This window comes from Lacticaseibacillus sharpeae JCM 1186 = DSM 20505 (genome assembly GCF_001436225.1).
In the GTDB taxonomy this organism is placed as follows: Bacteria; Bacillota; Bacilli; order Lactobacillales; family Lactobacillaceae; genus Lacticaseibacillus; species Lacticaseibacillus sharpeae.
Genome location: NZ_AYYO01000012.1, coordinates 1 through 45,622, shown reverse-complemented (window position 1 = coordinate 45,622; position 45,622 = coordinate 1). Strand labels below are relative to the sequence as shown.

The 45,622-nt window shown below is 56.5% G+C and carries 41 protein-coding genes; 20 read left to right on the top strand and 21 right to left on the bottom strand.

Annotation, left to right across the window (positions count from 1 at the left end):
* Positions 1 to 793: 793 nt before the first annotated feature.
* On the bottom strand, positions 794 to 1,762 hold the full coding sequence (locus FC18_RS04055; protein ID WP_054680530.1) for a hypothetical protein: 969 nt from the start codon (positions 1,760 to 1,762) through the stop codon (positions 794 to 796).
* A gap of 289 nt (positions 1,763 to 2,051) precedes the next feature.
* On the opposite strand from FC18_RS04055, the gene FC18_RS04050 reads away from it, so the two are divergent.
* Positions 2,052 to 3,956, top strand: a complete 1,905-nt coding sequence (locus FC18_RS04050; RefSeq protein WP_056975520.1) for a M13-type metalloendopeptidase — start codon at positions 2,052 to 2,054, stop codon at positions 3,954 to 3,956.
* Positions 3,957 to 4,015: 59 nt separating this feature from the next.
* On the opposite strand, the gene FC18_RS04045 is transcribed toward FC18_RS04050, so the two are convergent.
* Genes FC18_RS04045 through FC18_RS04030 form a run of 4 tightly spaced genes read right to left on the bottom strand, consistent with a single transcriptional unit; the run spans position 4,016 to position 6,885 of the window.
* Positions 4,016 to 4,249 carry a hypothetical protein gene (locus FC18_RS04045; protein ID WP_054680533.1) on the bottom strand — a complete coding sequence of 78 codons (234 nt, stop codon included), beginning with the start codon at positions 4,247 to 4,249 and terminating at the stop codon, positions 4,016 to 4,018.
* A gap of 21 nt (positions 4,250 to 4,270) precedes the next feature.
* Complete coding sequence (locus FC18_RS04040) at positions 4,271 to 5,314, bottom strand: hypothetical protein (protein WP_056975518.1); 1,044 nt, start codon at positions 5,312 to 5,314, stop codon at positions 4,271 to 4,273.
* Positions 5,315 to 5,332: 18 nt separating this feature from the next.
* Positions 5,333 to 6,328 (bottom strand): hypothetical protein, encoded by a 996-nt coding sequence (locus FC18_RS04035; protein ID WP_054680542.1) that lies wholly within the window; start codon positions 6,326 to 6,328, stop codon positions 5,333 to 5,335.
* Entirely contained in the window at positions 6,328 to 6,885 is a 558-nt protein-coding gene (locus tag FC18_RS04030) for a PadR family transcriptional regulator (protein ID WP_054680544.1), read from the bottom strand. The genes FC18_RS04035 and FC18_RS04030 overlap by 1 nt, the downstream gene beginning before the upstream one ends.
* A 139-nt stretch (positions 6,886 to 7,024) precedes the next feature.
* Between FC18_RS04030 and FC18_RS04025 the strand changes: the two genes are divergently transcribed.
* The 7 genes from FC18_RS04025 (at position 7,025) to FC18_RS03995 (ending at position 15,455) form a co-directional block, all read left to right on the top strand.
* A complete protein-coding gene (locus FC18_RS04025) occupies positions 7,025 to 7,567 on the top strand; it encodes a phenolic acid decarboxylase (RefSeq protein ID WP_054680547.1) in 543 nt (180 codons plus the stop codon).
* Between the two features lie 333 nt (positions 7,568 to 7,900).
* Positions 7,901 to 9,298 (top strand): prenyltransferase/squalene oxidase repeat-containing protein, encoded by a 1,398-nt coding sequence (locus FC18_RS04020; RefSeq protein WP_054680549.1) that lies wholly within the window; start codon positions 7,901 to 7,903, stop codon positions 9,296 to 9,298.
* The gene (locus FC18_RS12235; protein ID WP_056975516.1) at positions 9,291 to 10,547 is read left to right on the top strand and encodes a DUF4430 domain-containing protein; all 1,257 of its coding nucleotides are present in this window, start codon (positions 9,291 to 9,293) and stop codon (positions 10,545 to 10,547) included. Before FC18_RS04020 ends, FC18_RS12235 begins: the two co-directional genes overlap by 8 nt.
* Positions 10,544 to 11,485 (top strand): energy-coupling factor transporter transmembrane component T, encoded by a 942-nt coding sequence (locus tag FC18_RS04010; protein ID WP_054680558.1) that lies wholly within the window; start codon positions 10,544 to 10,546, stop codon positions 11,483 to 11,485. The genes FC18_RS12235 and FC18_RS04010 overlap by 4 nt, the downstream gene beginning before the upstream one ends.
* Positions 11,486 to 11,503: 18 nt before the next feature.
* Positions 11,504 to 13,168, top strand: a complete 1,665-nt coding sequence (locus FC18_RS04005; protein ID WP_056975514.1) for an ABC transporter ATP-binding protein — start codon at positions 11,504 to 11,506, stop codon at positions 13,166 to 13,168.
* The gene (locus tag FC18_RS04000) at positions 13,141 to 13,953 is read left to right on the top strand and encodes an ECF transporter S component (RefSeq protein WP_056975512.1); all 813 of its coding nucleotides are present in this window, start codon (positions 13,141 to 13,143) and stop codon (positions 13,951 to 13,953) included. The genes FC18_RS04005 and FC18_RS04000 overlap by 28 nt, the downstream gene beginning before the upstream one ends.
* A gap of 629 nt (positions 13,954 to 14,582) precedes the next feature.
* Complete coding sequence (locus tag FC18_RS03995) at positions 14,583 to 15,455, top strand: helix-turn-helix domain-containing protein (protein WP_054680015.1); 873 nt, start codon at positions 14,583 to 14,585, stop codon at positions 15,453 to 15,455.
* A gap of 46 nt (positions 15,456 to 15,501) precedes the next feature.
* On the opposite strand, the gene FC18_RS03990 is transcribed toward FC18_RS03995, so the two are convergent.
* The 14 genes from FC18_RS03990 to FC18_RS03925 form a co-directional block, all read right to left on the bottom strand.
* The gene (locus FC18_RS03990) at positions 15,502 to 15,717 is read right to left on the bottom strand and encodes a hypothetical protein (RefSeq protein WP_054680012.1); all 216 of its coding nucleotides are present in this window, start codon (positions 15,715 to 15,717) and stop codon (positions 15,502 to 15,504) included.
* Between the two features lie 130 nt (positions 15,718 to 15,847).
* Complete coding sequence (locus FC18_RS03985) at positions 15,848 to 16,522, bottom strand: Crp/Fnr family transcriptional regulator (RefSeq protein ID WP_056975510.1); 675 nt, start codon at positions 16,520 to 16,522, stop codon at positions 15,848 to 15,850.
* A 63-nt stretch (positions 16,523 to 16,585) separates the two neighbouring features.
* Complete coding sequence (locus FC18_RS03980) at positions 16,586 to 17,146, bottom strand: ferritin-like domain-containing protein (RefSeq protein ID WP_054680009.1); 561 nt, start codon at positions 17,144 to 17,146, stop codon at positions 16,586 to 16,588.
* A gap of 59 nt (positions 17,147 to 17,205) precedes the next feature.
* Positions 17,206 to 17,436: a heavy-metal-associated domain-containing protein gene (locus FC18_RS03975; RefSeq protein ID WP_054680006.1), complete on the bottom strand. Its 231-nt coding sequence runs from the start codon at positions 17,434 to 17,436 to the stop codon at positions 17,206 to 17,208.
* Positions 17,437 to 17,570: 134 nt separating this feature from the next.
* Positions 17,571 to 19,418 carry a heavy metal translocating P-type ATPase gene (locus tag FC18_RS03970; protein ID WP_056975508.1) on the bottom strand — a complete coding sequence of 616 codons (1,848 nt, stop codon included), beginning with the start codon at positions 19,416 to 19,418 and terminating at the stop codon, positions 17,571 to 17,573.
* A 142-nt stretch (positions 19,419 to 19,560) separates the two neighbouring features.
* Positions 19,561 to 21,810 (bottom strand): ribonucleoside-triphosphate reductase, adenosylcobalamin-dependent, encoded by a 2,250-nt coding sequence (gene nrdJ / locus FC18_RS03965; protein WP_056975505.1) that lies wholly within the window; start codon positions 21,808 to 21,810, stop codon positions 19,561 to 19,563.
* Positions 21,811 to 22,116: 306 nt separating this feature from the next.
* Positions 22,117 to 22,770, bottom strand: a complete 654-nt coding sequence (locus FC18_RS03960; RefSeq protein ID WP_054680003.1) for a TetR/AcrR family transcriptional regulator — start codon at positions 22,768 to 22,770, stop codon at positions 22,117 to 22,119.
* A gap of 110 nt (positions 22,771 to 22,880) precedes the next feature.
* Entirely contained in the window at positions 22,881 to 24,086 is a 1,206-nt protein-coding gene (locus FC18_RS03955; RefSeq protein ID WP_054680001.1) for an ABC transporter permease, read from the bottom strand.
* Positions 24,087 to 24,809, bottom strand: coding sequence for an ABC transporter ATP-binding protein (locus tag FC18_RS03950; protein WP_056975502.1), 723 nt, complete (start codon positions 24,807 to 24,809; stop codon positions 24,087 to 24,089).
* Positions 24,810 to 25,036: 227 nt separating this feature from the next.
* Positions 25,037 to 25,882 carry a transporter substrate-binding domain-containing protein gene (locus tag FC18_RS03945; RefSeq protein WP_056975500.1) on the bottom strand — a complete coding sequence of 282 codons (846 nt, stop codon included), beginning with the start codon at positions 25,880 to 25,882 and terminating at the stop codon, positions 25,037 to 25,039.
* 99 nt (positions 25,883 to 25,981) lie between these two features.
* Entirely contained in the window at positions 25,982 to 26,719 is a 738-nt protein-coding gene (locus tag FC18_RS03940; protein ID WP_054679998.1) for an amino acid ABC transporter ATP-binding protein, read from the bottom strand.
* Complete coding sequence (locus FC18_RS03935) at positions 26,712 to 27,401, bottom strand: amino acid ABC transporter permease (protein ID WP_054679995.1); 690 nt, start codon at positions 27,399 to 27,401, stop codon at positions 26,712 to 26,714. Before FC18_RS03935 ends, FC18_RS03940 begins: the two co-directional genes overlap by 8 nt.
* Positions 27,382 to 28,041: an amino acid ABC transporter permease gene (locus FC18_RS03930; protein WP_054679993.1), complete on the bottom strand. Its 660-nt coding sequence runs from the start codon at positions 28,039 to 28,041 to the stop codon at positions 27,382 to 27,384. Before FC18_RS03930 ends, FC18_RS03935 begins: the two co-directional genes overlap by 20 nt.
* A gap of 409 nt (positions 28,042 to 28,450) precedes the next feature.
* Positions 28,451 to 29,251: a tyrosine-protein phosphatase gene (locus tag FC18_RS03925; protein WP_054679990.1), complete on the bottom strand. Its 801-nt coding sequence runs from the start codon at positions 29,249 to 29,251 to the stop codon at positions 28,451 to 28,453.
* 553 nt (positions 29,252 to 29,804) lie between these two features.
* On the opposite strand from FC18_RS03925, the gene FC18_RS03920 reads away from it, so the two are divergent.
* The 9 genes from FC18_RS03920 (at position 29,805) to FC18_RS03880 (ending at position 38,322) form a co-directional block, all read left to right on the top strand.
* Positions 29,805 to 30,239: a PTS sugar transporter subunit IIA gene (locus FC18_RS03920; RefSeq protein WP_054679987.1), complete on the top strand. Its 435-nt coding sequence runs from the start codon at positions 29,805 to 29,807 to the stop codon at positions 30,237 to 30,239.
* Between the two features lie 21 nt (positions 30,240 to 30,260).
* Positions 30,261 to 30,530 (top strand): PTS sugar transporter subunit IIB, encoded by a 270-nt coding sequence (locus FC18_RS03915; RefSeq protein WP_054679985.1) that lies wholly within the window; start codon positions 30,261 to 30,263, stop codon positions 30,528 to 30,530.
* Positions 30,531 to 30,533: 3 nt separating this feature from the next.
* On the top strand, positions 30,534 to 31,817 hold the full coding sequence (locus FC18_RS03910; protein ID WP_054679982.1) for a PTS ascorbate transporter subunit IIC: 1,284 nt from the start codon (positions 30,534 to 30,536) through the stop codon (positions 31,815 to 31,817).
* Positions 31,818 to 31,846: 29 nt separating this feature from the next.
* Positions 31,847 to 33,064: a tryptophan synthase subunit beta gene (trpB, locus tag FC18_RS03905; RefSeq protein ID WP_056975498.1), complete on the top strand. Its 1,218-nt coding sequence runs from the start codon at positions 31,847 to 31,849 to the stop codon at positions 33,062 to 33,064.
* A 34-nt stretch (positions 33,065 to 33,098) separates the two neighbouring features.
* Positions 33,099 to 34,118: an anthranilate phosphoribosyltransferase gene (trpD, locus tag FC18_RS03900; RefSeq protein WP_054679980.1), complete on the top strand. Its 1,020-nt coding sequence runs from the start codon at positions 33,099 to 33,101 to the stop codon at positions 34,116 to 34,118.
* Positions 34,115 to 34,906: an indole-3-glycerol phosphate synthase TrpC gene (gene trpC, locus FC18_RS03895; protein WP_056975496.1), complete on the top strand. Its 792-nt coding sequence runs from the start codon at positions 34,115 to 34,117 to the stop codon at positions 34,904 to 34,906. The genes trpD and trpC overlap by 4 nt, the downstream gene beginning before the upstream one ends.
* Positions 34,899 to 35,522 carry a phosphoribosylanthranilate isomerase gene (locus FC18_RS03890; RefSeq protein ID WP_056975494.1) on the top strand — a complete coding sequence of 208 codons (624 nt, stop codon included), beginning with the start codon at positions 34,899 to 34,901 and terminating at the stop codon, positions 35,520 to 35,522. The genes trpC and FC18_RS03890 overlap by 8 nt, the downstream gene beginning before the upstream one ends.
* Complete coding sequence (gene trpA, locus FC18_RS03885; protein ID WP_054679976.1) at positions 35,515 to 36,285, top strand: tryptophan synthase subunit alpha; 771 nt, start codon at positions 35,515 to 35,517, stop codon at positions 36,283 to 36,285. The genes FC18_RS03890 and trpA overlap by 8 nt, the downstream gene beginning before the upstream one ends.
* Positions 36,286 to 36,459: 174 nt before the next feature.
* The gene (locus FC18_RS03880; protein WP_054679974.1) at positions 36,460 to 38,322 is read left to right on the top strand and encodes a sensor domain-containing diguanylate cyclase; all 1,863 of its coding nucleotides are present in this window, start codon (positions 36,460 to 36,462) and stop codon (positions 38,320 to 38,322) included.
* Between the two features lie 50 nt (positions 38,323 to 38,372).
* Here the strand turns inward: FC18_RS03880 and FC18_RS03875 are convergent, their stop codons facing one another.
* Together FC18_RS03875 and FC18_RS03870 are read right to left on the bottom strand one after the other, a co-directional pair.
* Positions 38,373 to 39,626 carry a hypothetical protein gene (locus tag FC18_RS03875; protein ID WP_054679971.1) on the bottom strand — a complete coding sequence of 418 codons (1,254 nt, stop codon included), beginning with the start codon at positions 39,624 to 39,626 and terminating at the stop codon, positions 38,373 to 38,375.
* Positions 39,627 to 39,777: 151 nt separating this feature from the next.
* Positions 39,778 to 41,595 (bottom strand): heavy metal translocating P-type ATPase, encoded by a 1,818-nt coding sequence (locus FC18_RS03870; protein ID WP_082620462.1) that lies wholly within the window; start codon positions 41,593 to 41,595, stop codon positions 39,778 to 39,780.
* 260 nt (positions 41,596 to 41,855) lie between these two features.
* On the opposite strand from FC18_RS03870, the gene FC18_RS03865 reads away from it, so the two are divergent.
* Genes FC18_RS03865 through FC18_RS03855 form a run of 3 tightly spaced genes read left to right on the top strand, consistent with a single transcriptional unit; the run spans position 41,856 to position 45,539 of the window.
* A complete protein-coding gene (locus FC18_RS03865) occupies positions 41,856 to 43,040 on the top strand; it encodes an acyltransferase (protein WP_225353753.1) in 1,185 nt (394 codons plus the stop codon).
* A gap of 12 nt (positions 43,041 to 43,052) precedes the next feature.
* On the top strand, positions 43,053 to 44,573 hold the full coding sequence (locus tag FC18_RS03860; protein WP_056975490.1) for an AMP-binding protein: 1,521 nt from the start codon (positions 43,053 to 43,055) through the stop codon (positions 44,571 to 44,573).
* Between the two features lie 3 nt (positions 44,574 to 44,576).
* Complete coding sequence (locus FC18_RS03855) at positions 44,577 to 45,539, top strand: aliphatic sulfonate ABC transporter substrate-binding protein (protein WP_056975489.1); 963 nt, start codon at positions 44,577 to 44,579, stop codon at positions 45,537 to 45,539.
* The last annotated feature ends 83 nt before the right edge of the window (positions 45,540 to 45,622 follow it).

Sequence of the window (45,622 nt, the reverse complement as noted above, 5' to 3'; positions counted from 1 at the left end):
CGCATTGATTTAGATGTTATTTTCAGAAGTGGCTAACTTGTACTTGAAATTTACCTTGGAATAATTATTATCCTAATTACCTATATTTATATACTGCTTGCGACAATTAATCAAGGGTCAGCGTAAGATTGCACATATGCAACTAAATCTAGGCCAGGATGTGCCGTAGATTTGAAAATAACAGATGTGATAGTATCATAAGCCTGCCGTTACTCACGAAGGGACAGATATAAAAATATAGATTCATCTCGGCCAAAAGGGTAAAAATAATTTTGTATTCGCTTGCAATCGCCTGGGGCAACCCTGTAGACTTAAATTAAGGAGGAGGCGGAAAACTCCTCCGGGACATGAACATCTTAGTAGTTTCGTTTTAACGGGTTTCATATCAAACAAGAGTATCCCGGTCGTGGCAACTAGTAACGCAGCGACGGTAACGGTCTAAACCTACCTTTAAGCTAGAGGTTCATACCCTCAGCACTGCGCAGGTAGTTACCGCAGCGGCAGTGAACATTTTCACCATCAGGATCCCCTCGGCGCCTAACGCGTTGAGTCCGCCTTTAAATCTGAGGTTCATACCCTCGATACTGCGCAGACAGTTAGGCAATGGGGGCACAAAAATCTTTGCTGTAGGTGTTAGCTTTCATGGTAGATGTTTCATTAGATAGACCTCCTAAATACGCACACGTAACTCCGTGCGTACGAGAATAGCACCGGCCCAGCGGAAAATGGGTTCGGTGCTATTTTTGTGCATAAAAAAGGCAGGACAACATTGTGTCCTGCCCGCATTATCATCTTACTTCTTGTGCTTCTTGCTCTTGCTGCGCAGCTTCTTGGCCTTCTTCATGCTCAGCCCCACGCGCAGGTCGCGCTTTTTGGCCTTCTTCTCGGGCTTAGGCTTGGCAACGAACTTCGCCAGGTCAGGCACGGCGACCATGACGTCGTGGTACCGACTCGCCAGTGCGTTCACTTCATCAATGCTGCCGGTCACAAGTGGCGTGCCCGCAATCACAGCGGCAATCGCCAAACGCTGGTCACTGACAACCTCGCCATCACTGGCGCGCAGGCTGGTCAGTTCGTAGTTCTTAACGGCATCATCGCTGAGCTTCTCGCCGAGCTGCTCTTCCAGCAGTTCCTTAACGCGGGTGAGGTTGAAGAGTGGCAGCACAACGTCGTGCAGCCAGCCCTTGAGGTCAAAGTCCGCGTCGCCGCTGGCAATTTGGGCCAGCAATGCGAGGTCGGTGAACGTGAGGCCCGAGCCCATGAGGATAGCTTCAGGCAACTTGGCCTGCAGCATGTCCGTGTCGCTCACACTGGCGTCCACGTTGAAGAACCCACGCATCACCTGCAGCAGCGTGTCGACGCGGCTGCGGTCAACAGGCTTCTTGTCCGCAGTATCGGAACCCACGCCGGCCTTCATGATGGCGGTGGCGATGGCCTTGGCGGAACGGATGTGGTGCTCATCAGCCAGGAATTCAACGTAGTCCCCAAGCAGTGCGGCCATCTCGGTGCCGGTCAGGTTCAGGGCCTCGCTCCATTCCTGGACGTGGTCAGCCATAATGGTCCCGGCATCGCGTGCGGTCCAGCTACGAATGTTGCGGTCGTAATCTTCAGCCATTGTCTTGGTGAACGCCCGCACAACTACGCGCAACTGGTCTGCTGCTACAACTTTGTCGCCGAGTACTGGTTCACGGTCGGCTGCGGCGTAATCCGTCAGGTAACCGTCTGTAGTGGTTAATACTCGTTCAATCTGCTCTGGTGTCATAATTCCTCCATCGTCCTAGGTGCACTGGGCACCACGAAATGTGCTGATTACATTCTACCAATCTTTTCGCGTTTGCGCATGTTTTACCGCCCACGCGCAGCAATTTTTGGCGAAAACTTGGCATTTGTTAATCAAACGCGCGCTGAGCCGCAATTTTTGGCGCCAAATTTGGCGCGCAGTGGATTATTTGCTCCACATCCGCGCCCGTCGCCGCGGATTTTTGGCACCCACCGGCCCGAAAGCGTATACTGGTGGCAAGCGCATTAAAATAATCTTTGGAGGAACCAACATGACCGTTAGAATTCAAGACGACCTGTACATGAACATCAACGGTGAATGGCAAAACAGTACTGTCATTCCCGCGGACAAATCCATGGTGGGCGCCGACCGCGACCTCACCGACGAAATCGAAAAGAAGCTGCGGCGCGACCTTACTGCCTTCGCCGATGGCAGTAAGCAAACCGATGATCAGGAACTGCTCACGGCAGCGCGCCTGTACATCAAGGCGAGCGATTACGCGGCCCGCGACAAGGCCGGCATCGCGCCCGTGTTGCCCCGCATTCAGCGGCTGCTCGAGTTGTCCACCCTCGATGACTTCATCGCCGCGGCCCCTGAACTACTAAAGGATGGCTACCAGATGCCCGCCGAAATGCAAATTGAGGCGAACCTGAACGATGCCACCACTGACATCCTGAACTTCGCGGCCATCGACACCATCCTGCCTGACGCCGCCCTCTACAAGGAGGACAGTGAAAGCAACCAGCAGATGTTCGCCGCCTGGTCCGCCATGGCCAAGAAACTGCTGCTGCAAGCTGGGATTACGGCGGCAAATGCCGACCAGTACATCAAGGATGCTCTGGCCTTTGACGCCCGCTCCGCCCAGTTCACCATCACGAACGAGGAAGCGGCCGAGGTCAAGAACCTGAACAACCCAATTTCCTGGGCTGACTTCACCCAGCAGGTTGCCGGGACCGGATTCGCGGAAGCAGTGCGGGCCCAGCTCAAGGCCGACCCCCAGCACCTGAACGAATACACGCCGAAGACCTTCAGTAAATTCTCCACCCTCTTCAACGCGGACAACTACACCGAGTTCCTGCACTACGCCATCGTCACCGAACTCATCGACCAGTCTGGTTACCTGAGCGACGAACTACGTATCATCGGCGGCGAATACAGCCGTTTCCTGTCGGGTCAGCCCGAGGCGATTAGCAAGGAAAAGAGTGCGTTCCGCCTCACGAACCGCTTCATGGCTGAACCCGTGGGCATCTACTACGGGCGCATCTACTTCGGGGAGGCAGCTAAAACCGACATCACCAACCTGGTCAAGCAGATTATCGCCGAATACAAGGTGCAACTGCACAATAACACTTGGTTGAGCGATGCGACCCGGGAAAAGGCGCTGCAGAAGCTCGACACGATGAAGATCAAGATGGGTTACCCCGACCAGGCACTGCCCGTCTACGCTAAGCTCCACGTGGACACAGACGACACCCTTTTTGCTGCTGTGCAAAAAATGGCGGCAGTCTTCCAAGCCGACGCCTTCGCCAAGGTCGACCAGCCCGTTAACCGCGGCGTCTGGGGCATGCCGGGCCACATGGTCAACGCATGCTACGACCCGACCAAAAACGACATTCTCTTCCCGGCCGGTATCTTGCAGCCACCATACTACGACCTCGACTGGAGCCTAGCCGCTAAGCTTGGCGGCACCGGTGCAACCATCGGCCACGAAATCTCCCACGCCTTCGACAACAACGGTGCCCTATTCGACGCCGAGGGCAACATGAAGAACTGGTGGACCCCCGAAGACGAAGCCGCTTTTGCCAAGGACACCGCGAAAATGGCCGTCCAGTTCGACGGTCTCGAGTACGAAGGCGTCAAGGTCAACGGTAAGCTCTGTGTCAGCGAGAACCTCGCCGACAACGCCGGGATGGACGTGGCCCTCAGTATCCTCGGCCCAGATGTCACCAAGGAGCAGCTGCAGGAATTCTTCAAGGCCTACACGTTGTCCTGGCGCACCAAGATGCGGCCTGAATTCGCCAAGACCATCCTGATGCAGGACGTCCACGCCCCCGCAACCTTGCGCGTGAACGTGCCGGTCAAGAACTTCAGCCAGTGGTACACTGCCTTTAACGTCAAACCTGGCGACGGCATGTACATGGACCCTGCCAATCGGATTCAGATTTGGAACCGTTAATTAAAAGCAAAAAGAACTCCGCAAAAAATTGCGGAGTTCTTTTTTTGCAGCTGGGCAAATTACTGCACGTCCTTGGCCGCCCACTGCACGGTAATGCCGTAGCCGTCTTCGAAGTTGCCTTCGCTGTCGCCGTCTTCTAGCACCATATCGAGACTCGGTTCATCCCCATAGTGGGCCATGATGTCCTGCACCATCTTGTGGAAGGCCGCCTGGCAGTCCGCCTGCTTGGCGAACACTTCGGAGGCGACCTGGTCGGGGCTGGCGAATACCATTACGTAGACTGTTTGCTTCATATCAATGCTCCTTATCGGGGGTTACTTACGCTTATTCTTCTTGGCCAGCTTCTTGGCCGCCGCAAAGCTGAGGACGTTGTTCTTCTTGCCGCGCCGCACGCGCTCGCCCCGGGACAGTTGTTCCTTGGGCAGGTAGTTCATGACGTCCGGCAGTTCCGCCAGCACACGGCGGTGGGCCTGCTGGAACTTGATCTTGTCCTCGATGGTCGCCGTCCCGAGGTCAAGGTGCTCGCAGCGCATCGCGATTGCCAGGCGGGTGGCTGGACTGACAGGTTCCATGTCCCCGTACATCTGGCCTAGAATCACATCGTCATCAGACAGCTCGGGGTGCGCCGCAAAAATTGGCGCCATCACCTGCTTCAGGTGGGCCACGTTGATTTCGGGCAGCGCGTTCTCCCGGAGCCAGTCAGTCACGAAATCATCCTGGCTCCCATCGCTGAGGGTCAAACTTGCGAGCACCGCCAGATCGATGAATGACGTCCCTTCAGCCAGCAGCACAATGTCGGCAAAATGGGCCTGCGCAAACGTTGCGTCCTGAACGTTCTCCACATCCGGCAGCTTGAAGAACTTCTGGACGCGCTGGAACGTCTGCCCAATGTGTTCACTAATTGTTGCTTCGATTACTGAATCATCGTTATCAGTAGCGGTCACGGATTCAGACGCACCCATTAATGTGTCTGCGTCGAGTTCCCCAAGCATCTTGGCAATTGGTTCAACGCCGCGCACCAGCTTAGCTACGGCCAAAAAGTTCAGCACTAGCCCAATCTCATCGCGGACAACATCGGCGTCGACGGGGAATTCTTCCGTCGCAAACTGCTGGGCCCAGCTGGCAGCTCGACTGGTGACCAATTCCCGCACCGTTTTGACCGTCCAGCGGGATGGCTGCCGGTCATATTCAGTCAGCATTTCCGTTGCGAACGTGACCATGACCTGGTCAATAATGTCCGCTTCACCGGGATTTGCGGCCACGTTCTGCGCGAAAATCTCGCTCTTGCGGAATTCTTGCAGCCAGCCGTGTACCTTGGTCGTCAGCGTTGCAATTTGTTTTGGGGTTACGTCAGTCATTTTTGGTTTAATCTCTTTCTATTCGTTGTTGGCTTTACTTGCCGCTTCTAGTCTGCGCTTGGCGGTGGCGAAATCAATCACCTTGCCGTGCTTGTTGTGCGGTACAGTCTTCGCGGCCGGCACGCCGAAGTATTGTTCCATGACGGCTTGGTGGCGCTCAACAAAGCGGCGCTGGGCCGCGGGGGTCAGCATCGGGTCGCCGTCAATGCGGGACGCGAGTTGTGTCCGTTGGTCCTGCGACAGGGGCGTGGAATCGTTCATCAGGCTCTGTTCGACCATGGTCATCAGAATATCGTTTTCCGACAGCTTCGACTTGTCCTCGTCGTCCGTCAGTGGCGGCATCCCCGCGTCCGCCAACATGCCCTCAATATCAAGGTCAGGAAGGACATAATCCCGGTAGAAGTCATGTGCGAACTGCTTCAGGTCGGTCGCATCAGCTGGCATCGACAGCGACACCGCTTCTTTGAGCGTCAAATCATCGGCGAGCAGCACGATTTCAGCCGCGTACTTATTCATAAACGCAACGGTTTCCTGCTCACCAATCGGCACGGGCAAATGCCGCGCCGCCGCGACCATCGCGACGGGTTGCTCCAAATCTGCCTGCAGTCCATCATCATCGCCTTGACCATCGGCAAACTCTAACCCGTAAGTTGTGTCATCAGCGGCACCCACAAGCGTGGCCGCGTTGTTCAGGTGGTGACTATCTTCGAGGTACATGAAGTAATCCTCAATGAAATCCGTCAGTTCAAAGACGTTCACGCCATACTTGTCCGTCCAGATTGGCAGCAATTCATCCAGGGCCTGGCGCATCGTTGCGCCCGTCCACCGCCGCTGATCGCGTCCAAATTCATCGTACATGTATTCCGTGAGCGCAGTCAGCACGTCTGGCACCATGTTGCTGGCCGTATTCTCGTGTGCGCCGACCATAAACGGGGAGATGTTACCCTGAAAATCATGAATCCACGTCTTCGTGTTCGCCAGCAGGCGTTCGCGCTGAACATCTGTGTTACTCATCACTGATGGTCCTTTCTACTTAACCCAGCCGCCGTTTCTTGCAGCCAGCGCAAATAATCCGTTTCGCGTTCAACCGCCCGGCTCAAAACCAGGTAGTGGCCGAAGTTTGCTGCCCGCTGCGTAGCGTTCGTGAACAGGTCGCCCATCCGCACGGTCAAATGGGCGAGCCATTCTTGGTGCAGATCAATCTGTTCCTGCAGCATGCCCGGCAGCCGCGGGTCGCTAGCATCCTTAATGAAGAAAAGTTTCAGCGCGAATTCATCCTTGGTCACCGGCAGCGCCGTCGTGGCGTCGCCCACCCAGTCGTTCAGGTACGTGCGCCCGCTATCCGTGAGTCGGTACACTTTTTTCTCCAGCTTCTTACCCGCCAGTGCCTTCTCGTGCTGAATGAACCCCTGGTCTTCCAGCTTACCCAGCTGCGGATAGATTTGGCTGTGTTGGGCCTGCCAGAACTCACCGATTTCGTTGGTGAAGGCCGCCGACAGCTCATAACCAGTGCGTTCGTGCTGCGATAGTAAGCCTAAGATGACGTATTGTAGAACGTTGCGTTGCGCCAATGCTCTTCCTCCGATTGTTGGTCCGCAAAACTTTGCTTGACCTTTTCCTGAAATCATTATACTATAATCAGGTCTTCAAAATCATGTATATAATTACACGTTGATATTTACTGGTTCACAAACAGAAAGGAACTTACAAATGACTGAAAAAGAATTCAAGACCCTGGACGACTTCCTCGGCACCCACTTCATCTACACCTACGACAACGGTTGGGAATACGAATGGTACGCTAAGAACGACCACACCGTTGACTACCGCATCCACGGCGGCATGGTTGCTGGCCGCTGGGTCACCGATCAGGAAGCCAACATCGTGATGCTCGTGCCCGGTATCTACAAGGTTGCCTGGACCGAACCAACTGGGACCGACGTGGCCCTGGACTTCGTACCTAACGAAAAGAAGCTGAACGGGACCATCTTCTTCCCCAACTGGGTTCAGCAGCACCCTGAAATTACGGTGACCTACCAGAACGAACACATTGACCTGATGGAAGAAAGCCGCGAAAAGTACGCGACCTACCCAAAGTACGTTGTGCCTGAATTCGCCCACATCACCTACATTGGCGACGCTGGTCAGAACAACAACGACGTCATCAACGAGGCGCCTTACGCTGGCATGACCGACGACATCCGTGCCGGCAAGTTCTACACGGACGACTACAAGCACGCAGCTAAGCACTAAACCGCAAACTGCGGGCCTAAAGCTCCCGAAATCTGCCGCAATTACCCCCTACTCAGGGTGGTAATTGCGGCAGATTTTTTTGTGCTGAATTTAGCAAAATTGTTTCGCGTTATTTTGGCCGCGCCAATTCCCGGCGATAACGGTCGTCACTAACTGCAATCCACATCTGCTCCGTAATGTTACGCAAAACCGTGCACCACATTGGATTGTGTTTTATTTAGCAGCGGAATACCATATGTAGTGTTAATTCGAATTAACTGGCCCAAGTGCTCGGCGAACAAAGCACCCCGCGCCGCCAAAATAAATTCCGCAATATATTCAAGGAGAGCAATTATGTCAGCAAAACACCTATTTACGAAGATTCTCGTCGCTTCCAGCCTGCTGCTGGGCGGCGCGGCCTTAACCAGCCCAGCGGCGACGCCCACGCTTGCAGCAACCAGCACGCCAACCGAAACCGCCAGCGTTAAGTCTGCCCTCAGCGACACCAGTACATACGTAGACAACCAGCTGACGACCCTGGCGACGAACGGTTCCGACCTGATGCAGGACGTACCCGAATGGATGGTGCTCGGCTATGCCCGCAGCGGCGCCCAGAACACCACTTTTGCCACCAAGTACCTAGCAACAGTTGGCGCAACGTTAAGTGCTGGCAAGGCTTTCGGCTACGGCAACAACACTGATTACGCCCGCGTGGCACTGGCGGTGACCGCCCTGGGCGGCAATGCCGAAGACGTTGCCGGCAACAACCTATTCGCGCACATGTCCAGCTTGGAGGATGTGACGAAGCAGGGGCTTAACGGCGCCATTTTCGCGCTGCTCGCCGTTGACGCAAATCCGCACTACAACTTCCCGACGGCTACAGACGGCACGCAAAACACCAAGCAGAGTCTGGTTGACTACATCTTGGGCAAAGAACTTCAAGGTGGCGGCTGGAACCTCTACGGCAGTACTGCCGACGTGGACATCACGGCCATGACCATCCAAGCACTGGCGCCGTACAAGAGTCAGGCAAGCGTCAAGGCCGCCATCGACCGCGGCGTTAAGGTGATGAGCACTGAGCAACAAGCCGATGGCGGCTACACGTCATACGGCACCGTCAACGTCGAATCCACTGACCAGGTTGTTGTTGCCCTCACCGCCCTGGGTGTGAATCCCGTGAACGCAGAATTCACTAAGAACGGCCACACCCTGCTCGACAACATTCTGGCCTTCCACATCGCCGGCTCCGGCTTCAAGCACACCCCAACCGGCGCGGTCGACGGTATGGCCACCGAGCAGAGTTTCTACGCCCTGGTCGCTTACGAACGGTTCCTGAATGGCCAAACTTCCCTGTACGACATGTCCGATTTGCACCAAGCTGCCACGCCGGCGCCCGCAAAAGATCCGGAGAAGACAACTGCCACCAAGGCCAAGACTGATACCAGCAGCACGAAGCAGGAAACAACCGCACCTGTAACCAAGTCCGGCACCGCCAAGGCCAAAACCACCAGCAGTGCCAAGGCCGACACGAACACAGCACCAGCCACCGACGCAACCAGCGCGGCCGCGGCCACCAAGCAGAAGCGCGGCGCAGCAAGCAACCAGTCCCAGCCGGCCGCAACCGCCAAACAGACTAGTGGCAAAGCACTACCCCAGCTGGGCACCAGCTCGGCATTGCTGCTGAGTGCCATCGGGCTCGCACTACTCGGGCTCGTCTTCGTGATTGGAAGGAAGGTTCGCTTCAATGCGTAAACAAGCAAAGTGGCTCCTCGCCCTTGGGTTAGTCCTCACGCTGGCCGGCTGCGGTAAGAACGCCGCCGCCAGCACCAGCGCGAGCGGCACTAACACGCCCAAGGTCGTCAAGCTTGCAAATAGCGGCGTGGTGTCAGCCGCCAAGATGACCAGTCTCAGCAAATCTGGTCACGATTTCAGTTTCACCGGCAAAACCAAGGACGGTATCACCTACCGCTGGGATTACACCGCAGCGCAGGTCAAGAACCCGACGAAGCAAAAGCTCGGGCTCAAACTGACGACCAAAAATAAGCAGCATGCATTAACCAAGGTCGCCGGCGCCAGTGATGTCCTCGGGTTCAAACTCGAGAAGTTCTACCTCGCTGGCAGTCCCACGCTGACCATCACCATCCCCAAGCACTGGTCCGCCACTGCCGCCGTTTTGCTCAGTGGCAAACACGCAAAACTCGCTGCAAATCAGCCCGTGACCATCAAACGTACGGCCAACAGCACCAAGCTAGCTTTCCGCGTCACCGCCGTCCGCAAAACGTTCTATATCGTCGGCACCAGCAAGCAGAATAAGGCCAAGGTCATCAAGAAAGCCGACGTGGCGACCAAGAAGTCAGCGCAAAAGGCGGCCAGCACCAAAGCGCAGGTCAAAGCAGCCAAGGCAAGCGGTGTAAGTCGTTCCGCTAAGCGTACCAGCGCCAGTACTAGTGCCGCCAAAGCCAGCACCAGTTCCAGTAGCAAGCACGCCGCAACCAGTTCCCGTAAGGCTGTCACTGCTGGCACCGCCAACGTGACCAGCACCAAGGCGGCCAAGGCAAGCACCAAAACCAGCACGGCGGCTAAGAATGGCGCGGCGCCAACCGTCACCATTTCCATCAGCGCCGCCACTGCGGCCAAGCACCTCAGCGACATCGACAGCAACAAGCGGGCATACGTTCCGGCGGACGGCTGGATTCTGCCCCCGACCAAGGTTAAGTTCACTACGGGCGAATCGGTGTACGACGTGCTGAAGACCGTCACCCGCGCCCACGGCATCCAGATGGAGTCCCGCTACACACCGATGTACAATGCCTACTACATCAAGGGCATCAACAACCTGTACGAATTCGACGGTGGGTCCGCGTCCGGCTGGATGTATTCCGTCGACGGCTGGTTCCCAAACTACGGCTGTTCCGCGTATAACTCATTGAAGAACGGCTCGACCATCAAGTGGCAATACACCCTTGAACTTGGCGCCGACATAGGTGGTTCAAACTATTGAAAACTTTTAGTGGTCACCGCGATCCATTTAGCGAAGCCCACCCAATTATCCAGGCAGCATACTTCATCATCATCCTGGGCGTCACGGCTTTTTGCCTCCACCCCCTCGTATTAATGGCGGCGCTAATCAGCGCCGCCATTTATGGTAGTATCCTGCGCGGCTGGCGACACGTTGCGCGGCTGCTGCTGACCTTCATCCTGCCCGGTATGATTGTGGTGACAATCATCAACGCATCCTTCAACCACAATGGCGTCACCCTGCTTGTGACCCTGAACAGCGGCAACTCGGTCACGCTGGAAGCCATCGTGTACGGCCTCGTGCTCGCCGGCGTACTTGCGGTCGGCATCAGCTGGTTCGTCGTCATCAACGCCGTCATGACGCGGGACAAAATCGTCTTCCTGTGCGGCCGGATTCTCCCCGCGATTGGGCTCTTGCTCAGCCTGATTTTCCGCTTCGTCCCGCTGCTTATCAACCAGTTTCGGCAGGTGCAAGCAGCCCAGCGCGGCATTGGCGCCGCCCCCAGTCAGGTTAAGTGGCGGGCGAAATTCCACCAGGCGGCAAACATGTTCTCCATCATGACCTCATGGGCGCTAGAAAGTGCCGTCCGCACCGCTGATTCCATGCGGGCCCGCGGCTACGGGACCGGCCGGCGCACCGCGTATGCGTGCTACCACTGGCGGCTAAATGACCGTATCCTTGCTGGCATCATCACCGCCGCCACCGGTCTGATCCTGCTGAGCTGGCACTTAGGGGGACTTGCAACCCAATACAATCCCGCCATCATCGTCGGGTGGAATCGCTGGACCGTCATTGGCAGTGTCGCCTTTGCCATCCTCGCGCTTTTGCCCAGCGGCATGTACCTACAAGCGCGCACCCGCCGGCAGCACGCGACGGCCGCGCCCACTTACCCGCCATATTTTGCGTCCCATCACGATTAACGAAAGTAGACCCTGCTCATGCTCATTTCCATCCACGATTACTCATTCAGCTATCCAGATAATCAGCCCGCCCTCAGTCACGTCAACCTCGACTTGGCCCAGGGCAGCTTCACGGTGCTCTTCGGGCGCTCCGGCAGCGGCAAAACCACGCTGCTGCGGCAACTGAAGCGCGTATTATTACCCAGTGGCACCAGCACTGGCAGCATCACCTGGCAAAATCAGCCGTTAGCCGCGCTGGACAACCGCGCGCAAGCCAGCAAAATTGGCTACGTGAATCAGCACGCCGACGCCCAGTTTGCGACCGACAAAGTCTGGCACGAACTCGCCTTTGGCCTCGAAAGCCTTGGTGTTCGCCCCACCGCGATGCGCACCCGGATTGCCGAAATGGCGACGTTCTTCGGGATTGGGGCACTGCTGGACCGCGATGTGCGCAGTCTGTCTGGCGGGCAAAAGCAGCTGGTCTCCCTGGCGAGTGTAATGACGCTGAGTCCCGAACTACTGCTACTGGACGAGCCCACCGCGCAACTCGACCCACTGGCCAAGCAGACGTTCATCCAAATTCTCGTGCGCCTGCACACCGAGCTCGGAACCACCATTCTGCTGGCGGAACACGAGTTGGAGGACATCTTGCCGTGGGCCGACCAGCTGGTGATGATGCGGGCGGGCACCATCGCTGCCGCCGGTACGCCGCGGGCAGTGGCGGCCAAACTGCACGCGACGGGCGACCCACTCTTTGCGGCGCTGCCCACCGCCACGCGGCTGTATTGCACGGGCACTGCTCCCGTCAAGCCGGAGACGATTCCGCTCACCGTTGGCGCCGGCCGCTCCTGGCTGGCCCAGTTGTCCCTGACCCCAGCGCCATTGCCCGCACCGGTCGCACCGGCACCGACCACCCCTTTTTTGGCCGCTAAGCACCTCGCTTTTCGGTTCGCTGCCGACGAAGCGGACGTACTCACCGACGTGAATCTCACCGTCCAGCAGGGCAGCTGGTATGGCATCATCGGCAACAACGGGGCGGGCAAGAGCACCCTGTTAACACTCCTCAGTGGCATCTGCCAACCCACTAGCGGCAAAGTCACGCTGGCGGGCAATAAGTTGACGCACTACAAGGAGGCCGACCTGTACCGCGAATTTCTCGCCGTGTTGCCGCAAGACCCCACCACCTTATTCGCCAGCGCCACCGTGCAAGCGGAATTGCTGGCAACGGCAAACATGGTGCAGCCAGCCATGGGCGCTGCAGCTGTGGTCAGTGGCGCCGCCGACCTGTGTCACCTGCGGCCGCTGCTTGACCACCACCCCTTTGACCTCAGCGGCGGGGAGCAGCAATTGCTGGCATTGGCGAAGGTCATCCTGCTGCGGCCCAAGATTCTGTTCCTCGACGAGCCAACTAAGGGGCTCGATGCCTTCACTAAGCAGCAAGTCGGAACGATTCTTGATCAATTGCAAAAAAATGGCGTGACCTTGGTGATGGTCACCCACGACCTGGATTTCATCGCGGAGCATGCCGACCACATTGGCCTGCTGTTCGATGGCACCATCGTGGCGGAGTCGCCGACCCACGACTTATTCGCCGCCAATAGCTTCTACACCACCACCGCCAGCCGCATCGGCCGCGACATCTGGCCCGGCGCCATCACGTTTGAGGAGGTGGCCGCATGCCTAAAGCACAGTCAGAATTCCTAACTCAGCTGTACGCGGACCAAAAAGACGTCCCCCACGCCGCACTGAACGCCCAGCCGCGCAACCCCAAGCCCGTATTTGCCCACCCGCGCCGGGCCCAATCGCTCGTGCGCACACTGGTCGCCGTGCTGGTCATCGCCGTTATCCTGGCAGTCGGCATCCATGGCGGGCAGCGGCACTACCTCCTGACGAGCCTGCTCCTGATGGGCACAGCCTTTGGCGCCGTCTGCCTGCGCTTTGAACGCCGGCACCCCACCGCCCGCGAGCTGGTCGTCATCGCGGTGCTCGTCGCACTCGCCGTGGCTGGCCGCAGTGCCTTCTTCATGCTCGCGCAGTTCAAGCCCATTGCTGCGGTCGTCATCGTCAGCGGCGTGGCCTTTGGCAGCGATGTCGGCTTCCTCGTCGGCGCGCTGTCCGCCCTCACTTCGAACATCTTCTTCACCCAAGGCCCATGGACGCCGTGGCAAATGCTCGGCTTTGGCTGCATCGGCTGGTTGGCCGGGTGGCTGGCGTGGCACAACTTCCTGCGCCCGAACCGTATCAGCCTGGCTATTTTCGGCTTTTTTAGCGTCATTCTCGTGTATGGCGGTATCATGAACCCCGCCTCCATCATCATGTACGGTGGGGTCGTGAACAAAATGACGTTGCTGGCAATCTACCTCTCCGGCTTCCCCATGGATCTGGTGCACGCCAGCGCCACCGTCTTGTTCCTGGTCGTCCTCGGCATCCCCGTGCTGCGCAAACTGGCGCGGGTGCAGACTAAGTACGGCGTGTTTACCGAGCGTTAATTATTTGCAGATATGTAAAAAACGCGGTCGTGCGCAGCGACCGCGTTTTAATTTGCGACGAAATGACAAAATTGCCTCACACATTCATTTTGCGTGTTCTGCAACCTTTACGTCAACATTGTCCCGCCGGCAATACCGCCTCAAAATTGGCGTTTTTGCATTTAAAGTAACGACCTAATCACAATCTTGCACGTTAATACAACATAGACAGAACTTTTCCAATAACAAAGCCTTGCCTAATCGTTCAGAATCGGCGTTATTATATTGCCTCCTGTAGCCTAATTTGCCCAAACTTTGCCTGTCTTGACAAATATCTTTAATTATAAAAAAATCGTTATTTACAACTATACCAATTTTGAAGTTGGGTAATTAAATAACGAACTGGCAACTGAAAATATTCAACTATATCCTGGGTAAAACCCGACCATTCCGCATAAAAGCTGCTTGCATGCCTGCTCTGACAACGTGTCACAAAAATGAATCGCGTGTACCCAAATCGTGGATAATAACAACGAATCAAGATTTACCGGTTGACGGAAAGCGCTATGCACAGGTTATACTGTACGGGTATAAAGAAGCAAATCCGGTGTGCGAGGGTTGCGCATACCGATTAATCTGGAGGAGAAATTATGGAAGACCATGAAGCAAAATTGGGTGCTTTTTTCCGGCACATTCGTAAGCGCCGTGGACTGAAGATTCGTGACGTGTCTGCCGGTATTTCGGAAACCACACTGTCTCGCTTCGAACGCGGGCAGATTGATCTGACCATCTCGAAGCTCGCCCCCGCGATGGAAGCGGCGGAGATGGACCCGGCAGACGTCCTGCTGCGGCCAAGTCAGTCCCGGGCCGCGTTCGAAACCGCGCTGCTCGCCATCCGCGACTCGCTCATTAAGGGCAACAAGTCCATGGCCACCGCGGCATTGCACAACTACCGTTCGGCCACCGACACCATGAACCTGCCCCTGCGCCGGTTCAACCTGCTCATCCTGGACACCTTGACCCAGTCGATCAAGGAGCCAACACTCTACATTCCCGAAGACGACCAGGATGCCATCGTCACCTTCCTCGAACGGGACGACGACTGGCACCACTATGAATACATGCTGTGTGGCGAGCTTATCTACTTCATGGATCAACACCACGCCGAACGCGCCTACCGCATCATGGTGCGGTCGTTCGCCAAGCGCAAGCACCCCGTCAACGACCAGCAGGCCTACATGGGCGCCATCATGAACGCCATCATGCGGCCACTTGAAACCGATGATTTGACCTTCGCCCGCGACATCAGCCGCCTGATTGAAGACACGAAGATCAGTCCGCTCGACATCCTCAACAACTACCGGCGCAACTTGACCCGCGCCGTCCTGGCCTACAAGGAAAACGGCGGGCCGGAACAAAAGGAAATTATTCAGCACCTGCTCGGCTCCCTCGATTTCGTTGGCAGTCCGCACCTGGCCTCCAGCGACTTGAAGTGGATTCAGCGCTGCAACATTGAATTATAAATAAACGACCCGTAGCAGCAGGGAATCCTGTTGCTACGGGTCGTTTTTAATCATCCTCGTGCTGCACGGGGAACACCCGGCCACCGTTAACCATGGTCAGGGTGGCCTGCAATGCTTGCCAGTATGCTTCAGGCACAATGAAGGCGGCGGGCCGGTCATCAGTCCCGGTAACCTTAATCACTTGCCCCTTTTCGTTGGCCACCCGCACAATGTCGGCGAGGTGGGCCTGGGCCATTTCCGCTGAATACTCAGTTTGTGCCATGAATCATCTGTCCTTCCATCTTATAATTGCTAGAACAATTATACAAACAAATGTTCGAAATAGCAAGTTAAACTTCCGTAAAAACGGCGCGGTGCTGCAGGTCAAAACCTGCGGCACCGCGCCGTTTATTTTAAATTACCAATGACAAACCGTCACTGTCCAGAATCTCAATCTCGCTGCGGCCGTGCTGCTTAATCAGGCCCTCATCCGCGAAGGTGGTTAGCCGGCGACTGATAGTTTCTGGCGAAGTACCAAGGTACAAGGCGAGGTCCTTCTTCCTAAGTGGCAGATCGAACTTCGCGTTGCCCATCGCAGCGCTGGTCTCCAGCAGGTAGTTCGCTAGACGTTCCGCCACGCTGGCGGTGCTGGCGGCAGTCGCTTGATTTTCCAGGGCGACCACGCGCTGCCCCAACGCATTGAGGACATTCAGCGCGAGCTCCGGAGTTGCGTGCAACAGCTTCTGGAAGTCACCGCGGCTGATGGTGCACACCTGACTATCGGTCAGTGCCACCGCGTTGTTGTTATGCTCGGTTTGGGTGAACAGTACGGCTTCACCATCGAAGTCGCCTGCCTGCAGCAAACGCAACATCTGTTCCCGACCACTAACGGTATCCTGGGTGACCTTCACCTGCCCGTGCGCAACGATGTACAGGGCATCGGCGTCGGTGCCGGCGAGAAACAAGGTGTCCCCGGCATGCACGTGGCGTTCATGCACCAGCCCCGCCACCGCCGTGATGGCCGCTTGGTTCAAATTTTGAAAAATCGGGACTAAGCGTACACACGCTTCAGCATCATGAATATGCATTTCGGGCACCTCCGTTAGTTGACTGCTTACTACCGCTATCTTAACGCGTTCGCGGGCTAGCGGCTAGTCCTCGTCGTCATCGTCTTCTTCGTCCAGGCCGGTGCGCGCGTCATTACCTAACAGTGCCTGGTACTGGCGAATCTGGCGGTTGTTCCAACCGAACAGTTCGGTGAGCGTTGCGGCAAAGGCGGGCCGGTTTTCCTTTTCCGCCAGCGCGATTGCGCGGGTCACGAAGAGGTTGTCGGTGTTGAAGTCGTGGACAAGACCGTCGATGATCCCGGCAGCATCCAGGTACTTGCTCTCGCCGTGTTCCTCCAGCATCGTCCAGGCCGTGTATTCGCTGGTGATGCTAGCGGGAATCTCGTTTTCATCCAGCAACGCGTCGGCAATGCGGTCAATCCACGCACTGTTCTCGGCGTTCGTCGCCTTGAAGTCCGCCGCCAGCTGGGTGGCTGCGAGGCCCTTCACGAACCAAGCTGCCTGGTGCAGCCGGTTGGTCAAGATGACGTGGTTGCTCAAGATGTGGTTGGTCATCGCGCCAGCAGTGGGCACGTGGTGGTCGTGTTCTGCCTGGGCCTGTTCGTCAGTGTACTTCTTTACGATGTCTGCGTTGAATTCTGTCATGGGTAAGACTCCTTTTGCTGAATTAATGTGTGTACTGGTCGGCTCACGGGGACCAGATTTTATGCTAATTCCTTCACTTTAACGGATTCGACTTCGTAGCCCAGACCCTTAACCACGTCGGCCAGCTTGTCGGCGTCGGTAGCTGCAGGATCGAACTGGGCCTTGAGCTTAGCGGCGTTGAAGAGGACCTTCACGCTGCTAACCCCGTTAACCCCGCTGACTGCGTGTTCAATCTTCTGCATGCAAGATGGGCAAGTAAGTGCACCGAGCTTCATAACTGCTAATTCCATGATCAATACCTCCGTAATATTCCGCAAGTGGTGGTTGCCGTTCATTGGTTCCCGCTTGCTGTCTATGGTTCTATCATATGCTGCCAGGTTGATTTATAAATTGATGCAAATCAAGTTAGCGTAAGTTTTTCGAATTAGGCTCTGCGCTTCAGCAGCCGCATTGCGTTGCCGATGACGAGCAGGATGGATGCTTCGTGGACGAACATCCCGCTACCCATGTGGACAATGCCCACGAGCAGGCCGAGGAGTAGCAGGACCACCGTGCCGACCGCGATGATAATGTTCTGCATGGTGACACTCGTGGTACCACGGGCCAGGCTAACTGCCTGACTGAGTGTTTCAAACTGTGGCCGGACCAGCACTACATCCGCGGTATCCAGGGCAACGGCGGTCCCGCCACCCATACCGACGCCGATGTCGGCTGTGGCCAGCGCGGGCGCGTCGTTAATACCGTCACCGACAAAGGCAACTTGAGCTCCAGCAGCCTGGGCCTTCTTCACTGCTTCCACCTTTTCGGCGGGCAGCAGTTCAGCTTGTACTTCATCAATTGGCAGGTCGGCCGCAATGCGTTCTGCCGCCGTGCGGTTGTCCCCCGTTAGCATCACAATCTTCTTGACACCGGCGCGCTTCAGGGCCGCCAGCCCTGCTGCAGCGTCAGGCCGCACAATATCATTCACCCCAACGACCAGGCGCACAACCCCATGATCAGCCAGGATGACCACTGAGTCGCCTGCTTCCTGGGCTGCAGAGACCGCCGCCGTCACGTCCGCACTAATCGCTACGTCGTGTTCGGTCAGCAGCCGGGCGTTCCCGACCAGGTACTGCCCGTCCGCACTCGCAAGGCCGCGACCCTTGATGGTTTCCATGTCGGGCACACTAGTTTCCGCTGCGCCTTTGTCAGCAGCGTACTGCACAATTGCCTTCGCGAGGGGGTGGACACTCCCCGCTTCAATCGCTGCCAAGGTCCCAAGTGCGTCATTTGCAGTCCCGTTAAAGGCCGCAACACTGTGCACCGCCATCTTCCCGGTCGTAATGGTCCCGGTCTTATCGAGCATCAGCGTGTCCGCCTTGGCCAGGCTGGCAACGGTGGCGCCACCTTTGAACAGAATCCCGCTTGAAGCAGCGCGGCCAATCCCGGCCACGTTCGCAACTGGCGCCCCAATGACGAGGGCCCCAGGGCAGCCAAGCACGAGCATGGTGATGGCCAGGCTAATGTCACGGCTGACCAGACCCACGATAATCGCAATCACCAGCACGGCGGGCGTGTAATACTTCGCAAATTTATCAATGAACCGTGCGACTGGCGCCTGCGCGTCTTGGGCTTCTTCCACCAATTCAACGATTTGGCCGAACGTGGTGTCATCCCCGGCCGCCGTGGTTTCGATGGTCAGGGTGCCGGAATCAAGCGTGGTGCCGGCAAAGACCTCATCGCCTTTGACCTTAGCCACGGGCTTAGCTTCCCCCGTGATGACCGCTTCCAGTGTGTCCCCGGTCCCCGCAACCACAATCCCGTCAACGGGCACCTGCCCCCCAGGACGCACAACAACCTGCATGCCTTCGTCGATGTCATCAATGTCGGTGGCTTCAAGCGTGCCATCTGGCTGCAGCACATCGGCCTGTTGTGGGGCCATCTCGGTCAGATCCTTGACGGCTGACCGCGTCTTCGCCAGCGTCCGTTCTTCGAGCACGTCCCCGAACAGGAACAGGAACGTCACGATGGCGGCTTCGTTCGGTTCGCCAATCCCTAATGCCCCGATGCAGGCGATGGTCACCAGTAATTCAATACTGATGGTCTTGTTCCGCAGTGCACTCCATGCGCGGGAAGCAATCGGCACGGTGCCAATTACCCCACCGACATACATCACGACTAGGGCCGCGGTGTCGAACTTCAAGAACCCGATGAGCCAGCTGAGTAATACCAGGCCGCCGACTGTGCCTGCCAGCAGCTGTTTGTGCTGGTTGAACCATAAATTGAGTTTCATCTCTGTATCCTCCCATTGCTTAACTGATGTACCAAGCATAACTGGGAATGGAAAAGGCAACCTTGACGAACGTCAAGATTGCCTTTGTTTAGAAATAAAATGTTATATGTGCAAATGCGTATGCACCTTCAAACACATCAAGCTACTTAACCGGGCACGCCCCAGATTCACAGTCGGTCTGGTCAACTAGTTCCAGATCCTTCACGTCGGCTGGGTGTAGCTCGTTGAACTTCGCCGCCACGTTGCCGTGCAATTGAGCGCGCATCTTCTGGTAATCTTCCTTGCTGAACGGTTCCTTAGGTGCCTGCTGGTAGCCCGCACCACTGTACGGCAAAAGTGACGTGGACTTGATTACGTTGCGGTACTGGTTGAGCAGCGGGGCAATCTGGCCTTTTTCGGTATCCGGCTGGAACGTGACCGTGCAGGAAACCGAGTTATCCGCCCAGTATGTCTGCAAGAATGCCTGCGTCGCGAACTGTTCGGCGATGCTGACGTTGCCAGCGGAGGCGAAGTCGGGATTGTCTGCGTGGGCCGCCCGCACTGGGAACTCCACGCACATGGTGTTTTGGCTGTAAATATCTGGTTCAATATTGTAACCACACGCCTTGAGCGCATCGAGCACTGGGTCGCTCTCCTGGAACCGAATCCGCTGAATCAGGTAGTTGCTGTAGTGGAAGTGCATCCCCTCAGACACGCCGGCCAGCTTGGACACCGTCCCGGATGGCTTAACCGTCGTGTGCTTGATGGATTCGTTGCAGTGCAATTCCGCCGAGTATTCTTTGTCCGCCGCCACGACGCCCTTGTACAGGGCATCGAATTCACGCACTGCGTCCTGGTCATAAATTGGCTTTTTAATGGCCACTCCCGTTGCGGGGTCCGTTGCGTCTTCATAGCCGGTCACAACCCGGTGGCCAAAGCGCGATAGAATCCAGTCCTGAATCCCGGACATGGAGACCCCAATGCGCCGGTTCTGCGCAATCACGTTCCGGGAAACTTCCCAGTCGTACTTGCTAAAGGTGACCCGCTTGGTATAGCGTGCCGCAATGCGGAAGGCGACGTTCAAGTCCCAGCCCTGCTGCTCGGCAATTACGGGGAAAACTTCAAACAAGTTGCACGGTTCACCGTTAGCCAGCGAGATTTCGCCACAAGGGTTCGTGCCTTCAACCGCGCCATCGATACCTTCCTGACGCCCATCGGCCATGCGCCCATAGTTCCGGGCGAGCTCCAGATTGACCATCCCGGGTTCCCCATTTTGGGCAATCGCGGCCGCCACTTCATCGTAACCAGTGAAGTTACTATCAACCAGGACACTGTTGTTGGACGCCCAGCGGTGGTGATACAGCTTGTCCTTGTCCTGCTTCATCGTGATGAAGGCGGAATCGGTTGCACCGCCCAGTGCGATTTCGGCGGACCGGCGGACATTCCCAGCAACGACGGTCTTGCCAATCAGGTTGCCCATGTCGGTTGCGTCCACGGAGGTCAGCGTGCTGCCCACCGCGTCGTTCAAGACCGCGTTGATGTCACCGAGCATCTCCACCAGTGGCGCCGGGCCGGAAGCCGTCCCGCCGAAGCCATGAATCTTCGCACCACGGGCCCGGATGTCGCTGATATCCAAGACGAGCGTGGTCTTGCCACTAGGGTTGGTCCCCTTGAAGTGGCTGTCGATCAGGTAGGCGTTCGCAATGACCCAGCCTTCGCGCGTATCCGGCAGACGGTAGCTGATGGCGTCATCAATGTTGTTCGCCGCCAGCCAGGCGTCCTTGTCCACGGCCCCCGACGCGATTGATTCATCGTAGGCCTTGCTGCTTTTGTCGATAATGACGGCCAAATCAATCCGCTGGTCCACTACGGGCATCTGCTGCACGTTCTCCGGGGCAACGGAGAATCCGACCCCGCCGCCCTTCATGAGCTGGTCGAACATGAAGGAAAACGGCATGGATGGCGCCACGGTCTGCTCATCCAGATATTCCGGCACGATGTGACTGTGTCCGTATGCTTGGGGCCGAATCGCGACGAACCAGCAGTTGTTCAGGGCGTCCCCGTTACGCTTCTGATAATCACTACCCGAAATCCAGAGGTTACGGCCACTAGGAGTTGCCGCGAGCCCGTAGACAAGCTTGAAAAGTTGCTGTGCTTCGTCGGTCAGCTCGGCGTACACATCGGGATCAACCTCGTCTGCGTGCAACCGGGGATCAAGGTTAATGTTGCCTTCAACCACGCGGCGGACGGTCTCGTCCCAGTTCTCGGTGCGGCCCAGGTTCTCGACCCAGCGCGCATAAGTCCGCTTGTAGGTCACCCAGCCGAGTTCCCCCCAGTGGGGTTTGACGGTGTCGACGACGCTTTGCACAAAATCATCAGTTAAGCTAACGCGAACGGCGGTTTCAGTTGCCATCAATATGTACCTCCTAAATTGGATTTGGTCACAAACCAAATCTGTAATGCACAATCAAAGATACACCATATATTGTGGAAAAACTGGCAATTTGTGGAACAAAAACACTAACTGTTGTGGTGAGGGTAACAAAAGCAAGATGTCACCGTGTTTCGGCTAAAATAAAAAAATTTGTCGAATAATGTTTCCCAGATGTTGTGGCGACTGCTTGACATCCCACTACAAATTGTGGGTGTCAGGGTTGCAAAAACTGTTTGTACACCAAAAACGGGGGCCAGCAGATATTGCTGCTGGCCCCCGCCAAGGTTACTTCTGCACCGCCAATCCCCGTTCGAGGAAACTGACCATGTATGTTTTTTGCTGCTCGATATCGGCAACCGGTAAATCCACAATCAGGCGCAGGGCGAGGGAAATCATCGTCGCGACCACGAATTGAATGAGCATATCATCCGGCCAGTCGACAATCTGCTTTTGCTTGCGCAGCTCCTGCAGGTGGGGCAAGATTGCCCCCATTGCTTGCACGCCAATTTTACTCAGCACCTGGTTCCGCATCTCCGCGTTACTCAATGCTTCACTGGCCATAATCTTGATGAACGGGAAGTTGGCCACGATGAAGTCCACCCGGTTGCCAATCAGCTCGACCAAGAATTGATGCAGACCGCCGTGCGAATTCGTCCACTCATCGTTGACGAATTCGTGAGCCGCCTGGGGCACAACGTCGCGAACGAAGCGGCGCATAATTTCTTCCAGAATATCGCGCTTGGTCTTGTACCGCTTGTACACAGTGCCCTCTGCCACGCCCGCTTTGGTGGCGATGTCGCTGGTGGTGGTGTGATCAAAGCCCTTGGCGGCAAACAGCTCGACGGCCGCGAGGATTATCTGTTGCTGCTTGACCGTCAGTGTGTTGTCCGTCGCAAGTGATTGCACGAAGAATTCGTTAACTGTTGTCGGTTTTGCCATCATTACCTCCACTTAGACACCAATGCCCCAATGCAGTGCTGTGCATCAGGGTGTGGTTTAGACTACAAGAGAATATTATATGCTATTTGCCGTGCAAAAGCTGGGCCGGATCAGACTTTCCGGTACCGCCGCAGCCCCCGGACGTTCAGCAATGTCAATACCACCAGGAACAGTAGCAGGATGCCGAGGTCAAAGCCGAGACTGGTGATGCCCTGCCCGTACATAATGACCTTGGTCATCGCGTCGCCGGCGTACTTCAGCGGCAAAATGTAGGCAATCTTCTGCACCCAATCCGCCATGGAGTCGAGCGGAATAATCCCGGAGAAGAAGACTTGCGGAATCACGATGACGGGAATGAACTGCATCATCTGGAACTCAGACCGCGCGAACGTGGACATCAGAATCCCGAAGGCCAGCGCCACGAGTGCGAGTAACAGGTTGATGAGCATGACCGCGGCCAAACTCCCCGTGATTTCCACGCCGAGCAGGTAAACCGTGACGAGGACGATGATGATGGTCTGCACGACCGCCAGCAACCCGTAACTGAGCATGTAGCCGAAGACAATCTCGCTGCGCTTAACGGGTGTTGCCAGCAAGCGGTCGAGCGTCCCGGTGGTGCGCTCCTTCAGCAGTGCCATCCCGGAAATCAGGAAGACGAAGAAGAACACGAAGAAACCCATGAGGATCGGCACGATTTTGTCGAAGAACCCAGTGTCCTTGTCCCCGTAATCGTACTTGTTGGTGATTTTGGTCTGCGCAGCCTTCTTGATGGTGACCGTCTTGGCCTTGGCCGTCGTGGTGCTTGCAGCTGCTGGTGCCTGCCCGGTCGCCTTCGCCTGTGCTGCTGCCTGGGCGGCGGAAAGCTTGGTTACCGTCGCGGTCAGCTTGGTAACGGCGCCGCTAAGTTTCTTCACGGTCGTCTTCATCTGCTGCACACCGGTCGCCGCCAGTGCTGCCTTGAATGCCGCCTTGGTCATCGTCGTCTTGGTGGCGTCGGTGTTCGCGTACGTGACGGTGTACTTATTATCACCCGTCTTGTGGATGATTGCGTCCACACTCTGGTTCTTCATTTCCTTCTTCGCGCTCTGGAGGTTGCCCTCACGCGTGACCGCAACGTGCTTGACGTCGTTCAGTTCGGTACGCACATTACTTGGTACACCAACCGTCGCGATGTTCACGTTCGTCGTGGAATTAGCGGCGAAAATAAGCTTCATCAAGAACAAAATCAAAATTGGTGCCACAAACATCAGTGCCAGTGTGCGCTTATCCCGCAGAAGTTCGGTGACAACCCGCTTAGCAATTGCCCATGTCCGCATTTATTCCACCCCCTCAGCCTTCAAGAAGACATCTTCAATTGTGTCCACCTTGTATTCCGTCTTCAAAACAACTGGTTCGTCGAATGCCATGATTTTGCCGTCCAGCAGCAGTGCCACCTTATCGGTCAATTCGGCTTCATCCATCACGTGGGTCGTAATCAGCACACCACGCCCGTCTTCACGAACCCGGGCAAGTTCCGCCCAAATTTGGCGCCGCAGTGCGGGATCAATCCCAACTGTCGGTTCGTCCAGAATCAGCAGTTCGGGGTTGCCGAGTAGCGCAATGGCAAGTGACAAACGCCGCTTCATCCCCCCGGAGTAGCCGGAAACACGCTTGTTCAGGTCTTCATTCAGATCCACGACGCTGGCCACGTGCGTGATGGCTGCGGGCAAACTGTGCTTGTCCACACCCTTCATCTTACCGAAAAACGTCAGGTTCTCACTCCCGGTCATGGACTCGTACAGCGCGTCGTCCTGCGCCATGTAGCCAATCCGGCCGAGCAGTTCACGGTTCGGCATCTTGGTCTGCAGTACGCGGGCGTCCCCGCCGTCCGCAACTTCCATCCCGAGCGCGGTCTTAATCACGGTCGATTTGCCGGCCCCAGATGGTCCGATAAGGCCAACGATTTGGCCGGGGTAAACTGCCAGGTTGACCCCCTTGAGCACGGTCTGGTTCCCGAACTTCTTGACGAGGTCCTTCATTTCAATTAATGGTTCAGCCATAATTCACACTTCCTGATTGCACTCGGTCAGTCGGGACCAAGTGGTGATTTTTTTAGGCGCATGCTGCCAAAACAAAAGTGAGTAGCCACTCACTTTTTGGGTACGTCAATAATATACAGTCGATAAAAGTGAGTGTCAACTCACTTTTGCCATTTTGGGCAAATTTTTTGGCGTGCGGCACAAAAAAAGAGGTGCGCGCCGCATCTCTTTTGCATACTTATCACTAACTACTTGGTAATCACAATGTCTGAAGCCTTGATGTCCTTACCAAAGTATGGGGCCAATTCTTCCTTGTAGGCTTTGTTGAAGAAACCAGCCTTAGTCAGCTTCTTGATTTCCTTGTTCGTCCACTTCAACAAGCCAGTGTTGCCCTTCTTCACCCCTGGTGCGATTGTCGAAGGTGTGCCGAGCGTCTTAATGCCCACGGTGTAATTTGGGTTATCCTTCGCCCATGCAAACAGGTAGGAATTGTCGTCAGCCAGTGCTGCCGCCCGGCCGTTCTTCAGGGCATTAAACTGCTGCGTCTTGCTGTCGTATTTCTGCAGGGAGACACTCTTTTGGCTTTCAGTGAAGTACTGTTCCGCCGTCGTCCCCTTAGTGACAATAACGTCTTTGCCCTTCAGTTGGCTCACCTTGGTAATGGGCTTGCTCTTCGGGGAGACAACCCCGACAGAGACCTTCATGTAGGGGCTAGCGAAATCAATGACTTGCTTGCGTTCCGGTGTCACGGTGAAGTTCGCAAGCACGAGATCAACCTTGTTGGCCTTCAGTGCGTCCACCCGGCCATTCGCGTTAACCTGGGTAAATACGGGCTTCACCCCCAGGTCCTTAGCAATCTTGCGGGCCAGGGCCAAATCGTAACCCACACGCTTACCGGACTTGTTAATCCAGCCATATGGTGGCAAGTCACCGAACACGGCAATACGAATCTTCCCCGACTTCTTAATCTTGGCAATCGCCGCACTCTGCGAAGAGCCAGAGGTGGAGGAACTGCTCTTACCGCAACCGGTAGCGAAAATCAGCACGGCCGCAGCAGCAGCCAACAAACTCAACAAGCGAAACTTCTTCTTCATAATTAAATTCTCCCATTCATTTATGCAGCAGCCCCAGTGCCCCTGCATTATCTTCAACATTGCGTGTGCCGCTTGCCAGTGGCACACGCCCAAAACCGGTTAAAATTCCATGCTGGCCAAGAACTCCTGCGCACGTTTGGTTGCCGGATGCGCGAAGAATTCGGCGGTCGGTCGATCCTCCAGAATCTCGCCGTCGCTCAGGAACAATACCCGGTCAGCGACTTGCTTGGCAAAATTCATTTCGTGGGTGACCACAATCATGGTCATCTCTTGTTTAGCTAAATTGGTCATGATTTCGAGCACGCCCCGCACCATCTCTGGATCCAGTGAGGCGGTGACTTCATCGAACAGCATCATCTCCGGATGCAGTGCCAGTGCCCGCACAATGGCGATGCGTTGCTTCTGTCCCCCAGATAGTTGCCGCGGATAGCTGTCGGCGTATTCACTCAGGTTCACGGATGCGAGCAGTTCACGCGCTTCAGCTTCCGCCGTTTTGCGCTCCTGATGCTGCACTTTGAGTGGCCCCAGTAGAATGTTGTCCAGCACGGACAGGTTCGGAAACAGGTCGTAACTCTGGAACACCATGCCGATGCGCTGGCGCAATGCGAGCCAGGTAGCCTTACTTGGTTGCACCTGCTTGCCCGCAAAGGTCAACGTACCGCCCTGGTAATCTTCCAGTCCGTTGAGCGTTCGAATCAGCGTGCTTTTACCAGATCCCGATGAACCGAGCAACGCAACGACCTCGCCCTTGTGCACGGTGAAGTTGATGTCGTGCAGTACTTCCTTGGTTTGATACGCCTTCTTCAGATGTTCCACCCGTAATAATTCTTCAGCCATTTGCCCGCTCCAATCGTTTCTTCTCAACGCGTTTTGCCCACTGTGATAGCGGTGCGCACAGGATGTAATACAGCACGAACATCGCGCCATAAATCCAGAAGGCCGCGCTCGGATTCTTGTGTCCGTTCGCTTCCACCAGCGTCTGCCCAACGTTCACGATGTCCATCACACTAATCATGAGGAGCAGTGACGTGGTCTTGATGATGCGTGTTGCCAGATTAATGGTCCCCGGCAGTACCACCGGAATCGCCTGTGGAATCAGCACGTAGCGGAATAGTTGCGTCTGTGTCAAACCAATTGCCTCACCGGATTCTTTCTGGTGCACCGGTACGGATTCGAGCGCCCCGCGCACGATATCGGACATCTCGGCCGCCGTCCACAGTGTGAACACCAAGATGGCGACCGCCTCACCTGGCAGGTTGAGGCCGAAAGTTTGCGGCAAGATGTAATACGCCACGAACAGCAGGACCACTGTCGGAATAATTCGGAAGATTTCTAGATACACCCGCAAAATCACCTGCAGCGGCCGATTGTGCAATGTCCGCAGTGCGCCGAGCAGAACGCCCAGGATGCCCCCGACAATCAGCACAATCACCGCTACCCGCAGCGTTACCAGAAAGCCACCCAGCAAGCGCTGCATATTCTGGCCCGCGAATAAAACCTTAATTCCCGAAGCTAGCATAGCGGACCTTCCTTTCTAGCCACGTCAACAAAATCGACAGTGGAATTAAAATAATTGCATAGGCGACAACAAGCATGAACAGATATTCATTGCTGTTGTAGTACAGGCCAATCAGATCCAGCGCCGTATTGGTTAACTCTGGAATCGCGATGACCGTGAAAATCGAGGTTTCCTTGATGAGGAAAATCACGTTTGCCGCCAGCGCCGGAACGCTTGCCGTGAGCCCCTGCGGCAACACGACGTAGCGGGCCAACTGCAGATTGGTGAGGCCAATGGCACGCCCTGCCTCAATCTGACTTTTACTAATTGCGTTATAGCCACTCGTGAAGGCTTCGGCCATGTAACTGCCACCGAGAAAAATCAAACCAAAAACCCCACTAACGGTGGCTGACAACTTCACTCCGAGGCCAGGCAGACCGTAGAAGATGAAGAATAATTGCACCAGAAGTGGGGTATTCCGTGAGATTTCGATATAGACAGTTGCAATATGTCTAAGCACTGGTATGCGAAAATACTGAACCAGACTAACGATTGCGCCAACTATCAGCGCGCCGAATATGCCAATCACCGAGAGCTTCAACGTGATGCCAAAGCCCGCCACAAACTGCGGCAGACTCTGCGAAATGATGTCCCAGTTCATGTTCTTGCCCCCTATTTAGTTGCGTACACATGGGTGTGCTACACATTCGCATTGAAGTTCACTTCCATCCTTTTCATTTGCAACCAATTGGCTGATGGTTCATAGATTAAACGTTAATGTGAATCGTGTCAACACAAAAGCCAAATAATGTTAAACAACATTGTATGGCTTACTTGCAACTAAATGCACGGTTTTTAGTATAATCTGGCAAATACCATGCATTTTACCGTGTTAAAGCCAGACAATATGCAGACATTTGTACAAGCTGCGCAGACACCCAACTGGTGGCAAAAGCGTCGTACTCATCATGCTCACATTTTGCAGCACAAAAAATCCACGCCATGGTTGACGTGGATTACTTAGCTGTTGTTCAGCATGATTCGGTTCTGCATAATCCTATACATGTTATTTAAACTAATAATTTTGTTCGTAATTGCGCCAACCCCGTTGTGCCCAATCCGAGTCCATCCCGCACAAAATGCTGGGCGTCGCCGAATTCATGGTTGATGGCCGCGAACGCTGCATCAAGGTAGTCCGTATCAGTAGCCGCCAGTGCTAATAAATTGCGCCGCATCTGCTCATTGCCCCCGCTTTTTTCCAGCTCCTCCGTGAGCCGGTGCATATGTTGGGCATTCGTGACGTTCGAATACATGTAGTCCGCGTCAATGAACGCGCGCGGCACGCCAAGGGCAGAAAGCAGCACCGCAGCAGCGACACCGGTGCGGTCCTTGCCCATGCTGCAGTGAAACGCCACCGCACCGGGGGTCGCAACTACCGTCTGGACAAACTGGGCCAGGCTGGCGCGTTGCTGGACGTCCGTCACAATCTTGGCGTACCCCGCCTCCATCTGGGCGTGCGCATCGTCGTGGTTGCGCAGATAACCAAACAATTGGGGCAGGGTTGGGTAATCAGCCGTCACTTGATCTGAGGCCATCGGCGTATTGATGTACGTGACGCCAGGCATCCGCAAGTCGGGATTGGTGTGCGCCTCAAACGCAAGCCGCAAATCAACCACAGCGGTTACCCCCAGTGCACGCAGCCGCGCCAAATCGGCACTTGATGCCGTACTGAGCCGCGCCGTGCGCACCAACATATCGTCCCGGACCCGCAGACCGTCCGCCGTCGTTAACCCCCGGTACGTGCGCGCATTCCGCACGTGTACGAGGTCAATATTAACCGCACCGCGCGGTAATTCTGCTTGCTGAACCATCAATTTTCATCCCCCAATATTTAACTTCCAGCATAGCATACTTCAATGTGAAAAGCGGCGGGTACTCGTGCAAATGACGCCGTCCAAAAAAGGTGATGTCCTCCCGAGTTTCGTTATTTTAACAAAATTGATTGACAGCAGCTAACCAAGCGACTAAACTCAGTGTCAATCAAATAAATCGTTTATCAAACCGTTGAGGTGGAGATCAAACCAGTTGTGCACGTACAGAGAGTCACGGTGCTGAGAATGTGACCGAACGCAGGCTGGCAAATGGACCGCCGAGGGTTCCCGCGAAAGGCTAGGCCGAGTACCGGGAAACGTGTTGGCATACGTCAGTTGCCGGGAGAGTGTTGGCTCTTCGCTAAGAGTGACCGTTATTTAGGTTGTGAACGCGTAGAGCCCGCAGTGGATACTAATCCAGTGCGGGCTTTGTGTTTGCTCCCCGAACGGTTGAATTAAGGTGGCACCGCGGAAAATCCGTCCTTAATCTACGTCTAGTTTTGACGTAGATTATGGGCGGATTTTTTTGTTACCAAGTTTAGGAGTCGAAATCATGTTAGCAACTTACACCAATCTCAATGCCATTAGCACCAACCAGGATTATTCAACGGCCAGCACGGCGCTGCACGCGGCAGGCACACTGCTCGAACGCGGCGGCTTCAGTAACCCGGCATACACCGACGCCATCCTTGATAACTACCAGCACAACGGCGCGTACTTCGTCATCGCCCCCGGCATTGCGCTGCCGCACGCCCGGCCAATCGGGGTGCTTAAATCCGGCATCAGCATCCTCACCCTGAAGACGCCGCTTGATTTTGGCAACACCGCCAACGGCCCGGCCGACCTCATCGTGGCGCTGGCCGCAACGGGGAATAACGACCACTTGGCTCTGTTGTCCCAGCTCGTAACCACCTTGAGCGACCGATGGCGATACCAACAACTAGTCGCCGCAGAGTCGGCCGCCGCCCTTTATCAACTACTCGAATAAATCAAAAAAGGAAATTATCTTATGCGAATTCTCACAGTTTGCGGTGCCGGCGTTGGCACCAGCCTCATGGAAAAAATGTTTGCGGAACAAATCCTCGAAGCAGAAGGCGTTGATGCCACCGTCGATAACGCGGACATCAGTTCTGCCACCCCGGACGATTACGACATCGTACTCACCACCTCGATGTTCGCCGACATGCTGCCCGAAACCACGGCGCAAATCATCATCAACGACAACATCATGGATCAGGACGGCCTGCGCACAAAGCTGCTTGCCGCGATGGGGGACTAGCCCATGAACTTCCTCATCTACTTCATCAACAACGTTCTCAGCCAGCCAATCTTCATCCTCGGACTGGTCGTCATCATCGGCATGCTGGCCGAACACAAGCCCGACAGCAAAATCCTGCCGAGCACGCTGAAAGCCATCATCGGCTTCACGATGATTAACGTCGGCGGGCAAACGCTCGGGACCGCGCTACTGCCGCTGCAGCAGCTCATCGCCCACATTTTCCACATGACCGCGCCGGCCAGTGCTGACATCGGGGCAACCCAGGTGGCCAGCCTCGCGGACGTCGGCACGGACATGGCCATCATCTTCGCTTGCGGGTTCATCATCAACCTGCTGCTGGCCCGCTTCACGCCACTCAAGTTCGTCCACCTGTCCCCCCACGTCTCGTTCTTCTTCGCCGGGTTGATTGCCGCACTGCTCAAGTTCGGCACCGGGCTGAACTTCCCCACCCGGATTGTGGTTGGCTCCATCCTACTCGGCCTGTACATGACCCTGAGCTGTGCGTACGTCAACCTGCTCATCAAGCCGGTCCGCGGGGCACAAGGCTTCACGCTTGCCCACTCCAGTTCGTCCGGCTTACTGGTAGCCTCCATCCTCGGAGAGTTGTTCGGGAACAAGGACCACGACCTGGAAGACATGAAGTTGCCGGTGAAGTTGAACTTTCTGCGCGACATGACCGTTGCCCTGACACTGGTCATGATGCTGCTGTTCTTCATCCTCGGCCTCATCGCCGGTCCCAGCTTCACCATGGCGAAAGTTGCGGGTGGTAAGGACATCGTCGTCTTCGCCATCACCAAGGGGGTCGAGTTCGGGATGTGGATCACCGTCATCCTCGCCGGCGTGCGGATGATGCTCGCCGAAATCATCCCCGCCTTTCACGGGATTGCTAAGCGCCTCATTCCTAACGCCAAACCCGGCCTGGACATTCCGCTCCTCTTCCCCCAGTATCCCACCAGCGTCATCGTTGGGTTCCTCATGAGTCTCACCACCGGAATCATCGGGATGCTCCTGCTGGCGGCGTTCCACTACCCCATCATCGTCTTCCCCGCACTCATCCCGACCTTCTTCACTGGGGCCGCGACGGCAATCTTCGGGGACGCACACGGCGGACGGCGGGGCGCACTGCTTGGCTCCGGCGCGAACGGCTTCATCCTGATCTTCGGCCAAGCCTTTCTGCTCCCGCTGGTTGGCACCTACGCCCCAATCATGCGCATCCTGAGTGAAACCGACTACTGTGTCTACGGCCCGCTACTTGGCGGTCTGCTCAAAATTTTGCACCTGAACTAACTGAATTCATTTGAAATGGAGAAATTATCATGACTGAAACTTACACACCCGAAGAATCAATGCAAAACGGCCGTTACCTGGAATACGGCGGCCAGTACTTACCCGAAATCCTGCTGCCTGAAATCAAGCGCGTCGAAGCGGCGTACAACCAGTACAAAGACGACCCCGACTTCCTGAACGAATTCCACACCCTGCTGCGCGAATACGCCGGCCGGCCATCACTGCTGTACTACGCCAAGAACATGACTGAAGACCTCGGCGGCGCCCAGATTTACTTCAAGCGTGAAGACCTCAACCACACTGGGGCACACAAGATCAACAACGTTATCGGCCAAGCACTGATTGCTAAGCGCATGGGCAAGAAGCGCCTGATTGCCGAAACCGGTGCGGGCCAGCACGGGGTCGCCACCGCCACCATCGCTGCCCTGTTCGGCATGGAATGCGAAATCTTCATGGGCAAAATGGACACTGACCGTCAGCGACTCAACGTGTACCGCATGGAGCTGCTCGGCGCCAAGGTCAACGCGGTCACCAGCGGTTCGATGGTACTGAAGGACGCGGTCAACGCCGCCCTCCAGAACTACGCGGCCCGCAGCAGCGACACCTTCTGCGTGATGGGTTCCGCCGTTGGCCCGCACCCATTCCCCGCAATGGTCCATGATTTCCAGAGCGTCATCAGTAAGGAATCCAAGCAGCAGATTCAGACCGTCGCTGGTCGTCTGCCCGATTACGTCATCGCCTGCCTCGGTGGTGGGAGTAACGCCATCGGTAGTTTTGCCGAATACATCGAAGAACCTAGCGTCAAGCTGATTGGCTGTGAAGCTGCCGGCAAGGGCGTGGACACACCGCAAACCGCGGCCACAATGAAACTTGGTTCCACCGGGATTTTCCACGGCATGAAGTCCCGCTTCCTGCAGAATAAGGACGGCCAAATCGACGCCGTCTACTCCATCTCCGCCGGTCTGGACTACCCCGGCATCGGCCCCGAACACGTCGCCCTGATGGATTCTGGTCGCGCAACGTACGTGCCTATCACTGACGATGAGGCCGTGAACGCGTTCGAATACATCGCCAAGCAGGAAGGCATCATCGCCGCCATCGAAAGCTGCCACGCGGTTGCTGAGGTGCAGAAGCTCGCACCAACCCTGCCTAAGGACAAGATCATCATCTGCACCCTGTCCGGTCGCGGCGACAAGGACGTTGCCTCCATCGCCAAGTACCGCGGCATTCAGCTTAGCGACGACTAACGCATTTCTTTAACGAGAAGAAAGCAGGCAAATTATGATTGCACAAACCATTCAAACCCTCGCTACCGGCCATGACCTAACCTTTGCCGAAGCGGAAGCGGTGATTAACGAAATTATGGACGGTAATACCAGCAACACCCAGATTGCGGCCCTGCTCACGGCCCTCACGATGAAGGGCGAAACCGTCCCCGAGATTGCCGGTGCCGCCAGTGCCATGCGCGCTCACGCCCTGCCGTTTAACGCCGGCGAAAACGTCCTCGAAATTGTTGGGACGGGCGGTGATCACGCCAACACCTTCAACATCTCCACAACCACCAGCATCGTGGTCGCCGCCGCTGGCACCCCCGTGGCCAAGCACGGGAACCGCGCCGCTTCCTCCAAGAGCGGCGCGGCGGACGTCCTGGAAGCCCTCGGTGTGAACATCAACGCTGATCCTGCCGTCAGTGAGCAAACGCTGCGGCAAACCGGCATCTGCTTCCTGTTCGCGCAGGAATACCACCAAGCAATGCGCTTCGTGGGTCCCGTACGCAAGGAACTCGGCATCCGCACCATTTTCAACATTCTCGGACCCCTGGCCAACCCGGCACACGCCACGGCCCAGCTGCTCGGCGTATACGATGCAGCGCTACTTGACCCACTAGCCCACGTACTTGCCGAACTGGGCGTCAAGAACGCACTGGTCGTGCACGGCGAGGACGGCCTCGACGAAGTTACCACCGCAGCCGCGACCGACATCGTGACCGTCCGTAACGGCGAATTCACCCGCAGCACCATCACGCCTGAAGAGTTCGGACTGCAGCGGGCCCAACTGTCTGACCTAGTTGGCGGGACCCCGGCCGAAAATGCGGCCATTACCCGCGCAATTCTTGCCGGAGAGCCTGGCCCCAAGCTCGACACCGTGTTGCTGAATGCCGCGTGCGCCCTGCACGCGGCCCACGCCGACCTCAGTATCAAGGACGCACTGCAGCTGGCACGCACGACGATTGCCTCTGGGGCAGCGACCGCCAAGTTGAACGAACTCATCACCGCAACGAATCAGGCGATCAGCGCATGATTCTCGACGACCTCGTTGCCGCAACCACCAAGCGCATTGCGGCTAGTAAACAGCACATTTCTTTAGCCCAGATGGCACAACTGGCAACCAAAGTGCCCGCGCCGAACCCCGAACGTGTTTACACCGCACTCGGCGGGCCCGAATTAGCCATCATCGCAGAGGTCAAAGCGGCATCCCCGTCCAAGGGCCAAATTGCGACGGCTTTCAATCCGGTGGCAACGGCCCAGGCCTACGCTGCGGCGGGTGCGAATGCCATTTCCGTGCTCACCGAACCTACGTACTTCCACGGCGACATCCAGTACCTGCGCGATATTCGGGCCGCCGTGGATATGCCGCTGCTGCGTAAGGACTTCACCATCGACCCCTACATGATCTACGAAGCAAGGGCTGCCGGAGCGAACCTCATTCTCCTCATCGTGGCGATTCTCACTGACCGGCAACTACACGATTACCTTGAACTAGCCCAGCAACTCGGCCTGGCCGCAATCGTGGAGGCCCACGACGCAGCCGAAATCAAACGCGCACTCGCCGCTAATGCCCGCATCATTGGCGTCAACAACCGCGACCTGCGTGACTTCAGTGTCGACCTCCACCACAGTGCTAACCTGCGCCCACTCGTACCGCAGAATGTCTTGTTCATCGCGGAAAGTGGCATCAAAACACCCGCCGACACCGCAGAACTGCGGGCAGCGGGCGTGAATGCGGTACTAATCGGGGAAACACTGATGCGCGCGCCAGACAAGCAGGCGGCAATCACCGCACTGCGGGGAGGCAACGCCAATGGTTAAGGTCAAGATTTGCGGCTTAATGACTCCAGACGACGTGCAGGTAGTCAATGCAGCACATCCCGACTTTGCCGGGTTCGTCTTCGCCCCTGGTCGGCACCAGATCAGCCTAAAGCGCGCCCAGCAACTGCGAGCAAATCTGCAGGCAGACATCATCAGTGTTGGCGTCTTCGTCAACGCCCCGCTGGATGAAATGCTCGCGGCCATTAGTAGCCACGCTATCTCCGTGGTCCAACTGCACGGCGATGAACCCGAAGCCATCGTCCAGATGCTGCAGGAACGCGGCGCCCAAGTGATCCGCGTCTTTCAGAACAACTACGACCACTTACCCGCAACGCGCGCTGACTATGTCATGCTTGACGCCGGTGCCGGCAGCGGGCAGCAACTGGACTGGCACGCATTGCCCCCAGTCACCAAGCCCCTGTTCCTGGCTGGTGGCCTCAATCCGGCCAACGTCGCCGCAGCAATCGCCACCGTGCACCCCTTTGCGGTCGACGTATCCAGTGGTGTCGAAGGCAAGCACGGCAAAGACGCACAGTTAACCCAGGCATTCGTCCGCAATGCGCGCCTGGCTGCCAACGTTCAAACAATAATGGAAGGAAACAATCAAAATGAGTAAATTATCAGCAGCATTCACTAGTGGCAAAGCCTTCATCCCCTTCATCGTGGCCGGCGACCCCGACAAGGACAGCACCGTTAACAACATCGTCGCCATGGCCAACGCCGGCGCCGACATCATCGAACTAGGGATTCCGTTCTCCGACCCCGTCGCGGACGGGCCCGTCATTCAGGCCGGCGACCTACGTGCCTTCGCTGGCGGCATCAGCGTCGACGGTATTTTCGACATCGTGGCCACCGCCCGTAAGCAGACCGCGAGACCCATCGTCTTCCTCACTTACGCCAACATTCCGTTCAAATACGGGTACGACAAGTTCTGCAAGCGGTGCAGCGAACTCGGGGTGGCCGGCCTAGTCATTCCCGACCTGCCTTACGAGGAACAGGACGAAATTCGCCCGTTCACGAAGAAGTACGGCCTCGACCTCATCATGCTCATCACCCTGAACTCCGGCGACCGGGTGGCCAAACTCGCCGAAAGCGCGGAGGGTTTCATCTACGTCGTCAGCTCCGAGGGCATCACCGGTGAGCGCGATGAATTCGATCAACGCCTCGCCGGCCTCTTCGCCGAAATCAAGGCGCACACGAACGTACCGGCCGCACTCGGCTTTGGCATCCACACGCCGCAGCAGGCACGTGACCTGTCCCGATTCGCCGATGGCATCATCGTCGGTTCGGCCATCGTTGAACTGGCCGCGCAGTACGGCAGCAAGGCTGCACCAGAAATCGGCAAATACACGGCTGCGATGAAAGCCGCAATCAAATAGCACTGCAAGACGTCCCGCGTGTCACCGCACACGGGACGTTTTCTTTACACCCACAAATATAGTTATATTTCGCCATAAAAAAGCCTGATTTCACCGACATTTACGTATCATTGGTCGGTATTTTAGGTTATTATGTTAGCAGAAAACTTTTGGATACGGAGGATTCATATCATTATGCACATTCTGGGTATGCACATTGCAATGACCATGAATCTGATTATGCAGCCGCTGTCGTTGTGGCTTGCGCAAATTATTGTCGGGGTCTTCTTCATCTCCGGCTTCATTCGGCATTACCAAAACATCTATCACGATGCCTTCCTGGATGAGAACTACGCCCACCGCACTCTGGCCCGCTTGGCCCTCATGGTTCTGAGCATCGGCGTGGGCTTCATGCTGCACATGATTGGCTACATGACCATCAACACTGGGCTCATGTTCCATAATCTCGGGTTGTTCCTGCTCGTCTTTACCCTGCTGGACGCGGACATCAACCTTGCCGAGCTGAGCGCGCGCACCGCCGCACTGCTGCTGGTCTGGCTCATGCACCACAGCGGCCACTTCGACCGGCCCGAGTTCTGGCTCTCCATTGTGCTCCTGGCCATCGGGTTCGTTGCCTTGCGTAAGTGGCGCCGCCCCATTCGTGCGCACCTGTGGGCCTCGATTGCGGTCTTCACATACTGCGCCGTGATTTTCTGGACGCTGCTGCCCCCATTTACCATTCCCGAAGATGCCATGTGGATCACAATTCGCGGGATCATCATGTTCGTCGCGTACGGCACCATGGCCGCCTTCTTGTGGCACCGGGAACACCTGCTCACCATCAAGCGCGAGCAGCTGCAAAAGCTTGCTGACTTCGACCAATTAACCAACGCCAAGACGTACTCGCTGTACCAGCACGACGTTACCGACATGTTCGAGCAGACGCGCGCAGAGGGCAAGCCAATGTCGCTAACTGCCCTCGACATTGACCACTTCAAACAAATCAACGACCATTACGGCCACCTGGCGGGTAACGCGGTCCTCATCGGCGTCGCCCGGACGCTCAACGAAACGTTGAATAAATATGGTGACAGCCACCAAATCTACCGGACCGGGGGCGAAGAGTTCAACATCGCCTTCCCCGGTCAAGCGCCAGCAGACGTGCTACCCATCATCACCGACTGCTGGAACGCGGTGCGTAAGGAACACTATCAGTACGAAGGCTTCGATATCGGCGTCACCCTCTCCATGGGCCTGACCCAGGTATGCGCCGACGACGTCACGATCGACGACACGTACAAGCGCGCCGACGACAACTTGTATCTGAGTAAGCGTGCCGGTCGCGATACCATCACGGTTGAGGGTGAAACGGTGCAAACCCGCGCCCAGCACGACCTGATTGCCACCTACACGTACTTCACCCAGGGCATCATGCAGGTGGGGCCAGAAACTGCCACGCGCTACCGCAATGAACTGCTGCTGCGCATGTTCGACCACGAGCACGACCGCTGGATTTTGCCCGACATGTTCGATATTTCGGTTGCCACTCAGATTAATCTGCTGCAGAAAACCATCGACATGACCGACATCGGCCGCATGTCCATCAACTTGACGCTGGCCCAATTCATGGACGAAGCCGTCGCCCGCTCACTGGTCGACTTCAGCAACAACGACGCTCAGCTTGAAGAACTGATTGTCGAAATCACCGACGTGCCCGACGCCGCCATCATGCGCCAAATCAGCGCGATTTATCGTGCGGGCGGGGTCCACATCTTCATCGACGACGTGGGGAGCGACAACAGTTACGAAGTCGTGCGCAAGTTGCTGCCGTACGTTGACGGCGTCAAGTTCGCCATGCAGAATCTGCGCAAAGAAACATCCGCGGACTCCATGCGTGAACGCATCACCTTCTGGCACCAAATCGCCACCGACAAGCACATCGAATTCGTGCTCGAAGGGGTCGAAAACAGCAACGAGGTTGAGTACGCCCGCGATGAACTCGGCATCACGCTGATGCAGGGCTACTACTACAACAAACCCGGTTTGCCCGTGATGTAAGCAAAAGACCGTACCACCCGAAATCTGCGGATGGTACGGTCTTTTTGCGTCTAATCAGCGGTGTACGTGACCTTACCGTTCTTAATCACGGCCACACCACTAGTCGGGTTTTCCTGCTGGTTGTACTGGGCGAGGTTGGTCAGGGATTGATAGCTGCTGACCATGTATTTACCGTCCATGTCCATGACGGCGGCAGCTTTAGTGCCCTTGACCGCTTGATCGACGGCCATGAACACTGCCAGCTGCTGCCCCGAAATCACCTGCATCTTCGTGCCGCCCTTACCCGCGTAGACTGTCTTGTAGGCCTTCGCGTTCGCATGCGGCTGCGGCTTCTCCTTATCCGGGGCAATTTTCTTGTACAACGCGGCGCTCCCGTCGCTGATGGCCACCAGCTTGGTCTTACTCATGAATAAATACGTGGTTCCCAGCACTTTATCCGTGGCCGCGCGCGTGGTGCTGTGCGGCATGGCGTAACCGAAGCGCACGGCCTTCCGCTGGACCGCCTGCACATTCACCGCACTGTAGAATTGTTTGTTGCTGAGCTTAGCCAAGTCCTCCACCTGCAGGCGTTCCGCGCTGGTTGCGATACCGGCCGTGACGGGCTTGTAAATCATGCCACCCGTCACGTACAGGTCCGTGGCCGCCGCGGTTTGGGTGCCCTGCACCTTACCGGGTTCGGCGCGCCACACGCCGGCATGCGCCTGGTTGCTTAAGTGCTTGGCCGGCGTCTGCACGGCCTTGCTAGAATATACTGTGCACAGCGGAATGGCTTGGCCCGTCTGGCTGAACTTGGAGGTCATGTAGCTAAACTGCAGGGAGTACAGCTTGTTCCCCCGGGCAATCATCCCGCCGCCGACTTCCTTGAGGTACGTCAGTTGGTGCCAACTGGTGAGCACAATCTTGGCCTTGGCCTGCTTGAGCGCGGCGTTAAGCTGAGCCAGAGTGAAATAGTGTTCCTGGTTGTTCAGGTCCTTGTCCGTCGACGCATTTTGCGCCCGCACCTGCTTGGCGCTGGCCACAACGGCCTGCCGGGAAATCTTGGTGTAGTCGTTGTACTGGCCCTTGTGCGTGGTCAAAACTTCCGGCGTGTCGGTCTTGGCCAGCGGGGTTAGCTGCAGCTTCTTAATGCCGTGCGTACTCGTCAAACTGCCCTGCACCGTACTGGTTTCCACCCAGATGGTTTCCTTCTTTTGCAGGCGGGTAGCCGACTGCTTCTTGGCCGTGTCACCCGTTAGCGTTTTGTGCCCACAAGCAGTCAGCAGCGTCGTCAGCACCACTAACCCCAGCATCCATCGTTTGCGCATGTGCAATACCTCTTCCATGATTTCCGCGTTAATTCATCCACTTAATCATGCACTATGATGGTCCAGCTGCCAAGTTAAGTTTCGGTAGCAATCAAATACCCCGCAGCACTTCAAGAAAGCACTGCGGGGTCCAATTTATTATTAATACTACCTAGTGCACGTCCAGCGGCACGCTACTTTTCCGCTGCCGCGGGTTGCGGGCACGGAGAGCGGCGAGGATGGTCACGGTGTCGACAACCTCCTGCAGCATCGCCCCGACAATCGCGGGGATAATCCCGGTGCTGGCAATCAGCATGAGGACGATACAGATGCCAATCCCAATCAGCACGGATTCGCGCGCAATGCGCATCGTGTCCCGCGAAATCGAAACGGCCTCGGCCACCTTGCTGAGGTCATCGCGTAAGATCACAACGTCGGCGGACTCACTCGCTGCGGTGGCCCCGTGCGCTCCCATCGCAATCCCGGCGTCGGCGGCGCTGAGTGATGGCGCGTCGTTCACACCATCGCCGACCATGATGACCGGCCGCTGGTGCTTAGGCACTTCGCGAATGATGTTGATCTTGTCCAGCGGCAGCTGCTCCGCGTACACTTCGTCGATGCCAACCGTCTGGGCGACTTCAGCGGCGATGGGTTTGCGGTCACCAGAAATCATCACCAGGTTGTGCACCCCCAGTGCGTGCAACGCAGTCATCGTCGCGCGCGCTTCAGGGCGCACTTCATCGGCGAAGTTGATGTAGCCCGCGTAGGCGCCATCGATGCTGACGTAGACCGCGGTCACGTCGCTTTCGGGTTCCACGCCCACGAACTTCGCTTTCCCCACCAGCACGTGCTGGTCGTTCACCGTCGCACTGACTCCGGCACCCGTTTTTTCGGTCACGTCCTTGGCTGCGGGCAAATCATTCCCCGCCGCTTGCACCAGGGAACGGGCCAAAATATGGCCGGAGTGGTGCTCGGCGGCCGCCGCGATGTGCAGCAGGCTGTCGGCATCGAGCCATTCAGGCCGCGCTGGGTGCACACCGTCGACGTGCAGCACCCCGCGCGTAATGGTCCCGGTCTTGTCGAACGCCGCCGTCTTGGCCGCCGCGAGCTTCTCAATCGCCGCCCCGGTCTTCACCACAATCCCGTTGCGACTGGTACGACTCATCCCGGAAACTAAGGCAATCGGCGCCGCCAGAATCAGTGGGCACGGGGAGGCCACGACGAGCACTTCGGCGAAGCGCACGGGGTCGCCGGCAAAGTACCAGGCCACGCCGGCAATAATGTAAGCAATGAGTGTAAACGGCACGGCATAGCGGTCAGCCATGCGGACAAACGGTGCGGGTTTGGCGATGGATTCCTTGACCAGCGCCACAATCCCCTGGTACTGACTGTTCGCCGCCGTGGCTTCGGCCTTCATCGTGAGGGCCCCGTCGCCGTTGACACTCCCAGACATTACCTTGGCGCCCTTTTCCTTCGGCACCGGCCGCGATTCACCGGTCAGACTGGACTCATCCACGTCGGAATTCCCGCTGACCACAACCCCATCAACGGGCACTACTTCACCCGGCCGGACCACCAGCATGTCGCCGACGCGCACGGCATCCGCCGCCACGTTCTGCACCTGGCCGTCGACCACCACGTGGGCCTTGGTCGGATTCCCGGCGAGCAGACTGCGCAACTCACCGTTTGCCTTGTGGGCCGCGTAGTCTTCCAGCGCATCCCCACCAGTCAGCATGAGCAGCACAATCAGGCCGGCCCAATATTCGCCGACCGCGATGGTGGCGACCACCGCGGTAATGGCGAGCAGGTCCACCCCGAACTTGCCGCTCATCAGCGTTTTGATCATTTCCCAGAACATAATGGCCGCAAGTATCAGCGCCGCGCCGGTAATCAACCACTGCGCCGCCTTGGGCTCATGCACACCCCAAGTCAGAATCGCAGCGATAATGCCCACAGTCAAGACGAACCACAATCGCCAATAGGTTTTCAACAGTCGCATCATTCAGTCCTCCGTTCGTCAAAATGGCGGGTTGCCCCTAAGATAATTATACCGGTTTCGCGGGCTGGATTTCAACCTAGTTGGCATTAGTCGCAACAGTTTTGCGAAAAAGTTTCAGAAACCACCACTTTTTCTACAGCTTAAACACAAAATCGCCACATTTACGGGCTAGAATTTGATTATTCTTAAAAATTACCGTGCGCCGGTTCGCTTCGCCCGCGCAACTCTAAAAAATGTGAGGTTCCCTTCTCTTGGCAACAGAAACCAAAAAGCGCAAAAAGCCGTACCTATACGAAGTTGACCTGATGCGCGTCATCTTCATCTTCGGGGTGCTCGCTAACCACGCCACTTCCACCGTCACCACCCCCATGCATACCGACAGCACGCCGTACCTGGTCATGCTGGCCACCCACCTGATTCTCCACTTCACGCGAATGGGCTTCATGTTCATCTCCGGGCTCGTCCTCTTCCTGCAGTACTACAATAAGAAAAATAATATTTGGCCAACATTCTGGTACAAGCGCTACAAGGGCTCCGGGATTCCCTACATATTCTGGAATGGGTTCTTCACCTTCTTCACGACTATCGTCGCGGCCGGCTCCATGTCCTTTGCCGAATGGGGCACGGCTTGGTGGTACCACCTGGTGCACGCGGACGGGTTCTACATGTACTACATTCTCGTCATGTTCCAACTGTACCTGATCTTCCCGCTGTTGGTATGGCTGTTCAAGTGGCTCAAGACCACACGCAACCACCTGATTCTGATGGGCATTTCACTCGCGTTCCAGATTGCCTTCACGTTCTGGGCTAAATATTACTTTCCCTACATCAGTCACGATGGCTGGCCATACCTGTTCTCCCACTACGGGAACTTCATTCTGGCCTACCAGTTCTACTTCCTGGCCGGCGGTTTTTCCTCCATTCACTACCAAGAAGTCGTGGCCTTCCTCGGCAAGGTTAAGTGGTGGCTCTACGGCATCACGGCACTTCTCGCTGCCGGAACGCTCGGATTGTACTACTTCAACACCTTACACTTGGGGCTCACCCGCCACTACGCAGAATTGATTCACCAACCGTACCTGGTCATCTACGCCAGCTTCATGGTCGCAACGGTCTTCTCACTGAGCCTCGGTTACGCTCAGCGGCGCACCCGGCCCCGCTGGCAGCCGTTCGCGAAGTTCGTGGCGCTGTCGTCGAAAATTTCGTTTGGGATTTACCTCATGCAGTCCATCATGCTGACAATCATTGCGGTGTACATCCCAAAAATTGGGCTGAGTGACTGGGGCTGGCTCCTTTCCGCCCCCCTCGTGTACATCATCGCGCTCGGCGGGACGTGGCTGCTCTCGTACTTCTGCTACAAGGTGCCACCATTTGGCATTCTGATTGGGCGGCCGAACTGGCACATCCGTAAAAAAGCACCCGCAACAACAAAATAGAGGAAAACAGAAATGACAAGATTAACTGATGAATTGCACGCCCGGCTCGCGGCGGTGCAAACCGAAAATGTGGTTAAGGACGAAGCCAGCAACACCTGGTTCACCGGTAGTGACCTGAGCCACGACATCAACGTAATGGATGCCGCCCTGCGCAGCGCCAACATTGGTAAAGACGACGTGGTCCTGATGTGCTTGCAGAACTCACCCGTCTACCTGCCAATCAACCAGGCAATGTGGTACATGGGCGCCACGATTCACCCTGTGGCCCCATCAACCGGTCTGGACGGCCTCGTCGCCGACTTCAACGAAAACCACTACGCCGGCGTCATTGTCGACACCGCCCGCGCCGCCGTCTTTACCGAACTCGACGCGATCAAAGAAATCCCGCTGCCGGAACTACGCATGTTCGACGGGCTCGTGCTCCTGCAGAACCTGCAGCACACAACGCCCGCGAACTACGATGCCCCAACTGAAGACACCCTCGGCATGATCTTGAACACATCCGGGACCACTGGCAAGCCCAAGGGCGTCGGCGAAACCCACGCGATGATGATCAACGCCGCGCACGACGATTTGGAAAGCCACGAGTTGACGCCCGAGGACACCGTGCTCATCGTGATGCCGATGTTCCACATCAACGCGCAGCTGGTGCTGGTGCTCTCCAGTTTCCTGGCCGGGGGCAAAATGGTCATCGCCCCGAAGTTCTCCGCATCCCGGTTCTGGCCGCAGGTGCTGAATAACGACGTGACCTGGTCATCGGTTGTGCCCACCATCGTCGCCATCTTGCTCAAGAACGACGCGGCCAACGCAGCCTTTCGTCCGGACCACAAGTTACGCTTCATCCGCTGTGCCTCCAGCATGCTGACGGTCAGCCGGCACAAAGAATTCGTTCAGCGGTTCAAGGTGCCAATCCTCGAGGGCTACGGGATGACCGAATCCTGCAGTCAGTGCACGCTCAATCCCCTGGACGCCATTAAGGTCGGTTCTGCCGGTAAGCCGTACAAGACGGACGTAGCAATTGTCGCCGGTGATAACTTCGTCCAGACTCCGGGCCTGCACGGCGAAATCGCCATCCGCGGTAACCACGTCATCACCGACTACATGGAGCCGCACCCTGACTCCTTCAAGGACGGCTGGATGCTCACCGGTGATCTCGGCTACTTCGATGCTGACGGTTACCTGTGGCTGGTCGGCCGCTCTAAGGACATCATCAACCGGGGCGGCGAAAAAGTCAGCCCAACCAAGGTTGAAGGCATCATCGAACAGCTCAATTACGTCCAGAACGTCGCCGTCGTGCCCGTGGCCGACGACATCTATGGGGAAGCCGTGGCCGCCGTCGTCATTGATGGCAGCAAGGACAAGCAGTTGCACCACCAGCGCCGTGCGGAAATCATGGCACTCACGTCCGAGCACCTGGCTAACTTCGAACGGCCAACCCAAGTGTATTTTGTCGATTCATTCCCGCTCAACCCCACCAACAAGATTATGCGTCCACAATTGACCAAGATTGTTGAAGCAATGACGGAGGACTAACTAATGCGCAAAACACTCAAACGAATTTTCTACGCCGCCTTTCTCCTGTTCGTCGCGGGCTACGCGGTTTGGGGCTACACCCTGACCAAGACCAGCTCCACGGCCGACCTCGAGACCGTCACCATTGGTTACCAGGCCGGTGACCCCCTCTCCATCTCGAAGGCACGCGGCCAATTGGTCAAGAAGATGAAGGCCAAGGGCTACCGCGTCGTCTTCAAGGAATTCCAGAACGGAGCGGCCGAAATGGAGGCCATGAGTTCCGGGACGATTGACTACGCCCGAGTTGGGGACACCCCACCAGTCACCGCTGCCGCTGGGGGCACCAAGCTCACCATCGTTGCGGCCGGTTCCTCCAAGAAGAACGGGTCTGGCCTGGTCGTCAAGAAGGCCAGCAGCATCAAGACCATCAAGGACCTGAAGGGGAAGAAAATCGCCTACACCAGCAACACTTCCTCCCAGTACATGGTGCTGAAGGTGCTTAAAAAAGCCGGGCTGTCCACCAAGGACGTCAAGCTGATGGACATGTCCCAATCTTCCGCCGCCGTTGCCTTTGCTAAGGGTAAAGTCGACGTGTGGGCCAACTGGGATCCATCCACGGCGCAGGCTGAATTGCAGTACAAGGGCTACATGCTGGTTAGTGGTTCCGACGTCGGGGTCAACAACCGGGACCTCCTGATTTCCGGGAACTACGCCGGTAACCACGAAGACGTCACCGACCTGCTCGTTGAGTACCTGGCCGACGACATGGATTGGGCCAACACCCACAAGTCCAAGCTCATCACCATGATGGCCAAGGACCTGAAGCTCTCCAAGAAGGTTGTCAGCAAGCAAGTTAACCGCCGCACATTCTGGTTTGGCAAGATGACCACCGCCTACACCGCGGAAGAACAGTCAATTGCCGACCTGCTGTATGAACAGGGCATCATCAAGAAACAAGTCACCATGGCCGATTTCGTAGCTAAATAGCACCACAACAAGAGGGCCAGACAAATGTCGGGTCTACACTTTCTGGTGTTGGAGATTTTTCTCCAACTCAGAGGTGTAGGCCC

Coding starts and splice junctions, on each gene's coding strand:
- FC18_RS04055 (WP_054680530.1), bottom strand. CDS start 1,762: ATGACACCAGAGCAGATTGAACGAGTATTAACCACTACAGACGGTTAC.
- FC18_RS04050 (WP_056975520.1), top strand. CDS start 2,052: ATGACCGTTAGAATTCAAGACGACCTGTACATGAACATCAACGGTGAA.
- FC18_RS04045 (WP_054680533.1), bottom strand. CDS start 4,249: ATGAAGCAAACAGTCTACGTAATGGTATTCGCCAGCCCCGACCAGGTC.
- FC18_RS04040 (WP_056975518.1), bottom strand. CDS start 5,314: ATGACTGACGTAACCCCAAAACAAATTGCAACGCTGACGACCAAGGTA.
- FC18_RS04035 (WP_054680542.1), bottom strand. CDS start 6,328: ATGAGTAACACAGATGTTCAGCGCGAACGCCTGCTGGCGAACACGAAG.
- FC18_RS04025 (WP_054680547.1), top strand. CDS start 7,025: ATGACTGAAAAAGAATTCAAGACCCTGGACGACTTCCTCGGCACCCAC.
- FC18_RS04020 (WP_054680549.1), top strand. CDS start 7,901: ATGTCAGCAAAACACCTATTTACGAAGATTCTCGTCGCTTCCAGCCTG.
- FC18_RS12235 (WP_056975516.1), top strand. CDS start 9,291: ATGCGTAAACAAGCAAAGTGGCTCCTCGCCCTTGGGTTAGTCCTCACG.
- FC18_RS04005 (WP_056975514.1), top strand. CDS start 11,504: ATGCTCATTTCCATCCACGATTACTCATTCAGCTATCCAGATAATCAG.
- FC18_RS04000 (WP_056975512.1), top strand. CDS start 13,141: ATGCCTAAAGCACAGTCAGAATTCCTAACTCAGCTGTACGCGGACCAA.
- FC18_RS03995 (WP_054680015.1), top strand. CDS start 14,583: ATGGAAGACCATGAAGCAAAATTGGGTGCTTTTTTCCGGCACATTCGT.
- FC18_RS03990 (WP_054680012.1), bottom strand. CDS start 15,717: ATGGCACAAACTGAGTATTCAGCGGAAATGGCCCAGGCCCACCTCGCC.
- FC18_RS03985 (WP_056975510.1), bottom strand. CDS start 16,522: ATGCATATTCATGATGCTGAAGCGTGTGTACGCTTAGTCCCGATTTTT.
- FC18_RS03980 (WP_054680009.1), bottom strand. CDS start 17,146: ATGACAGAATTCAACGCAGACATCGTAAAGAAGTACACTGACGAACAG.
- FC18_RS03975 (WP_054680006.1), bottom strand. CDS start 17,436: ATGGAATTAGCAGTTATGAAGCTCGGTGCACTTACTTGCCCATCTTGC.
- FC18_RS03970 (WP_056975508.1), bottom strand. CDS start 19,418: ATGAAACTCAATTTATGGTTCAACCAGCACAAACAGCTGCTGGCAGGC.
- nrdJ (WP_056975505.1), bottom strand. CDS start 21,810: ATGGCAACTGAAACCGCCGTTCGCGTTAGCTTAACTGATGATTTTGTG.
- FC18_RS03960 (WP_054680003.1), bottom strand. CDS start 22,770: ATGGCAAAACCGACAACAGTTAACGAATTCTTCGTGCAATCACTTGCG.
- FC18_RS03955 (WP_054680001.1), bottom strand. CDS start 24,086: ATGCGGACATGGGCAATTGCTAAGCGGGTTGTCACCGAACTTCTGCGG.
- FC18_RS03950 (WP_056975502.1), bottom strand. CDS start 24,809: ATGGCTGAACCATTAATTGAAATGAAGGACCTCGTCAAGAAGTTCGGG.
- FC18_RS03945 (WP_056975500.1), bottom strand. CDS start 25,882: ATGAAGAAGAAGTTTCGCTTGTTGAGTTTGTTGGCTGCTGCTGCGGCC.
- FC18_RS03940 (WP_054679998.1), bottom strand. CDS start 26,719: ATGGCTGAAGAATTATTACGGGTGGAACATCTGAAGAAGGCGTATCAA.
- FC18_RS03935 (WP_054679995.1), bottom strand. CDS start 27,401: ATGCTAGCTTCGGGAATTAAGGTTTTATTCGCGGGCCAGAATATGCAG.
- FC18_RS03930 (WP_054679993.1), bottom strand. CDS start 28,041: ATGAACTGGGACATCATTTCGCAGAGTCTGCCGCAGTTTGTGGCGGGC.
- FC18_RS03925 (WP_054679990.1), bottom strand. CDS start 29,251: ATGGTTCAGCAAGCAGAATTACCGCGCGGTGCGGTTAATATTGACCTC.
- FC18_RS03920 (WP_054679987.1), top strand. CDS start 29,805: ATGTTAGCAACTTACACCAATCTCAATGCCATTAGCACCAACCAGGAT.
- FC18_RS03915 (WP_054679985.1), top strand. CDS start 30,261: ATGCGAATTCTCACAGTTTGCGGTGCCGGCGTTGGCACCAGCCTCATG.
- FC18_RS03910 (WP_054679982.1), top strand. CDS start 30,534: ATGAACTTCCTCATCTACTTCATCAACAACGTTCTCAGCCAGCCAATC.
- trpB (WP_056975498.1), top strand. CDS start 31,847: ATGACTGAAACTTACACACCCGAAGAATCAATGCAAAACGGCCGTTAC.
- trpD (WP_054679980.1), top strand. CDS start 33,099: ATGATTGCACAAACCATTCAAACCCTCGCTACCGGCCATGACCTAACC.
- trpC (WP_056975496.1), top strand. CDS start 34,115: ATGATTCTCGACGACCTCGTTGCCGCAACCACCAAGCGCATTGCGGCT.
- FC18_RS03890 (WP_056975494.1), top strand. CDS start 34,899: ATGGTTAAGGTCAAGATTTGCGGCTTAATGACTCCAGACGACGTGCAG.
- trpA (WP_054679976.1), top strand. CDS start 35,515: ATGAGTAAATTATCAGCAGCATTCACTAGTGGCAAAGCCTTCATCCCC.
- FC18_RS03880 (WP_054679974.1), top strand. CDS start 36,460: ATGCACATTCTGGGTATGCACATTGCAATGACCATGAATCTGATTATG.
- FC18_RS03875 (WP_054679971.1), bottom strand. CDS start 39,626: ATGCGCAAACGATGGATGCTGGGGTTAGTGGTGCTGACGACGCTGCTG.
- FC18_RS03860 (WP_056975490.1), top strand. CDS start 43,053: ATGACAAGATTAACTGATGAATTGCACGCCCGGCTCGCGGCGGTGCAA.
- FC18_RS03855 (WP_056975489.1), top strand. CDS start 44,577: ATGCGCAAAACACTCAAACGAATTTTCTACGCCGCCTTTCTCCTGTTC.